The organism is Sulfurimonas sp. (assembly GCF_041583195.1).
Classification (GTDB): Bacteria; Campylobacterota; Campylobacteria; order Campylobacterales; family Sulfurimonadaceae; genus Sulfurimonas.
On the sequence record NZ_JBFHGL010000005.1, the window covers coordinates 57,672 to 115,342 of the forward strand.

The 57,671-nt window shown below is 33.3% G+C and carries 60 protein-coding genes and 1 tRNA gene (2 of these 61 cut by a window edge); 21 read left to right on the forward strand and 40 right to left on the reverse strand.

What is annotated here, in order from left to right:
• Positions 1-1,159: the end of a putative bifunctional diguanylate cyclase/phosphodiesterase gene (locus tag ABZA65_RS06180; RefSeq protein WP_373071755.1), read on the forward strand. Its footprint begins 1,385 nt before the window's first position; only the last 1,159 of its 2,544 coding nucleotides appear in the window; the start codon falls outside the window, past its left edge; it ends in the stop codon at positions 1,157-1,159.
• Between the two features lie 64 nt (positions 1,160-1,223).
• Entirely contained in the window at positions 1,224-1,721 is a 498-nt protein-coding gene (locus ABZA65_RS06185) for a rubrerythrin family protein (protein ID WP_373071757.1), read from the forward strand.
• 47 nt (positions 1,722-1,768) lie between these two features.
• Here the strand turns inward: ABZA65_RS06185 and ABZA65_RS06190 are convergent, their stop codons facing one another.
• On the reverse strand, positions 1,769-2,389 hold the full coding sequence (locus ABZA65_RS06190) for a GDSL-type esterase/lipase family protein (RefSeq protein WP_373071759.1): 621 nt from the start codon (positions 2,387-2,389) through the stop codon (positions 1,769-1,771).
• A gap of 95 nt (positions 2,390-2,484) precedes the next feature.
• Between ABZA65_RS06190 and ABZA65_RS06195 the strand changes: the two genes are divergently transcribed.
• The 3 genes from ABZA65_RS06195 to ABZA65_RS06205 all read left to right on the forward strand — a co-directional run bounded on the left by ABZA65_RS06195 (position 2,485) and on the right by ABZA65_RS06205 (position 6,195).
• Positions 2,485-3,303 carry a TIGR01777 family oxidoreductase gene (locus ABZA65_RS06195; protein WP_373071761.1) on the forward strand — a complete coding sequence of 273 codons (819 nt, stop codon included), beginning with the start codon at positions 2,485-2,487 and terminating at the stop codon, positions 3,301-3,303.
• Positions 3,304-3,379: 76 nt separating this feature from the next.
• Complete coding sequence (locus ABZA65_RS06200) at positions 3,380-4,420, forward strand: HD domain-containing phosphohydrolase (protein WP_373071763.1); 1,041 nt, start codon at positions 3,380-3,382, stop codon at positions 4,418-4,420.
• A gap of 5 nt (positions 4,421-4,425) precedes the next feature.
• Entirely contained in the window at positions 4,426-6,195 is a 1,770-nt protein-coding gene (locus tag ABZA65_RS06205; RefSeq protein ID WP_373071765.1) for an ABC transporter ATP-binding protein, read from the forward strand.
• A gap of 5 nt (positions 6,196-6,200) precedes the next feature.
• On the opposite strand, the gene ABZA65_RS06210 is transcribed toward ABZA65_RS06205, so the two are convergent.
• From ABZA65_RS06210 to ABZA65_RS06225, 4 genes are all read right to left on the reverse strand, one after another.
• Positions 6,201-6,752 carry a manganese efflux pump MntP family protein gene (locus ABZA65_RS06210; RefSeq protein ID WP_373071768.1) on the reverse strand — a complete coding sequence of 184 codons (552 nt, stop codon included), beginning with the start codon at positions 6,750-6,752 and terminating at the stop codon, positions 6,201-6,203.
• 47 nt (positions 6,753-6,799) lie between these two features.
• A complete protein-coding gene (locus ABZA65_RS06215; protein ID WP_373071770.1) occupies positions 6,800-7,291 on the reverse strand; it encodes a SprT-like domain-containing protein in 492 nt (163 codons plus the stop codon).
• Between the two features lie 243 nt (positions 7,292-7,534).
• Positions 7,535-8,275, reverse strand: a complete 741-nt coding sequence (locus ABZA65_RS06220; protein ID WP_373071772.1) for a carbonic anhydrase — start codon at positions 8,273-8,275, stop codon at positions 7,535-7,537.
• 55 nt (positions 8,276-8,330) lie between these two features.
• Positions 8,331-9,572, reverse strand: coding sequence for an EAL and HDOD domain-containing protein (locus tag ABZA65_RS06225; protein WP_373071774.1), 1,242 nt, complete (start codon positions 9,570-9,572; stop codon positions 8,331-8,333).
• Positions 9,573-9,661: 89 nt separating this feature from the next.
• Here ABZA65_RS06225 and ABZA65_RS06230 point away from each other — a divergent pair, with 89 nt between their 5' ends.
• On the forward strand, positions 9,662-9,859 hold the full coding sequence (locus tag ABZA65_RS06230; protein WP_373071776.1) for a hypothetical protein: 198 nt from the start codon (positions 9,662-9,664) through the stop codon (positions 9,857-9,859).
• Here ABZA65_RS06230 and ABZA65_RS06235 read toward each other — a convergent pair.
• Both ABZA65_RS06235 and ABZA65_RS06240 read right to left on the reverse strand, forming a co-directional pair.
• Positions 9,842-10,285, reverse strand: a complete 444-nt coding sequence (locus ABZA65_RS06235; RefSeq protein ID WP_373071778.1) for a cytidine/deoxycytidylate deaminase family protein — start codon at positions 10,283-10,285, stop codon at positions 9,842-9,844. The genes ABZA65_RS06230 and ABZA65_RS06235 overlap by 18 nt on opposite strands.
• 3 nt (positions 10,286-10,288) lie before the next feature.
• Positions 10,289-11,125 (reverse strand): peptidylprolyl isomerase, encoded by an 837-nt coding sequence (locus tag ABZA65_RS06240; RefSeq protein WP_373071780.1) that lies wholly within the window; start codon positions 11,123-11,125, stop codon positions 10,289-10,291.
• Positions 11,126-11,220: 95 nt separating this feature from the next.
• On the opposite strand from ABZA65_RS06240, the gene ABZA65_RS06245 reads away from it, so the two are divergent.
• The 5 genes from ABZA65_RS06245 to ABZA65_RS06265 all read left to right on the forward strand — a co-directional run bounded on the left by ABZA65_RS06245 (position 11,221) and on the right by ABZA65_RS06265 (position 17,061).
• Positions 11,221-12,933: a diguanylate cyclase gene (locus tag ABZA65_RS06245; protein WP_373071782.1), complete on the forward strand. Its 1,713-nt coding sequence runs from the start codon at positions 11,221-11,223 to the stop codon at positions 12,931-12,933.
• A gap of 58 nt (positions 12,934-12,991) precedes the next feature.
• Positions 12,992-14,389 carry a glutamate--tRNA ligase gene (gltX, locus tag ABZA65_RS06250; RefSeq protein ID WP_373071784.1) on the forward strand — a complete coding sequence of 466 codons (1,398 nt, stop codon included), beginning with the start codon at positions 12,992-12,994 and terminating at the stop codon, positions 14,387-14,389.
• A 139-nt stretch (positions 14,390-14,528) separates the two neighbouring features.
• Positions 14,529-15,398: a hypothetical protein gene (locus ABZA65_RS06255; protein WP_373071786.1), complete on the forward strand. Its 870-nt coding sequence runs from the start codon at positions 14,529-14,531 to the stop codon at positions 15,396-15,398.
• A gap of 15 nt (positions 15,399-15,413) precedes the next feature.
• Positions 15,414-16,523 (forward strand): SO_0444 family Cu/Zn efflux transporter, encoded by a 1,110-nt coding sequence (locus ABZA65_RS06260; RefSeq protein WP_373071788.1) that lies wholly within the window; start codon positions 15,414-15,416, stop codon positions 16,521-16,523.
• A 7-nt stretch (positions 16,524-16,530) separates the two neighbouring features.
• Entirely contained in the window at positions 16,531-17,061 is a 531-nt protein-coding gene (locus ABZA65_RS06265) for an RBBP9/YdeN family alpha/beta hydrolase (RefSeq protein WP_373071790.1), read from the forward strand.
• Positions 17,062-17,389: 328 nt separating this feature from the next.
• Here the strand turns inward: ABZA65_RS06265 and dbpA are convergent, their stop codons facing one another.
• The 3 genes from dbpA to ABZA65_RS06280 are packed head-to-tail and all read right to left on the reverse strand — an operon-like array spanning position 17,390 to position 20,942.
• Positions 17,390-18,751, reverse strand: a complete 1,362-nt coding sequence (dbpA, locus tag ABZA65_RS06270; protein ID WP_373071792.1) for an ATP-dependent RNA helicase DbpA — start codon at positions 18,749-18,751, stop codon at positions 17,390-17,392.
• A 28-nt stretch (positions 18,752-18,779) separates the two neighbouring features.
• Complete coding sequence (locus tag ABZA65_RS06275) at positions 18,780-19,562, reverse strand: TrmH family RNA methyltransferase (protein WP_373071794.1); 783 nt, start codon at positions 19,560-19,562, stop codon at positions 18,780-18,782.
• A gap of 3 nt (positions 19,563-19,565) precedes the next feature.
• A complete protein-coding gene (locus tag ABZA65_RS06280) occupies positions 19,566-20,942 on the reverse strand; it encodes a diguanylate cyclase (RefSeq protein ID WP_373071796.1) in 1,377 nt (458 codons plus the stop codon).
• Between the two features lie 89 nt (positions 20,943-21,031).
• Here ABZA65_RS06280 and ABZA65_RS06285 point away from each other — a divergent pair, with 89 nt between their 5' ends.
• The 3 genes from ABZA65_RS06285 to ABZA65_RS06295 are packed head-to-tail and all read left to right on the forward strand — an operon-like array spanning position 21,032 to position 24,725.
• Positions 21,032-21,778, forward strand: coding sequence for a VacJ family lipoprotein (locus tag ABZA65_RS06285; protein WP_373071798.1), 747 nt, complete (start codon positions 21,032-21,034; stop codon positions 21,776-21,778).
• A gap of 2 nt (positions 21,779-21,780) precedes the next feature.
• Entirely contained in the window at positions 21,781-22,365 is a 585-nt protein-coding gene (locus ABZA65_RS06290) for an ABC transporter substrate-binding protein (protein ID WP_373071800.1), read from the forward strand.
• Complete coding sequence (locus ABZA65_RS06295) at positions 22,362-24,725, forward strand: RND family transporter (protein ID WP_373071802.1); 2,364 nt, start codon at positions 22,362-22,364, stop codon at positions 24,723-24,725. Before ABZA65_RS06290 ends, ABZA65_RS06295 begins: the two co-directional genes overlap by 4 nt.
• On the opposite strand, the gene ABZA65_RS06300 is transcribed toward ABZA65_RS06295, so the two are convergent.
• The 3 genes from ABZA65_RS06300 to ABZA65_RS06310 form a co-directional block, all read right to left on the reverse strand.
• Positions 24,714-25,145: a hypothetical protein gene (locus ABZA65_RS06300; protein WP_373071804.1), complete on the reverse strand. Its 432-nt coding sequence runs from the start codon at positions 25,143-25,145 to the stop codon at positions 24,714-24,716. The two genes, ABZA65_RS06295 and ABZA65_RS06300, sit on opposite strands and share 12 nt — an antisense overlap.
• A 67-nt stretch (positions 25,146-25,212) precedes the next feature.
• Positions 25,213-25,300 (reverse strand) — tRNA-Ser (locus ABZA65_RS06305).
• A gap of 70 nt (positions 25,301-25,370) precedes the next feature.
• Positions 25,371-25,682 carry a hypothetical protein gene (locus ABZA65_RS06310; RefSeq protein WP_373071806.1) on the reverse strand — a complete coding sequence of 104 codons (312 nt, stop codon included), beginning with the start codon at positions 25,680-25,682 and terminating at the stop codon, positions 25,371-25,373.
• Positions 25,683-25,802: 120 nt separating this feature from the next.
• On the opposite strand from ABZA65_RS06310, the gene ABZA65_RS06315 reads away from it, so the two are divergent.
• Positions 25,803-27,728, forward strand: a complete 1,926-nt coding sequence (locus ABZA65_RS06315) for a DUF1538 domain-containing protein (RefSeq protein ID WP_373071807.1) — start codon at positions 25,803-25,805, stop codon at positions 27,726-27,728.
• Positions 27,729-27,734: 6 nt separating this feature from the next.
• Here ABZA65_RS06315 and ABZA65_RS06320 read toward each other — a convergent pair whose 3' ends face one another.
• From ABZA65_RS06320 to ABZA65_RS06335, 4 genes are read right to left on the reverse strand one after another with little or no spacing between them, the layout of a single operon-like run.
• Positions 27,735-28,376, reverse strand: coding sequence for a DNA-binding protein (locus ABZA65_RS06320; protein ID WP_373071809.1), 642 nt, complete (start codon positions 28,374-28,376; stop codon positions 27,735-27,737).
• 13 nt (positions 28,377-28,389) lie between these two features.
• Complete coding sequence (locus ABZA65_RS06325) at positions 28,390-28,887, reverse strand: YajQ family cyclic di-GMP-binding protein (RefSeq protein ID WP_373071811.1); 498 nt, start codon at positions 28,885-28,887, stop codon at positions 28,390-28,392.
• Positions 28,888-28,944: 57 nt separating this feature from the next.
• Positions 28,945-29,631 carry a succinate dehydrogenase/fumarate reductase iron-sulfur subunit gene (locus ABZA65_RS06330; RefSeq protein ID WP_373071813.1) on the reverse strand — a complete coding sequence of 229 codons (687 nt, stop codon included), beginning with the start codon at positions 29,629-29,631 and terminating at the stop codon, positions 28,945-28,947.
• On the reverse strand, positions 29,628-31,202 hold the full coding sequence (locus tag ABZA65_RS06335; RefSeq protein WP_373071814.1) for an FAD-dependent oxidoreductase: 1,575 nt from the start codon (positions 31,200-31,202) through the stop codon (positions 29,628-29,630). Before ABZA65_RS06335 ends, ABZA65_RS06330 begins: the two co-directional genes overlap by 4 nt.
• Positions 31,203-31,251: 49 nt before the next feature.
• On the opposite strand from ABZA65_RS06335, the gene ABZA65_RS06340 reads away from it, so the two are divergent.
• Positions 31,252-31,587 carry a J domain-containing protein gene (locus ABZA65_RS06340; RefSeq protein ID WP_373071815.1) on the forward strand — a complete coding sequence of 112 codons (336 nt, stop codon included), beginning with the start codon at positions 31,252-31,254 and terminating at the stop codon, positions 31,585-31,587.
• On the opposite strand, the gene ABZA65_RS06345 is transcribed toward ABZA65_RS06340, so the two are convergent.
• The 7 genes from ABZA65_RS06345 to ABZA65_RS06375 form a co-directional block, all read right to left on the reverse strand.
• Positions 31,572-31,979, reverse strand: a complete 408-nt coding sequence (locus tag ABZA65_RS06345) for a YqaA family protein (RefSeq protein WP_373071817.1) — start codon at positions 31,977-31,979, stop codon at positions 31,572-31,574. The two genes, ABZA65_RS06340 and ABZA65_RS06345, sit on opposite strands and share 16 nt — an antisense overlap.
• A 9-nt stretch (positions 31,980-31,988) precedes the next feature.
• Positions 31,989-32,912, reverse strand: coding sequence for a D-2-hydroxyacid dehydrogenase (locus ABZA65_RS06350; RefSeq protein WP_373071818.1), 924 nt, complete (start codon positions 32,910-32,912; stop codon positions 31,989-31,991).
• On the reverse strand, positions 32,912-34,075 hold the full coding sequence (purT, locus tag ABZA65_RS06355; protein ID WP_373071820.1) for a formate-dependent phosphoribosylglycinamide formyltransferase: 1,164 nt from the start codon (positions 34,073-34,075) through the stop codon (positions 32,912-32,914). The genes ABZA65_RS06350 and purT overlap by 1 nt, the downstream gene beginning before the upstream one ends.
• 54 nt (positions 34,076-34,129) lie before the next feature.
• The gene (gene flgE / locus ABZA65_RS06360; protein WP_373071822.1) at positions 34,130-36,271 is read right to left on the reverse strand and encodes a flagellar hook protein FlgE; all 2,142 of its coding nucleotides are present in this window, start codon (positions 36,269-36,271) and stop codon (positions 34,130-34,132) included.
• Between the two features lie 139 nt (positions 36,272-36,410).
• Positions 36,411-37,670, reverse strand: a complete 1,260-nt coding sequence (locus ABZA65_RS06365; protein ID WP_373071823.1) for a flagellar hook-basal body complex protein — start codon at positions 37,668-37,670, stop codon at positions 36,411-36,413.
• A 10-nt stretch (positions 37,671-37,680) separates the two neighbouring features.
• Positions 37,681-38,382: a flagellar hook capping FlgD N-terminal domain-containing protein gene (locus tag ABZA65_RS06370; protein ID WP_373071825.1), complete on the reverse strand. Its 702-nt coding sequence runs from the start codon at positions 38,380-38,382 to the stop codon at positions 37,681-37,683.
• Between the two features lie 10 nt (positions 38,383-38,392).
• Positions 38,393-39,847, reverse strand: a complete 1,455-nt coding sequence (locus tag ABZA65_RS06375; RefSeq protein ID WP_373071827.1) for a flagellar hook-length control protein FliK — start codon at positions 39,845-39,847, stop codon at positions 38,393-38,395.
• A 95-nt stretch (positions 39,848-39,942) separates the two neighbouring features.
• On the opposite strand from ABZA65_RS06375, the gene ABZA65_RS06380 reads away from it, so the two are divergent.
• Complete coding sequence (locus ABZA65_RS06380) at positions 39,943-40,203, forward strand: hypothetical protein (RefSeq protein ID WP_373071829.1); 261 nt, start codon at positions 39,943-39,945, stop codon at positions 40,201-40,203.
• Here the strand turns inward: ABZA65_RS06380 and ABZA65_RS06385 are convergent.
• The 3 genes from ABZA65_RS06385 to dnaG form a co-directional block, all read right to left on the reverse strand.
• Positions 40,176-40,592, reverse strand: a complete 417-nt coding sequence (locus tag ABZA65_RS06385; RefSeq protein WP_373071831.1) for a hypothetical protein — start codon at positions 40,590-40,592, stop codon at positions 40,176-40,178. The genes ABZA65_RS06380 and ABZA65_RS06385 overlap by 28 nt on opposite strands.
• A gap of 40 nt (positions 40,593-40,632) precedes the next feature.
• A complete protein-coding gene (locus ABZA65_RS06390) occupies positions 40,633-41,613 on the reverse strand; it encodes an argininosuccinate synthase domain-containing protein (protein ID WP_373071833.1) in 981 nt (326 codons plus the stop codon).
• Positions 41,614-41,686: 73 nt separating this feature from the next.
• The gene (dnaG, locus tag ABZA65_RS06395; RefSeq protein WP_373071835.1) at positions 41,687-43,318 is read right to left on the reverse strand and encodes a DNA primase; all 1,632 of its coding nucleotides are present in this window, start codon (positions 43,316-43,318) and stop codon (positions 41,687-41,689) included.
• Between the two features lie 132 nt (positions 43,319-43,450).
• Between dnaG and ABZA65_RS06400 the strand changes: the two genes are divergently transcribed.
• On the forward strand, positions 43,451-43,915 hold the full coding sequence (locus ABZA65_RS06400) for a rhodanese-like domain-containing protein (protein WP_373071836.1): 465 nt from the start codon (positions 43,451-43,453) through the stop codon (positions 43,913-43,915).
• Positions 43,916-43,986: 71 nt separating this feature from the next.
• Positions 43,987-44,199 (forward strand): 30S ribosomal protein S21, encoded by a 213-nt coding sequence (gene rpsU, locus ABZA65_RS06405; protein WP_152308307.1) that lies wholly within the window; start codon positions 43,987-43,989, stop codon positions 44,197-44,199.
• Between the two features lie 36 nt (positions 44,200-44,235).
• On the opposite strand, the gene ABZA65_RS06410 is transcribed toward rpsU, so the two are convergent.
• The 8 genes from ABZA65_RS06410 to ABZA65_RS06445 form a co-directional block, all read right to left on the reverse strand.
• The gene (locus tag ABZA65_RS06410) at positions 44,236-46,311 is read right to left on the reverse strand and encodes a PAS domain S-box protein (protein WP_373071838.1); all 2,076 of its coding nucleotides are present in this window, start codon (positions 46,309-46,311) and stop codon (positions 44,236-44,238) included.
• Positions 46,312-46,390: 79 nt separating this feature from the next.
• Positions 46,391-47,995: a cation:proton antiporter gene (locus tag ABZA65_RS06415; protein WP_373071840.1), complete on the reverse strand. Its 1,605-nt coding sequence runs from the start codon at positions 47,993-47,995 to the stop codon at positions 46,391-46,393.
• Between the two features lie 50 nt (positions 47,996-48,045).
• Positions 48,046-48,864 carry a hypothetical protein gene (locus ABZA65_RS06420; RefSeq protein WP_373071842.1) on the reverse strand — a complete coding sequence of 273 codons (819 nt, stop codon included), beginning with the start codon at positions 48,862-48,864 and terminating at the stop codon, positions 48,046-48,048.
• A 69-nt stretch (positions 48,865-48,933) separates the two neighbouring features.
• Complete coding sequence (locus tag ABZA65_RS06425; protein ID WP_373071844.1) at positions 48,934-50,031, reverse strand: deoxyguanosinetriphosphate triphosphohydrolase; 1,098 nt, start codon at positions 50,029-50,031, stop codon at positions 48,934-48,936.
• Positions 50,032-50,035: 4 nt separating this feature from the next.
• Entirely contained in the window at positions 50,036-50,548 is a 513-nt protein-coding gene (locus tag ABZA65_RS06430; protein WP_373071846.1) for a PhnA domain-containing protein, read from the reverse strand.
• A 120-nt stretch (positions 50,549-50,668) separates the two neighbouring features.
• Positions 50,669-51,832 (reverse strand): GGDEF domain-containing protein, encoded by a 1,164-nt coding sequence (locus tag ABZA65_RS06435; RefSeq protein ID WP_373071848.1) that lies wholly within the window; start codon positions 51,830-51,832, stop codon positions 50,669-50,671.
• Positions 51,832-52,053: a hypothetical protein gene (locus tag ABZA65_RS06440; protein ID WP_373071850.1), complete on the reverse strand. Its 222-nt coding sequence runs from the start codon at positions 52,051-52,053 to the stop codon at positions 51,832-51,834. Before ABZA65_RS06440 ends, ABZA65_RS06435 begins: the two co-directional genes overlap by 1 nt.
• A complete protein-coding gene (locus ABZA65_RS06445; protein WP_373071852.1) occupies positions 52,053-52,883 on the reverse strand; it encodes an FAD-dependent thymidylate synthase in 831 nt (276 codons plus the stop codon). Before ABZA65_RS06445 ends, ABZA65_RS06440 begins: the two co-directional genes overlap by 1 nt.
• 133 nt (positions 52,884-53,016) lie before the next feature.
• Here ABZA65_RS06445 and ABZA65_RS06450 point away from each other — a divergent pair, with 133 nt between their 5' ends.
• Entirely contained in the window at positions 53,017-53,685 is a 669-nt protein-coding gene (locus ABZA65_RS06450; protein ID WP_373071854.1) for a hypothetical protein, read from the forward strand.
• Here the strand turns inward: ABZA65_RS06450 and ABZA65_RS06455 are convergent, their stop codons facing one another.
• From ABZA65_RS06455 to ABZA65_RS06470, 4 genes are read right to left on the reverse strand one after another with little or no spacing between them, the layout of a single operon-like run.
• Positions 53,686-54,324 (reverse strand): protein-L-isoaspartate(D-aspartate) O-methyltransferase, encoded by a 639-nt coding sequence (locus tag ABZA65_RS06455; protein WP_373071856.1) that lies wholly within the window; start codon positions 54,322-54,324, stop codon positions 53,686-53,688.
• Positions 54,317-55,048, reverse strand: a complete 732-nt coding sequence (locus ABZA65_RS06460) for a carbon-nitrogen hydrolase family protein (RefSeq protein WP_373071858.1) — start codon at positions 55,046-55,048, stop codon at positions 54,317-54,319. The genes ABZA65_RS06455 and ABZA65_RS06460 overlap by 8 nt, the downstream gene beginning before the upstream one ends.
• Before the next feature lie 37 nt (positions 55,049-55,085).
• Positions 55,086-55,529, reverse strand: a complete 444-nt coding sequence (locus ABZA65_RS06465; protein WP_373071860.1) for a hypothetical protein — start codon at positions 55,527-55,529, stop codon at positions 55,086-55,088.
• Positions 55,530-55,958 carry a thioredoxin family protein gene (locus ABZA65_RS06470; protein WP_373071862.1) on the reverse strand — a complete coding sequence of 143 codons (429 nt, stop codon included), beginning with the start codon at positions 55,956-55,958 and terminating at the stop codon, positions 55,530-55,532.
• Positions 55,959-56,055: 97 nt separating this feature from the next.
• On the opposite strand from ABZA65_RS06470, the gene ABZA65_RS06475 reads away from it, so the two are divergent.
• A complete protein-coding gene (locus ABZA65_RS06475; RefSeq protein WP_373071864.1) occupies positions 56,056-56,730 on the forward strand; it encodes a MerR family transcriptional regulator in 675 nt (224 codons plus the stop codon).
• Here ABZA65_RS06475 and ABZA65_RS06480 read toward each other — a convergent pair.
• Positions 56,727-57,671, reverse strand: the 3' portion of a protein-coding gene (locus ABZA65_RS06480; protein WP_373071866.1) for a ribonucleotide-diphosphate reductase subunit beta. Its footprint extends 78 nt past the window's final position; 945 of the gene's 1,023 nt are visible here — the last part of the coding sequence; the start codon falls outside the window, past its right edge; the stop codon is at positions 56,727-56,729. The two genes, ABZA65_RS06475 and ABZA65_RS06480, sit on opposite strands and share 4 nt — an antisense overlap.

Consider the following 57,671-nt stretch of genomic DNA (forward strand, 5'->3'; position numbering starts at 1 on the left):
CGAATTTGGTGTAATCGTAATTGATTGTGATAACTTTAAACCAATAAATGACACATACGGTCATAGCTTTGGAGATGAATTCTTAAAAGCTTTTGCAAATTTACTTGAAAATTCAAAAAGACCAGAAGATATTCTTTCAAGATACGGTGGAGATGAATTTACTCTTGTAATTCCTGAGAGCACTATAAACGAAACATATACGGTTGCAAAAAGAATACTTGAAAATGTTGAAAAATTTGAGCTTACTGCACCTGATGGTACGATCACAAGTATGACAGTATCTATAGGGATTGCCCAATACCCTGAACACTCACAAAATGAGAAAGAGCTTTTTGATATAGCCGACTCTATGATGTATAAAGCTAAGTACGAGGGTAAAAACTCTGTTAGATATCCAAATGAAACAGATATAGAAGAGATACACCAAAAGATGGAGGACCAGTCTATTATAGTTTTAGATGCTATAAAACATGAAAAAATAGTCCCTCACTTTCAACCTATAATGAACGCCTCTACTGATAAAATAGAGATAAATGAACTTCTTATGAGAATAGAGCTTGACGGGGATATTATATCAGCCGGAAAATTTATCGAAACAGCGGAGTCTCTTGGTATTGTGCACCAGATGGACTATATGGTTATAGAAGCTGCATTTAAAAAGATCAAAGAGGAAAACTATAAAGGACTAATGTTCATTAACCTCTCTCCAAAAGCTTTAATGATAGGTGAGTTTATAAATAAAATAGTATTACTTACTACAAAGTACGGTATAAACCGTGAGCAAATCGTATTTGAAATAACAGAGAGGGAAACGGTTAAAAGCTTCTCTTTACTTGAAAAATTTGTTCAAAATTTAAAAGCTGAAGGCTTTAGTTTCGCAATTGATGATTTTGGTTCAGGTTTCTCAAGCTTTCACTATATAAAAAGATTCCCGATCGATTATATAAAAATCGACGGTGACTTTATTGTGAATCTTCATAACGATAAAAAAGATTTAGCTTTTGTTAAATCTATAATATCTTTAGCAAAAGAGCTTAATGTAAAAACTATCGCAGAGTTTGTAGAAAACGAAGATGTACTACAGTTTTTAAAAGATATAGAGATCGACTATGTTCAAGGCTTCCATATTGGAAAACCTTCCAAAGTGTTGAAAAATTGATAATAATTTTTATTTAATAATATTATCCTATAATATTTTTAAATTATCAAAAAAAGGATGAATTATGTCAACAACTCAGGAAAACTTAGAAGCTGCATTCGGAGGGGAGAGTCAAGCTTACCAAAAATACAGCGCTTTTGCTAAAAAGGCTGAAAAAGACGGATTTGCGAACATTGCAAAACTTTTTCGTACAACAGCTGAAGCTGAAAGAATCCATGCAGAGGGTCACTTAAAAGCTATGGATAAAGTTGGTTCTACTCTAGAGAATTTAGAAGCTGCTATCGGCGGTGAAACGTATGAGTTTGAAGATATGTATCCACCTATGTATGATCAGGCTGTGGAAGAAAACCATAAAGCTAAAAAGATGTTTGGATATGCTCTAGAAGCTGAAAAAGTTCATGCAGAACTTTATGCAAAAGCACTACAGGCTGTTAAAGATGGTAAAGATTTAGATGAAGTAAATATCTACCTGTGTCCAATCTGTGGTCATATCGAACTTGGAACTCCACCTGAAAATTGTCCTGTATGTGGAGCTAAAGCATCTGCATACGTACAAATATAACAGTTAACAATTTTAAGACTTGCTAGATAATTATCTAGCAAGTTTATCTACTTTTTAAGCTTTAAAACCTCTATAAATTTATCAGCCATCATCTCATAGCCTTCTTTATTAGGATGTACATAATCACTTTTAAGTTCTCTGTGTAACTCTATATATCTTATCACCTCATCTTCAAGCAACAAATCCATCTCCTCTGCCACTTCTTCATATACATCGTGTACACCTAAATCAAATAAAGAAAAATCAGGTACACCGACTAACAAAACTTCCGCACCGCTTTGTTTTATAACTCTTACCATAGCCAAAAGGTTTTCCTTCATCTCTTTTATTGATAATTTATTTAGTATATCGTTAGCACCGTGGCAAAGTATTACCAAATCAGGATTATGTTCTTTTATAAGATGCGGAAGTCTTAATAGTCCCTTACCTGAAGGCTCTCCATTTACACCTGCATTTATAACTTTTAATCCTGTTTTTTTCTCTATTTGTGATGGATAAGAGAATTCCTTGCTTACTCCAAAGCCGTTTGTTAAACTGTCTCCATATGCTAAAATCACGCTACCTTCCCTTAGTGATATCTCTTTTGTATCACTTTCATAATTTTTTACAAAAAGTACAACTAAAAAAGAAAAAAATACTCCCAAACCTATTAGTTTTATATTGCTCATCTTATAAACCTTTTATATATTTTATCAATATTAATCAAAAACTATAAATATCTCTTTATTTAAATAGATTATACTAATAATTACGGAGGTGTCAAATGAAAGTAGCACTAACAGGAGCAAGTGGATTTGTCGGATCATATCTGCTTGAGAGATTTACAGACTATGTTGTAATAGATCGCAAAGACAGTGAAGATGATATTTTAAAAAAATTAGATGGTGTTGATGTTGTTTTTAACCTCGCTGGTGCACCAATCATAAAACGCTGGAGCGAACCTTATAAAAAGACTCTTATATTAAGCCGTATAGACACTACAAATAAACTTGTTAATGCAATAAATAAGAGTGATGTAAAACACTTTATCTCTGCTTCTGCAATCGGCGCTTATCCCGATAATGAAAAATATGATGAAAGCTATACTGAATATGCAGATGATTTTTTAGGCTCTTTGACAAAAGAGTGGGAGTCTGAAGCTATAAGATGTAATAAGCCAACAGCAATAATACGTTTTGGAGTAATACTTGGCAGCAGAGGTGGTGCATTAAAACAGATGCTTACACCTTTTAAATTAGGTGTCGGTGGTATCATCGGCAATGGGAAAATGATGACAAGCTGGATAGATGTGTATGACTTGGTAAATATTTATTCATTCATCATAGAGCATAAACTAACAGGTGTTTTTAATGCGACATCCCCAAATCCAGTCACTAACTATGAGTTTACAAAAACACTAGGCAGTGTTATTCACCGCCCCACTTTTTTACCAATACCCATATTTGCTTTAAAACTAATGTATGGGGATGGTGCAAGTGCATTGACAGGTTCAAAAGAGGTTTACCCTAAAGCACTTATAGATGCAGGGTTTGAGTTTCAATACAAAACTATTAAAGACTCGCTAGAGCATCTATTAAACTAATTTCTAAAAAATACTCTGTTTATTATATATCATTTGATAAAATAGATAAAATTATTTGCTTAAGAAGGTTTTGTCCATGACATTTAAAGGGATGAATATAATTCTCGTTGACGATGATGAACACACTATTTTAAAAGTCAAAAGATACTGTGTTGAAATGGGCATAACGCTAAGTACCTTTAAAGATTCTCTTCAAGCTATGACTTTTGTTATACAGCAACCTATTGACTTGCTTATTGTAAAAAACCAACTAAAATATTTTAAAGGTTTGAACGTTGCGCAAGAATTTAGAAAAGAACATCCAAGCACTCCAATACTTTTACTTAAAGAAGAAAGTGATAAAAAAACGATCTATGAAGATGCTATGAAAATTGGGGTAAATGAATTTTTATCAAAACCTTTTAACTATATAGAATTTAAACTAAGAATAGAAAATCTACTAAAATTACGACAACAAGACATTATTTTAAACGACAAAACAAAACTTCTAAAAACCGAAATAGAAGAAGCCACTTCAGATATGCAGGAAGAAGAGTTCGAAATATTGGAAATACTTGAAAAAACAACAGAATATAAAGATCACAACATTGGCATGCATGTATCAAGAGTAGCCCAGTATTCCAGATTGATTGCAGAGAAGTACGGGCTTACAAAAAGGCATCAAAACATTATATATCATGCCGCACCCTTACATGATATTGGTAAAGTAGGAATTCCTGATATTTTACTTCAAACATCCAGAAAACTGACCGACGAAGAATTTGAACTTATGAAAAAACACACATTAATAGGTTACGATATATTAAAAAATTCAACTAATGAGTTCTTATCTCACGGCGCGATTATAGCTCTAACGCATCATGAAAGGTATGACGGAAGCGGTTATCCTAAAGGGCTCAAATCTCATCACATACCTATAGAGGGTCGTATAGTTGCATTAGCTGATGTATTTGATAATTTAACATCTGATCGTCCATATAAAAAAGCTTGGAGTTTCGAAGAAGCTGTAGAGTCTATAAAAAACAATAGCGGAAAACACTTTGATCCTGAACTTGTAGATATATTTTTAGAAAATATAAACTATATAAAAAGTATTTTCAACTCTTTTTCTAAGTAATATATATGCAAAACTCTCCAATAACTCTTAAATCTATTGCCAAGCTTATTTTAAAAGACAAAAAAACACTAATTTACGGTCAGATTGCCACTATTTTAGCTATTTTAATAAGTGTCCCCGTACCACTTATGCTCCCTATTCTTGTAGATGAAGTGCTTTTAGACAAACCTGCACATTTTGTAAGTGTAATTGATCACTTTTTTACAGATGCAAATGCTTTTGTGTATATAGGCATAGTTACTTTAGCAGTCATATTTTTACGTTTTTTATACTACCTTTTTACAGTTTTAATAACTAAAATTTTTACAAAAATAGCAAAATATGTAACTTTTAAAATTAGAGAGAGATTACTTAGACACCTTAAAGTATCATCAATGAATGAGTACGAAACACTTGGAAGCGGTGCAATTACGGCAAATCTTATAACTGATGTAAATACTCTTGATAGTTTTATAATGAATGTAGCAAGTAAACTTGTTTCATCTGTGCTTATGCTTTTAGCTGTAGGTGCAGTTATGATCATGATAGATCCTATAATGGGTCTACTTATACTTATAATACAGCCAATCATAATGATCCTTAGTAAAAACATGAGTAAAAAGGTCGGTGTACTTAAGAAAAAAGAAAATGCCGCAATAGAGAAGTTTCAAGACAATGTTGGTGAAACTCTGGAGCTTTACGGTCAAATAAAAGCAAGCAACAAAGAGAATTTTTTCTTCTCTGATGCTATTAAACACGCCAAAGAGGTACAAAAAAGCTCAAACGAGTTTGGGTTTAAAAACATAGCTTATGAAAGGCTCTCATATACGATCTTTTTAACAATGTATGAGATACTTAGAGCATCTGGACTTTTACTTGTCGCATACAGTGATCTAAGCATTGGGATGATGTTTGCCATGTTTGGATATATCTGGTTTATCATGACGCCTGTACAAGATATTTTGGGTATGCAGTACTCATATTCATCTGCCATGGCTGCACTGGAGAGACTAAACAAAATACTAACACTTAAGACAGAAAGGTCATCTACAAAACAACTCCAAGGCAATGGAGTAGATATAACTCTTGAGCATCTAAACTTTTCATACATAAAAAACAAACCGACCCTCAAAGATATATCTATGAATATAAAAAGCGGTTCAAAAATAGCACTTATCGGTGCAAGCGGTAGTGGAAAAACAACTTTAGCTCAAGTTATATCAGGATTTTATGAGAGAAACAGTGGTGAGCTTAAATTCAATAATATAAATATTGATGAGCTTGATAAGCACTCACTTCGCTCAAAAATATTTTTAGTGCTGCAAATGCCTATTCTTTTTAATAACACATTGCGTTTTAACATAACTATGGGTGATCACAGTATAAGCGATGAACAGATATATCAAGCTTTAAAAATTGCACAGCTGAGTCAAATGATTGAGGGTATGGATGATGGTTTAGATACTATAGTCGGGCGTCATGGAATCAGGCTCTCAGGCGGTCAAAGACAGCGTCTTAGCATAGCACGTATGATAATTGCCAATCCGGATGTTGTGATCTTTGATGAATCGACCTCAGCGCTGGACGTCCATACAGAAGTTAAATTAAATGCGACTCTAGAGCCAATACTTAAAGATAAAACAGTGATCACAATAGCGCACCGTCTAAGTACGGTTAAGGGAGCAGATATGATCTATGTACTTGATGATGGAAAGATAGTACAAGAGGGAACTCATAATGACCTAGAGGCTGAAGAAGGTCATTATATGGAGTTCATAAAAAAACAGTTAATTTAACTTTATTAAAATAAAGTGTGTTCTATAAGTATTTTTAAACCTATAGCTATTAATATTATACCGCCTAAAAGTTCAGCTTTACTTTCTAAAAAAGCTCCCCCTCTTGCACCAAGTAAAACACCGCCGTAACTAAAAATGAATGTAGTTAGTCCAATAACAAAGACTGAAAGCAAAATGGTTGTTGACATAAGCATCAATGTAAAACCTGCGGCCATTGCATCTATACTTGTAGCTATTGCCAACAATAAAAGAACTTTATTTGTAATTATTGAGATTTCATCTTCAACCGGTTCTCCAAAACTCTCATATATCATTTTACCACCGATTAGTGCAAGCAGTATAAAGGCTACCCAGTGATCAACTGACTCTATAAACTCTGAAAGTCCAATACCTGCCAAATAACCTATAAGGGGCATAAAACCCTGAAAAAATCCAAATAACAACCCGACTTTTAAAGCTAATGTTTTGTTTAATGTTACTTTTTTAGCCCCTAAACCCAAAGATACTGCAAAAGCATCCATACTTAAAGCTACAGCTAGAATAATAAGTTCAATCATATCTCACCAATGTTTTTTTCGAAATTATACTTTATAATTTAAAAATATTAAAACGGAAGTTTTCCCATAACCACATCATTTGTATTTACATATTGTGCACAACCTACTCCGCCTAGTTTTATACAAGCATCTTTCCATACTTTTGAATGTCCCTCATCTTTTATTGAGAAATCACCTAATTTAAACATTAAAGCGTGTGCATATTCATGTGCTATTACACTCTCTACCATATAATCAATACTCTCTTGCATTACATTTTTGTTCAGGTATATTTTCACATCTCCGTCTTTATAAACTGTTAATCCGTAGAGCCTGCCTTTAAACTTGTCAGTAACTATAAGAGGAACTTTATAAGCTCTACCGTAGTGTTGTTGCATGAGAGTTAAAACTTCATTTTCCTTTTTAGATATTCTGTTTTTGTAACTCTGAGGTATATCATTATGTTTAAATTGATAATCGTCGTAATAATTTTTAGATAAATAGATAAGTGCGGTTATTGTAAGAAGGATAAAAGCGTATTCGAGTTTTTTTACAAACAAAACTAACACCTTAAATTTAGAGGGCCAAAAGCCCTCTATTGTATACATAAAGCCTTAGACGAAAGGATCAGCCTCCTCCGTCGTCAAACATATTCATTATTCTCACCATTGTTAAAAATTCTTTGTTGTAATCTTTTAAATGTCTCATAACAAATCCTTTATCAGTGAAGCATCTAGTACTTAGGGTTAGTGACAAAGCTTGAATACAAGAATTACGTAGCAATAGTTATTCCATTGAGATGATTATTTCATAACCTTACGAGCATTTATAGGTTGAACAGGTCTGTTATTAGCATGGTGAAACAAGTGTAAAAACTCTTCAGTTTGCGCTTTTGAAACATGAGAATAGTTTTTTAGAACCATCCATCTAACACCTTCAGAACACGGAGGAGTTGTAAGTGAACCGTTAAATCTATAATATGCTTTGTCTTTTGGCATCATTGTTGCAAACATCTCAGCAGGCATTATACAGCGGTTAGACTCACCAGCTTTATGAGGCATTCTTGACCAAAGTTTTTTAAGGACCTTATTATCTTCCCCATCTTCATACATTAAAGCAACAACTGCAAGAGTTCCATCTTTGTCTGCGTGAACGAAGTGAGCTTCTAGTGGAAAGTTTTTACTCTCTATTTGATTTTCACTAGGTGTATGAAAATGGAACTGTTTTAAATCAAAAGTTTTACCATCAATCTCTATAGAGCTTCCGTCTTTTACATTTATTTGAATTGTATGCCCATTATTGATAATCTCCGTAGCTCTAGTTGTATAGTTAAATTTAATCTCTTTTAAACCTTCAGTTGCAACAGTTACCTCTTTAGAGATATTAATTGGAGATTGACTTTTTCCTTGTTTACACATACCGAACTTCGGACTTAAATCACCCCAGTGCTGTGGACCCTCATGTCCAGTATAACCCCAATGTGTACCTGCTACAAGTGCAGAACTACAAGCTAACGTATAAACTAATGACTTAATAATTTTCATCTTAAGTATCCTTTGTATTATTTTTAATAATATATCTTATCTTAATAAAATGTATTTAAAATGTTTCTTGGATCATTTTATCAAACTGATTCACTTTAATCATAGCTTGTGATACTATTTGTTGCATATCTTCTTCATTTAGATTATATTTTTTTATAAACTCATTTATATGAGATGAATCTGCATTTTCTATGTATCGTGTCATAACCAGAAGCTGTCCAAAAAAACCATTTGCTTCAAACATAGCTTCTTCAACCTCTTCTGTCACCCGAAGTTTATGTAAAAACTCTCGATGTTCTATTTGAAACAATAGATGTATAAGTGACAACATCCCTACCAAATATGCCGTCGATTTTTCAGACATTGATGAATCAGGTTTTATGAGTTTTAAAAGTCCAACCATGATCTCTGTTCTATTTATAACCATCAAAAGCAATGGATGGTTTGGCTTATCACCGTTATCTTTTGATGAGACCATAAATATTAAAAGCCAGTTTGCCAGTGCATCACGTCCTAGTAGATTTATTATCTGATTCATCGATGATATTTGTGAACGAAAAGAGAAAAATGATGAGTTGATAAACTGCATTAATTTTAAAGCCAAGGCATGATTTTTTTCTAATTCTAAAACAATCTCTTTAGTAGTAGCATTGTTTTGTATAAGATTCCAAAGCTCTAAAATTTGAGTCTGTGATGCATTAAACGATGTTGTTTTTATAATATTTGGTCTCTTTAGATAGTAACCCTGAAAATAATCAACACCTTTTTGTTTATAAAGTTCATACATATCATGTGTTTCTATTTTTGAAGCAATGATTTTTTTATCTTTTGATTTTAAATACTCAATAAGCTTATCTACATATGGTTCATCAGAGTGTAGTGCATCTATTTTTACATACTCTACATACTTCAATAAAGGTACCAAAGTTTTAATAGTCGATTTATTTATTATTGAATCATTTAAACCAAATCTAAAACCTTTTTCTATCAAGTTTTTGAGTTTTGGAATAAGTTTTTTATCTAAAAAAGATGACTGTAAAATCATCAGTGTAAACTGCTCTTTTGAAATAGTATTCATAATACTATTTGATAAAAATTCTGCATCTACTCTCAAAAATCCGTTATAACACCCTACTACGTTCTCAAGTCCAAAATCATTAAGAACTTTTGCCATAGACGTGGCAGATGCTGATAGATTGTTAGAATCTATATCCTCATCATCACTTCTATACAAGATATCATAAGCAAAAATTTCATAAGATGAGTTATTAACAACTTGACGACCCAATATACTCATCTGTTCCCCTTTTTAACATTTGCTAGATAGATATTTTATCATAAAAATATTTGAGATATAATTATAAATACTAATAAACAGAGGGACAAATGGGTTGGACTTGTCAACATGATCACAAAGGTTATTGTAAACTACTGAAAAAAGATTGTCTGCCTGGGATGAAAGGGTGTATTTTAAAAAAAAGTGAATATATATTCTCTAGCGGAAGCTACGAAGAAGATAAAAAACGTGACGATGAAAAAAAAGAGCAAGATATAGATTTTGCGGCTCTAGCTAAGAGTAACTAGTTTTTCTATAATCACTCCATTATCTTCTATAAATTTTGAAATAACTTCAGAATGGTTATGCTCATACTCTTTTTCATAAACTATACGTTTAATTCCACTCGCAATAATGTTTTTTGAACAATCTGCACACGGTTCAAGTGTTACATAAATAGTAGCACCTTCAATAGAGATACCTTGACGTGCAGCCCAGATAATAGCATTCATCTCTGCATGGATCTCGTAAGTCTTAGACCATTCGTGATGTTCTTGCGTATATTCGCCTTCCCAATGTTCTGAGCAGTTTGTATATCCTGCCGGTGTACCGTTATAGCCTGTACTTAATATACGTCCATCTTTAACAATAACTGCACCAACCTGCTTGGATACACACTTAGACGCACTGGCGATTTCCGTTGCTATATTTATGAAGTTTTGATCACTTAGCATTTTTTACTCTGGCATTCTTAAAACTTTAATATTAGCACTTAACTTCATTCTCTCAAAAAATTCCCCAAGTACCATCTCACGTTTGCTACCCATTATTGTAGAGATTATCTGGTTTTTTACACTCTCAATTCCTGCTTCTTTAACATCCTCTTTTGCTTTAATGTAAAAGCTCATATAGCCGCCTTGACCGTTTGGAACTATTTGCGAAAAAGTATTTACAGAAGTATTTGACAAAAGAGATGCCAACTCAGGTGCAACTTTTTCATATTCTATATGCTGCTCATTCGTTTGAATATCCGGCGCATAAAACATAGGGTTATCTATCTTCTCTTTTAGCCTATCAGGTGATGCAGACATATATATAACTACATCAAAAGCACCAGGATGAACAAACTCGCTCTTATGAAGTTCATAGTATTCTTTTATCTCTTGCTCTGATGGCTTTGAAACTGATGAGTAAGCTATTGCACCATAAAGTTTTTGAGACATAAGTTTCTCTTTTATCTTATCTTTTAGTTGCGCCGATGTTAGTCCGTTTCTATTTCTCACAACTTCATAAAACTGACTAACACTCATATTGTTTCTTTCAGCTGTTTGTTTTATATCATCATATACTTCAGAGCTACTTACATCAATTTTGCGCTCTTTTATCTCAAGCTCTTCAAGTTTTTTTCTTACTAAAATATCTTTTGCCTGATCTGCCGAAATATTTGCTGATTCCATCTGCTCTTTTATCTCATGCAATGTTATTGGACTACCTTTAACAGTTACAGCTACACCATCAATCAACTCTGCAAAAACTACACTCGATAAAAACAATACTAATAATATTTTGTACATAAAAATCCTAACTAAATTATAATAAGCGATATTTTACCAAGCTTAAACAAATAATTATGTTAAACTTTCACAAATAAAAAAAGGGGCATTTTTATTTGACTAAGAATATTATTATATTTTTTCTATTGTTATCCAATATTTTACTTGCAGATACTCTGTCTATAGACTCAAAAAAATTTGTTTTTGATCAATTTAATATTTTAAAACTTATAGACTCATCAAACAAACTATCTATAAAAGATGTAAAAGATATTGAGTTTAAAACTCAAGTTACAAACTCTTACTCAAACGGTTTTTTAACACATCAATCTATATGGCATAAATTTTCAATTAAAAACAATCTATCGGAGAAAGCAGAATTTATTTTTCATGATGAAAAATACTACTTAGCGGCAGAATTAGATTTTTTTGTTTTAAACTCAGAAGGTGATATTATATATTCACACTATGGCGGTTTTAACAGAACTGATCATAAAAAACTAAATACTACTAAAAGCCTAAGTTTTTACAGAACATCTATAGAACCAAACCAAACATATACATTTTTAATTAAAACATATTTTGAAAGTGGGAACTCAGGTCTATACCACTACAAAATAGAAGATCTGGATACACATATATATTATGGATTATATGATAATATTTTTCAAGCATTTTTACTTGGTGGGATTTTAGTTCTCATTTTATATAACCTCTTTATATATTCATACACTAAAGACAGCATATATATTTACTATGTATCATACCTATTCTTCTCTTTCGTTATAGGTTTTGTATTTATGAGCGGATTTGCATTTAAGTTTTTTGACCTGTCTCAAAACACTTGGATTCACAAAGCGACTTATGCAACACCTTTAACACTTATGTTTATTATGATTTTTACATCTAAAATATTTGAGATGAAAAAATATTATCCAAAATTACATAAGTATTTTTCACTTTCAATATATTTTGTAGCTGCATATATAGTTTTGTCAGTTATTTTTGGTCTTTTGGAGTACCTGCCTTTTATAATGGTTTTTGCAATGATTATGGGCTTTGTTCTTGTATTTATCGGTATATACATGACATACAAAAAGAATCTACTTGGTATTGTTTATCTTGTCTCTACTGCTATATATGCCGCTTTTGCAGTAATAACGATCATCTATTATTTAGGGTACCTACCTACAAACTTATTCACATCAAATACACTTATGATAGGTTCACTTATTGAGGGTATTGGTCTATCTTTACTATTAGCATATAGAATCAACGTACTAAAAAAACAAAACTCATCATTAGAACTTCTATCTTCAACTGACGGTCTTACAAATCTATATAACAGAAGACACTTTAACGAGGTCGCTCCAAGAGAACTAAACCGTGCAAAACGTGACAAGAGAATCTATGCATTTACCCTTTTGGATATAGACAACTTTAAAAAGTACAACGATACCTACGGGCATCAAGAGGGAGATAAAGTTCTAATACAAGTAGCTAAGACTTTAAAAAATAGCTTTAAACGCTCGCACGATATAGTGTTTAGACTTGGCGGTGAAGAATTTGGTGTTATCTTCAGCGCAAAAACTGTAGATGAAGTAAAAGTCCTTGTTGAAAGAGCTAGAGAAAATATAGAAGCTCTAAATATTGAACATAAACTAAATGAACCATCAAACGTAGTTACTGCTTCTTTTGGGCTTGTAATGAGTAAAATGGATAGTTTTAAATCGGAAATAAATATGGATAACTTATATAAAGATGTAGACACACTTCTATACGAAGCTAAGGCCGAAGGTAGAAATCAAGTTCGCAGTAAAGTTTTTTAACCTACATATAACCAATTTTTGTCTACAATTTCACAACTATTTATATAAAGGTCTTTTCATGGTTGTAACACGTTTTGCTCCATCTCCAACAGGATACCTACACATCGGCGGTTTACGTACTGCACTTTTTTCGTACCTTTGGGCTAAAAAAAATAATGGAAAATTTGTTCTTCGTATCGAAGATACAGATAAAGCAAGAAATTCAGAAGAAGCTGCAGAAGCTATTTTGAAAGCTTTTGAATGGTTAGGGCTAGAGCACGACGGTGAGATCGAATACCAAAGCAAACGTGATGATATCTATGCAAAATACATAAAACAGCTTTTAGACGAGGGCAAAGCATATAAGTGTTATATGTCACGTGAAGAGCTGGATGCACTGCGTGAAGAACAGATGGCAAACAAGCAGCGTACAAAATATGACGGGCGCTACCGTGATTTTGACGGTACTCCGCCTGAGGGTGTTGAGCCTGTTATCCGTATAAAAGCTCCTTTAACTGGTGAGATTTTAGTACGTGATGGTGTAAAGGGTGACATCTCTTTCCAAGCTGAAGATATTTTAGATGATTTTGTTATTGCCAGAGCTGATGGAAGCCCGACATACAACTTCGTTGTAGCGATCGATGATGCCCTTATGGGGATCAATGAAGTTATTCGCGGGGATGATCACTTAAGTAATACACCTAAACAAATAGTTGTTTATGAAGCATTAGGTTTTGAAGTTCCTAAGTTTTACCATGTACCGATGATCCATAACTCTGAAGGTAAAAAACTATCTAAACGTGACGGTGCAACAGATGTTATGGCATATAAAGAGATGGGTTACACTCCTGCTGCACTACTAAACTTTTTAGTACGTCTTGGTTGGAGTCACGGTGATCAGGAGATATTCTCTATGGAAGAGATGATTCACCTTTTCAATCCTGAAGATATAAACAAATCAGCTTCGATCTACAACACTGAAAAGCTAGACTGGTTAAGCTCGCACTATATCAAAAACACATCTAACGACGAGTTAGCAGAACTACTAACAGATTATGATCTTGTACTAACAAGCCATGATAAAAAAGAGATCCTTTTAGATGCTCTAAAAGAGCGTGCAAAAACTTTGGCAGAACTTGCAAATATGGCAAAAGAGATCTTAACGACACCGACAAGTTTTGATGAAAAAGCTGCTAAAAAAGCTTTTAAAGGTGACGCTATAACTATACTAAATACTTTTGGGGCAAAGCTATCTGCTACAGAAAACCCTCATTTACCGGCTGAATATCACCATTTAATGGAAGATGTAATAAACGAGATGGAGATCGGTTTTGGTAAGATCGGTCAACCTCTTCGCCTAGCACTTCTTGGAAAAATGGGTGGTCCAGGACTTGACGTAGTTATGTCAGTGATCGGTAAAACAGAAACTATGCTTCGTATAGCTAACGCTATAACTGCTAATACTAACAACGACTAAAGAGTTTTGCTCTTTAGTTAAAAAACTATCTTCACACCATTCCCATATAACTTTCATTTATATATTAATTTATTAATTAAGCCTTAATTATATTTTATGCAATAAAATCAAACTTTAAACATATAGGAAAGGAAGTAATATGAAACAGGTTATAAATATATATAGAAAACATAAAGCGACAGTTGATATCTATTTAACTAACTTTGTCACAAATATAAAAGATGACCCTATAAAAGCTTCTCAGAGCATATTAGACAACAATAAATATGTTCAACTTATATATGCCGTTGACAAAGATTTTAAACAGATAAGCCCCGTAATATGCAAAAAAGAGAATGATTCTGCAAATGTAGGTAATGATAAGAGTCATTATTTTCATAAAATGATTCTTGATGATGAAAATATGTATATATCTAACCCTTATATACACCATCGTACAGGTAAAGCAAGTATATCCGTGGTTTATTTTAAAGATGATACTTATTATGTGTTTGACATAAATTTGATCTATCTTTTGGAAGAATTAAAATTGATAGACTTTAACCATACACATGATAGAGTAAAACGAACAGTATATTTTTTAGGATCGTCAACTCTTACACTTGTAGCTATCAGCCTTATTCTATACGGGCTTTACATATTTGGACAATATATCTTTTTAAATAATGAACTTGATTTATTACACGATAGTTTTAAAGCAATTATTGCAGTAACCCTAGGTTTAGCAATTTTTGATTTAGCTAAGCAAATATTTGAGCATGAAGTATTATTTCAAACACTAGAGCATGATGAAGATAAACAGTATAAAGTGCTTGGTCGCTTTTTAATATCTATAATCATAGCTTTATCGATCGAAACCTTACTTGTAGTTTTTAAAACTGCATTATCCGACAAAGTGGAGAATATGTTGTCCGCATTTTATCTGATTATAGGAACAACTTTTATGCTTGTGGGTCTTGCATGGTTTTACAAAACGATCATTAGAAGTAGTTGCGAATTTAAAAATTAGAGGTACAATTAACTTATGGAACTATTATTAGAATTTTTTACCGCTCTATACGAGCTTAGCAATGCAATGGCTTGGTATATACTTTTTGGACTTGTGTTTGCAGGTATACTGCATGAAATCGTACCAGACAGTATAGTAACAAAGCATTTAGGTAATGAGACTGTATCATCAGTTGCAAAATCAACGATTTTTGGTATACCTTTGCCTGTTTGTTCGTGCGGTGTTATACCTCTGGCTACAAGTATAAAAAAAAGTGGTGCAAGTAAAGGTGCTACTCTAAGCTTTTTAATCTCGACACCTATAACTGGTGTTGATTCAATACTCGCAACCTATGGTATGTTTGGATGGGTTTTTACGATATACAGAGTGCTTACATCAATGATTATAGCCACTATAGCCGGAATTCTTTCAAACATTTATGACAAAGAAGAAGAAAAACCAGCTATGAGTTTTTCTGCAATCAATACAAACAACAAACCGTCAAACACTCAGATGTTCTCAACAACAACGAATTTTGCATCAAAACAGGAAGAGAGTTGTGAGTCTGGTGGTTCTTGTTGTAGTTCAAATAAAGAAGAAAAAGCTAAATTCTCTTTTTCAAAAGCTATGAAGTACGCATTTGTTACTCTACTTGGAGATATTGCAAAACCACTATTTTTGGGTTTAGTGATCGGAGCACTTATAACTATAGCTATACCTCAAAATCTAAGCGATATACTAACTGAATATTCTTGGGTTTCTTATATGTTAGTTATAGCCGTAGCCGTACCTATGTATGTTTGTGCTACAGCTTCACTACCTATAGCTGCAGCTTTTATGCTTAGCGGTGTAAGTGCAGGGGCAGCATTTGTTTTTCTAACTGCAGGTCCTGCGACAAATACTGTTACAATAAGCGTTGTTAAAAAGATGTTAGGTGTTAAAAGCTTATACATATATCTTGGTAGCATTATTATCGGAAGTATGATTTTTGGACTCGGGCTTGATTATGTATTTAATATTACTCAGATAGACCCTTCATCTCTTGTTCATATAAATGAAGAATTTAGTTATTTAGACATTACGAGCAGCATAATTCTTTGGTCTTTTGTATTGTTCTTTATGATAAAATCATATATAAAAAAATAGGTATAAAATGAAAAAAATTTTAATTGTTCACGGTTGGGGCGGAAGCGATTATCCACATTGGCAAAGCTGGCTTGCAGGAGAGCTTGCAAAAGATTACGGTTGTGTATATTTTTTAAAGTTTAGCGATGTAGAAAACCCTACAATTAAAGAGTGGAGTCAAGAGCTTTTAGATGCTATTGATGATTTTAATCCGGATATAGTCATTTGCCATTCACTTGCCAATACACTCTGGTTTCATTTAGCAAATCAAAATAAACTAAAAAAAGTTCAAAAGCTGTTTTTAGTCGCACCACCAAGTATGCATTGTCCTATTGAAGAGCTTAGTGAGTTTTTTCCTTGTAAAATACCAAGCAATCTTTATGCAGAAGATATACTACTGATAGGTTCAACAAACGATCCTTATATGGATGAGAGTGAATTCATAAGAGTTCAAGCAGAACTTGGTGTTGATATGGAATTATTAAAAAATGCCGGACATATAAACACAGATAGTGGTTTTGGTGAATGGAATTGGATTTTAGAACAAGTTAGAAGCTAACTTCAAAGCTAACATCTTAGATGGGAATAACAGGAAATGTTAGCTTTTAGTATTTAAGGAGGTTTCTAAAAGAGTAGCAGTACCCTTTTTTCAGATCTAATTATAAAAAAAAATAATGTGAATTTAGTGTGATGATGAAAAATAAAAAGTTAAAGTTTACAAGCGTAAACTATTTTTTCTAATGTTAAATATTAATATTTTTAACTTTAATAAAAACTTATCATAAAGCTTCATGATATACCCCTTTTTTTATTAAATAATAGAAAAATAATATCATCATTAGAATGAAAATAACATTAACTTTTTAAACAAGTTTATTTCATAAATATCACAAAATCCAGCTAGTAAATTTTCTCTTTTTAATTAATATATTTTTTGTGATATTTTTCATCATAGGAGTTTTTATAGCTACATATGTTTGCCTGTCGTAAATATCTATTTTACCGATATTATCGCCATTTAATCCACCATCGCCTGTAAGCGATCCGAGTACATCGCCTTTTCTTAATTTATCTTTTTTACCACCCTCAATCACAAGTGTAAAAAACTCTGGTTTCATCTCAAAACTACTTGTATCAGGGAACTCATTTATCTTTAAGAATTCTCTTTTTTCATCATTATAAATTTCAACACTTTCCAACTCATATTTTGCATAAAAAGTAGCACTGATTCCTTTTGCTCCTGCACGCCCAGTACGACCGATTCTATGAGTGTAAATCTCTTTTGAATGTGGCAAATTATAATTTACTACCATATCAAGATCTTTTATATCTAATCCTCTGGCCGCTACGTCTGTTGCAACTAACACACGGCAACTTTTGTTAGCAAACTGCACTAACACATCGTTACGTTCATACTGCTCCAAGTCACCGTGCAAAGCAAGAGCGTCTATATTTGAATCCTGTAATTCTTCTGCCAACTCATCACATTCTATCTTTGTATTACAAAACACAATTACATCTTTTGGTTTAAAAGAGGCAAAAAGACCGATCAAGGTTTTAACTTTTAACTCCTCATCAACTTCATAAAAATACTCATCTATCTCATTTGCAGCCTCTTGAATCTGAGCTTCAACTTCCACAGGATCATCTAAAATTGATTTACACAACTCTATTATCTCATCTGGATACGTAGCTGAGAAAAGAAGAGTTTGTCTTTGTTTTGGAGCAAACTCTATAACATTTTGAATCTCTTCTATAAAACCCATGTCAAGCATTCTGTCTGCTTCATCAAGTACCAGCATATTAAGATCTTCAAGATTTAGCGAGTTCTTATTTAGATGTTTTAAAACACGCCCAGGCGTTCCAACAATTATATGAGCCTGATGTCTTAGTGATGATTCCTGATATCTAAAAGACACACCTCCACAAAGTGTTAAGATCTTTATATTGTGTGTAAACTTTGCAATTTGACGAAGCTCGCGTGCAACCTGATCAGCAAGTTCACGTGTGGGACAAAGGACAAGAGACTGGATACGAAATTTTTTAACATCTAGTTTGCTTAAAAGCCCGATTCCAAAAGCTGCCGTCTTACCGCTTCCTGTTTTTGCTTTAGCAATCAGATCGCGTGATTCAAGTATAAAAGGCAGTGCCTTTTCCTGAATAGGAGTCATTGTTTTATACCCAATATTATCTAGGTTTTTAACCATTGTATCTGAGAGTTTTAAAGAGGAGAATTTTTGTGTTTTCATAACGCAAGTATAACCGAATTAGTCTGTATTAACCAGCGGAATTAACAAACTCGTACATTAAAATAGATGCTGCTACGGATACATTAAAACTTTTTACATCCTCTTGCATCTCTATATTAACAACCTCATCACATACATCTAATACTTCTTTAGATATTCCATGTCCTTCACTTCCCATAACAAGTACCCATTTATGATCAGGTTTTACATTTTTTAAAGGGATTGAATCTTCACTTAATTCAGCTGCATAAACTTTATAACCATTGTCTTGCAATTCTTTTATAGTTCTAATTATGTCAGTGTATATGCTGTATTTTAATCTGCTAACATAGCCCATAGAAACTCTTAAGGCACGTCTTCCATAAGGATGTGGCGATTGTTTTGGCAGTAAATAAGAGCTAACCCCAAGACCTGCCATACTTCTTGCGATTGAACCGACATTTTCACTTGAGGTTATATTATCAAGCATCACTATATTGTTGCCAAGCTGATCTAAACTGCACTCTTTTGGTCTTATTCCATGAAGCATACAGTTATGATGAATCTTATGTCCTACTAAATTCTGCATTTGCTCTTTTGTAGCCTTATAGCAAACTATATTATCTCTATTTTTTAAAAGATCAACATGCTTTTCATAGTACTCTTGTGTTGCAAGTATACTTTTGACTACAAGATCACTTTCTAAAAGTATGTTTACAACTTTTGGGGAGTCTGCTACAAAGGAGTTTTGTTCATCAAAAATATTGTCTCTCATCTGATGATATATTTGTAATTCATCAGAGTTTATATCATTTATTTCCACTAATCTCATATTTTAAGATGCACAAGACATAACTCTGTTTCTGCCTTTTCTTTTTGCTTCATATAAAAGTCTATCTACCCTGTTGAACATATCTGTTTTGCTTTCTTTGTCTTGATATTCTCCAACACCAAAACTTGAAGTAATTTTTCCTGCAGTTGAAAAGCTCTCTTGCTCAATTTTTATTCTGAGGTTTTCAGCAAGTTTTGTAGCATTTTCCAAGTTAGTACCAGGAAGAAGAGCTACGAACTCTTCACCACCCCATCTGGCAAAAATATCAACTCTTTTTAAATTTTTTGTAATTAATTCAACGATTCCTTTTAAAACTTCATCGCCTACATGATGTCCAAAATTATCATTAATTGATTTAAAGTGATCAATATCAAGCATAATTATAGAAAGAACATTTTTACTAACCTGAGCTTTTTCTATCTCTAAATCAAAAAATTTCTCAAATTTTGTACGATTAAACGCACCAGTTAAGCTATCAATTGATGCTTCTTCTTCTAAAGACGTAGTCATATTATATAGCTCGTCAATTCTATTTTTCATAGCCATATTCAATGTACTAAGCTGATCTTTTGTTTCTTCAAATTCTGTAACGTCGTGACGAATTGCAATATATTCAACAATATCCCCATCAACATCAAGAATAGGGATGATAGTAGAATCAACAACATATTTTCTTCCGTCTTTACGCATATTTGTAACGACACCGTGCCAAGCCCTTTTACTTTTTATGGTGTCCCATAGCTCTTTAAATACACTACTTGGCATCATAGGGTGGCGAACTATAGAGTGAGGTTTTCCTATAAGTTCAGCCTTTGAATAACCGCTTATCTCACAGAACTTATCGTTTGCATATGTGATTATCCCTTTTGTATTTGACTTTGACACAATATTACTAAGATCAACAGCTTTTTTATACTCGTTTAGAAGGTTAGAGTGTTCATCTTTGAAATTGATCTCATCTTTTTGAATCTGGGTATATACGTCTGAAAGATCTTTGGCTATATTTATAGATACTGATTCTAAATCTTTTTGTAAACCGAAAGACAAAAACTGATGTTCGTAAAAAACATCTGATATTGCGTTTTTAAGGGCTATAAAAAGTTCAAACAGTTCAAAGTTGGTAAAAGAGTTATCACTTAATATTTTTAAAAACTGCATTTTTATAGGACATTCCGCAATAGTTAGCTTCCATTGCATAACGCTTATAAAACAATCTAAAAAATCATAAAACACCTTTCTGTCTGTATCTGAAAGCTTCATAGAGTGTCTTACAAAAATAGTCTCAACTGATTCACAAACTACCCATTTATCAATAATATTGTTTCTATTAATTCTTAAAAAATCAGCAAACTCTTTTAATTCGACTATCTTTTTATTCATTCAGTTACACCCCTTTATCATCCTAATTACAATATTTTACCATTTATATACAAAAAATAAATTTAACAAACTTAGTGTATAATTTCATGATGAAAATATTTATATCTTTTGTATTAATTTTAACATTTAACGTTTATGCTAGTGAAGATTTTGAAGACAGTTTTGAAAATGAGTTTGAACAAGAACTGGTAGCCGAAGAGAAAGAGGGAGAGGTCTTTGATCCTCTATACGGGTACAACAGAGTTATGACAGATTTTAATGATGTCGTTATGATCAATGTTTTTCAGCCGGTAATAGATGGGTATAAATATGTTGTGCCACGACCTGCTAGAAAATCTATAGATAACTTTTTTAATAATCTGTATTATCCAATAAGTTTATGTAACAATCTATTACAGCTAAAGTTTAAACACTCAGGTAATGAAACGTTGCGTTTTATAACAAACTCAACTTTAGGACTTTTGGGGCTTTTTGATGTAGCAGATGAATGGTTTGATATCAAACCACATAAAGAAGATTTTGGGCAAACGCTTGGACATTACGGTGTTGGTTCAGGTTTTCCAATTGTTATTCCATTTCTTGGTCAATCAAACTTAAGAGACTTTGGTAGTCTTTTTGTTGATGCTTATGCTGATCCTATATACTGGTACACTTCAGATATAGATGATGATATGGTATCATACGGGACATATATAGGTATAAGATCTTTTAAATTGCTCAACGACTATTCACTCAGTGAGATTAGTTATGAGGATTTTACAAAAGATGCAATCGATCTATATCCGTTTATACGTGATGCATATGAACAAAATAGAAATAAACTAATAGGGGAATAGTTGTGAAAGTAGTTTTAAGTTTTTTAATTGGAATTTTTTTACCTCTTTATCTAAACGCACAAAGCAGTGATGAAAAGCTGTTGCACGATAAAATGAGTGTGATTTCTAAAAACTTTTTTAACATTTTAAACGATGAGAAAAATGATTCTCAAATGCGTAGAGATAAAATAATAAAAGAGGTTATACACCTTTTTGACTTTGAACTTATGGCAAGATTGTCATTAGAAAAAAATATAAAAAAATCAATCTCTCAAGAGGAATATAAAGAGTTTACTGAGATATTTGAAACTTATATCAAAAACTTTTATCTTGATAAACTTGATCTGTTAAAGGGTTCAACTTCGACAATAAAAGATGTAAAACAAAGCAAAAAAAACCGTATCACCGTTAATGCTTCAGTTGATTCTAAAGAGAGTTCAACTTCGGTTGTATATAAGTTTTACAAAACAAAACAGAACAAATGGCTGATCTATGATTTAGAGATCGCTAATGTGAGCATACTAAAAAGTTACCGTGCACAATTTAGCAGTTATCTAAGTGAACACACTTTTAATGAGTTGTTAATAAAACTTAAAACACAAGCATGATAAAGAATCTTTACGAAAAAATTATCCTAGGATATCCTAAATATATACTTATTTTTGTATCTCTATTTATATCTTTTTTAGCTTATGAAGCATTCAATCTAAAAATTGATGCATCTGCTAAAACACTGCTTTTGGAAAATGATAAAGATCTCGCATACTCCAGAGAAGTTTATAAAAGATACAAAACACTAGACTTTCTTTTAATAGCTTACACACCAGAAACAGCTTTACTAGATGATATAACCCTTAACAATATCAGAAATATATCATCGGATCTAGAAAAAATTCCGCTTGTTGACTCTGTAAATACAATACTAAATATCCCTCTACTTCAATCATCAAACCTATCTTTTGCAGAACTTGCAAACGGTGCAGTAACTTTAAACGACAAAGGTGTAGATAAAAAAGCTGTTAAACATGAGCTTTTAAACAACCCTTTATATGTTGAAAACTTTGTAAGCAGGGACTTTAAAACAACTTCAATAATGATCAATTTAAAAGACAACACTTCTAAAGAGATCAATCATAAAACAATACTAGAAGTACGTGCTGTTATGCAAAAATATAAAGCTGATGCAAAAATGTTCCTAGGCGGAGCAAATATGATAGCCGATGATATGATCACCTATGTTAAAAGTGATCTCAAAGAGTATGGTTCAATTGTTCTTGTTCTATTAATTGTAATTCTATATATAGTTTTTAAAGAGATCAAATGGGTACTTATTCCATTAAGTATTCTTTTTGCATCTATTGTCGCTTCTACAGGTGTGTTAGGTTTTTTTGGATGGGAAGTTACGGTTGTATCTTCAAACTTTATATCTTTTCAACTCATACTTACAACATCTATTGTTATTCACCTAGTTGTAAGGTATAGAGAACTTGCTTCAAAAGAGAACGAGCTGATTCAAAAAGATTTAGTTCTAGCAACCGTATCATCTATGGCACAACCTACATTCTTTGCTATTTTAACTACAATAGCAGGTTTTTCATCACTAGTCTTTTCAGGAATTTTACCAGTTATAAATCTTGGCTGGATGATGAGTACAAGTTTGGTATTATCATTCTTTCTTACATATGCAATGTTTGGCTCTATAATGATGTATCTAAAACCATCAAAACCAAATATAACTTTTGAAAAAAAATATGCTATTACACAGCTTCTCTCAAACATGGTTCAAAAACACTATGTTGCAATATATGTAATGTCTATTTTAATGGTAGTTTTTAGTATTAGCGGTGCATCAAAACTTATAGTTGAAAATAGCTTTATAAATTACTTTAAATCATCTACCGAGATATACCAAGGGATGAGTATAATTGATCAAAAACTCGGAGGAACTACACCTCTAGATGTAACAATAGATCTTATTGAAGATACTCCTCAAGAAGACTCAAGTAATAATATGGGTTCATATGACGATTCACTTGATGAATTTGAAGATGAGTTTAGCAGTGGGGAACAAGAGAATCAATACTGGTTTACATCAACCAAGATGCAAAAAATAGAAAAGGTCCATGCATATTTGGAGTCTATTCCGGAACTTGGGAAGGTTCTTTCTTTCGGGACTGTTTTAAGAGTGGGTAAAAGCATAAATGAAAATAAAGAATTAGGTAATTTTGAGCTTGGTCTACTATATAATGAATTCCCAGAAGATTTAAAAAAACAGGTTTTAAAACCATATCTTAGTATTGAAGATAATCAAGTACGCTTTAATATACGCATAGTTGATTCTAACCCTGAACTTAGAAGAGATGAACTTTTAAAGAAAATAAAACATGAACTTCACGAAAAACTAGGAATTAAAAAAGAACATATTCACCTATCAGGGCTAATGCTTTTATACAACAATATGCTTCAGAGCCTATTTAATTCTCAAATAGTGACATTAAGCATAATGGTTGTATTTTTATTCTTCATGTTTTGGGCTTTATTTAGATCATTTAGAATAGGACTTGTAGCTATTATTGCAAATATAATCCCTATCGGTATAGTATTTGGTTTTATGGGCTGGTTTAATATACCGCTTGACATAATGACGATCACTATCGCTTCTATTAGTATAGGTATTGCGGTAGATGACACCATTCACTACCTTTATAGATATAGAAATGAATATTCAAAACTGGGAAATTATATAGAAGCTATGCAGACATCACATACAAGCATTGGTCATGCTATGACATATACTTCACTCGCAATATCTATAGGTTTCTTGGTATTGGTGTTATCCCCGTTTACTCCGACTATATATTTCGGGCTTTTAACGGTTGTGGCTATGCTTGTAGCACTTGCTACGGATCTTCTTCTACTTCCAAGGCTTGTTATAAGATTTCATGCCTTTAAAGGTTTATCTTCTTGAGTTTAAACCTTTAGTTATTGAATCGTTTATCTCCGATTTATAGTCAGGATTATTTTTAACAAGTTCTTTGTCTAATTTCAAGATCATATCTTTAGTAGCATTTTTGTGTCTGCATAGAGTAACAAATATTTCCATGTATGCATCAAATTTAGGGTTAATTCTAACCCCTAGCTTTTCTGGAATATTTTTGTGATATTTCAAAACCATATCTACAGCTTCGGCAAGTTCTTCCTTTGTCGAAGTACGGTTTCTAATAACATGTCTGATTGAGTCTAAATCTGTTTTCTTTTTCGGTTCTGATGGAGTAACATACTCTTTTTTAGTTGTTAAATCAACTTTTGGTTTTAGCATTATAAAGATTAATAACCCTAGTATTACAACTAAACCTGCTATTGCTTCTATTAATATACTAGCTTCCATATGTATGTTGCCTTTTGTTTTTATATCGGCATTATATCTAATTCTATTGAGGTATATTGAAAATTAATGGTGGACAATGAGGGATTCGAACCCTCGATAGGTTGCCCTATACTCGCGTTCCAGGCGAGCGCCTTCGACCACTCGGCCAACTGTCCACTGTAGTGAAAGCGAATTTTACAGTTATATAGCCCAAAAACGACTTAAAAAAGTGGGTGGCAGAATTTTTTACATTCTACCTTTGCCCATACCTTGACCTTGCCCCATACCTTTCTTCATACCTTGACCCATGCCTTTTTGCATACCTTGACCTTGTCCCATACCTTTTCCTGGTCTAGTATTGAAACGTTCTTTTTGTTCCTGATTCATTGATTTATAACGATTTTGAAGTTCATAGTGAAGTTCATTTCGCTCTTGTTGAGTCTTAGGCGTCCCTCTAAGTTCTAGTAATTCATCTGTACTCATACTACCATAATTTGCAGCATATAAACCCATTGAACTAAACAACATTGCTACTGCAATTAGTTTAAAACTTTTCATAACGAATCCTTTAAAATAAATTTATATAAGCATTATAACACCTTATTTCACAATTGCCTTTAAATCTTTTTTTTGTCTCTTTTAGATATCATACGAAAAAAATAAATGGGGAGAGATGGTTTGTTAAACTTTACATCTTTTTTAAAACTCCTAAAAGAGTCTTTTAGAGATCTATTACCTATTATACTGGTTATATTATTTTTTCAATTGGCAATAATCCAAACAGTACCAGATAACTGGCTAAGTACTACTATAGGTCTAACCATAGTCGGTGTAGGTCTAGCTGTATTTTTACTTGGACTAGAAGTTGGAATATTCCCGGTTGGGGAAGGCTTAGCAAGAGATTTTGCACATAAAGGCTCCACTATATGGATCATCCTTTTTGCCTTTATGATAGGTTTTGGTACTACTATAGCAGAACCTGCACTTGTTGTTATTGCAGATAAAGCAGCAGCTATAAGTAGTGGTCGTATAGATGCCAATACTCTCCGTACTGTAGTAGCCTTATCTGTTGGTTTTGCTATAGTTCTTGGTGTATGGAGGATTATAAAAGGTCATCCTATTCACTATTATATAATAGCCGGATATATCCTTGTTGTAGCATCTACTACGGTCTCTCCACACGAAATAGTCGGTCTTGCATTTGATCTCGGTGGTGTGACAACTTCAACAGTAACAGTACCTCTTGTTGCAGCACTTGGTATCGGTTTAGCATCTACAATAAAGGGGCGCAATCCTGTACTTGATGGTTTTGGACTGATAGCTTTTGCATCTTTAACTCCAATGATCTTCGTTCAGTTTTACGGTATCTTCGTATACGAATATGTAGAAGCTACAGAGAGTGTAAAACAAGTAGCTACTCATGTAGCTGAGACATCTGCTGTTTATAACTTATCTGTTGTAAACATATTAAAAGGGATTATGGGTGTTATAGGGGATGTAGCACCTATTCTTTTAGTTATTCTATTCTTTCAATACATTGTGCTTAAAAAGCCTATTGAGAACTTTAGAAATGTAGTTATAGGCTTTGGTTTAGTTATTATTGGTCTTGACGCATTTATTGTCGGTTTAGAGATGGGTCTTTTCTCTCTTGGTGAAATGATGGCATTGCAACTTACAGAGAATGATTCACATGTAATAATCTACTCTTTTGCATTTGCTATAGGTTTTTCAACCACTATGGCGGAGCCGTCACTAACAGCTATTGCAAAAAAAGCTCAACAAATATCTGATGGAAAGATCAACGACTTCGTACTACGTATGTTCGTAGCATTAGGAGTTGCTATCGGTATAGCTCTTGGTTCATTTAGAATTGTTCACGGAGGTGACATTGTTTATTATATCTCTGTGGGTTATATATTTGTTATTGTTTTAACTTTTATTGCTCCAAAATACATAATACCTATTGCATATGACAGTGGCGGGGTTACAACTTCAACAGTTACAGTTCCACTAGTTGCTGCTCTTGGTTTAGGTCTAGCGACAAATATACCTGGACGTGATCCTCTAATAGATGGTTTTGGACTTATTGCCTTTGCTTCACTTTTTCCTATGCTAACAGTTATGAGTTATGGTGTTATAACTGAGAAAATCGGTGTCAAAGGTGAACAGGAAAAAGAAGAACTTCATATGGAAGAGCTTCGTCATGCACTCGAACATGCAGAAGATATGGGTCTATCAACCGTAAATATTCAAGGTACGGACAAACGCCACTCTTACTCTATGCAGTTCTCTGCCGTACACGTTATTGTCCCTCATGATAGAGAAGATGAAGCTGTACTGGCTGCAAAAGAAGCCGGTGCTCGCGGTGTAACAATAATGCAGGCTCATGGAATGGGACTTGATGAGATGGATAACTTTTATAATCGCTTACACTCTGAAGCTACTGATTCTAACTTAATGTTTATAACACCGACGAGAAATGTAGATACTATTATCAAAAAAGTTATGAAAGATCTAGATATTACGGGAAGTGGAGAAGGTATTGCATATTCATACCCTATTACGCATTTAAAAGGTTTAACACTCAAACTTGCAGATCTATAGCAAAAGCTATAGACTGTATGCAAATCTTTCAGGGTCTATATAACACTTGTCTTTTTTTATAAGTATTGACTCATCACCCTTTTTAGCTTTTTTAAAAAACTCTTTTTCTATCTTTTTACGTTTTTCTTTTTTGTATCCGCTTGATTTTAAAAACTCTTTTAAAGAGACCCAGTTTTCTTCTATGATAGGTTCACTGTGAACTTCTAGTGTTTCGATCTCGGCATCAACACTATCTTGTATTTCAGGTTTTGACTCTAACATCAAGTTTGAGGAGATCATGTTAATTATGTTTTTTAACTGTTCATCTTTTTCTTTATAGATGCTCTCTATCTTCTCACGCTCTTCTATAAGCATTTGCTCTTTTTGATCACGTAAAGAACGAGTTTCATCTTCAAGTTTTTCAACTTTTTGTTGAAGTTTTGAGTTTTGTTCTTCTAAAAATTCATAATACTTTGTATCAGGGCTGTTTGGTTTTGAGGGTGAAGTTTTTTTAGACTTTGAAGCGCTTGAAGATTTCTCATCTACATTTACATATTTTTGTCCGCCTACCATTTCACTTGCTAGTGAACCGCGTCTTATTCTATTATGAATCGCCTCTTTAGAAACTCCGAAAAACTCAGCTGCATCAGCTACACTCATCTTTTTCATGATAATCTTCCTATTATCTCATATTTTCAAATGTTAGTGGAGCTTCCCACTCGCCTGACCGAATCTCTCTCATAACTTTCTGCAGATCATCAAGATTTTTACCCTTGACTCTAATGCTGTCACCCTCTATTTGAGCAGTAACTTTGAGTTTTAACTTTTTAATATCGGCTGTTATTTTTTTGGCTTCTTTAGACTCTATATAATCTACAACTTTAAAAGTAGCCTTTCTTGTACCACCAGATGCATCTTCAACTCTAAGTTCATCTAAAACTTTTGAGCTAAGCCCCTGTTTTAAAAACTTTGATATTACAATGTCTTTTAGTGCATCTAGTTTATTATCACTTGAAGCAACAAGTATTAAAGCTTTCTCTTTTTCTTTAAAAGTAACTTCGTATGTAGTACCTTTAAAGTCGTATCTGTTTGCTACTTCCCTGTCTACTAAATTGATAGCATTTTTAAAATTTTGCAAATCTATTTTTGCCGTTATATCAAACGAGTGTTCCTTCGCCATACAATAATCCCTTATAACTGTTTGGATAATTATAACACAACTAAAAACTTGTTAGTTCTAAAAACTGAGTCCTCCGCCAAAATTACCAAAGTTTGGATCCATATATCCGTATTGAGAAGATTTCATTCTAAGTTTTTCGATGTCGGCTTTGCTTGAAATATCTTGTGGACAAACCATTGTACATTCATTACACAGTGTACAATCCCAAATACCTGTAGATTGTACAGTGTCGATCTTCTCTTTCACATCGGCATCCCTAACATCACTAACATACTTATAAACACGTGTAAGTGAGAACGGTCCTTTAAATTCACTATTTACTGCATAAACAGGACAAGCACTATAACATGAACCACAAAGTATACAGTCACTCTGAACTTCGTTTAGTTTTTCTGCTTCTTCACTAACATCAGGTGTAGTATCACATGAGTTTAACCATGCTTTACTCTTAGCGTTAAATTCTAAAGCTTTGTCCATATCTACAACAAGATCACGGATAAGTGGTACATTTTTAAGAGGTTCTATAACATCACCGTCTTGAGGTTTGTATGTACATGCAAGAACTTCTTTTTCATTAGCACGCATTGCACAAGAACCACATACACTACTTCTGCATCCACTACTGTATGTAAGAGTCGGATCTACTTTTGTTTTAATAAAGTTGAGAACTTCTAAAAGTGTTGAACCCTCTTGGCTAGCCACATCATACTCTACCAATTCTTCTCTTTGTATTTTTATCTTCATGATGCTACAACTCCATTTATATCTACTATTGTATGTTTGCTATATGCTTCATCTATGACAGGATAGTCACTTCTAAAGTGTGCTCCACGACTCTCTTCTCTATCAAGTGCACCTTTTAATACAAGACGGCTCAGCTCCAGCATATTTTTAAATTCTAAAAACTCAATTAGGTTAGTGTTATAGATCTTAGATTTATCTTGTACACCCATTAAAGGTAATTTAGAGAGATACTCTTTTACAGTATTTAAACTCTCTTGTAGTGCTTCTTTGTCCCTTGAGATACCTACATTTTTATAAAACATATTCCCCATAGATTCTCTTAACTCATAAAAATCTATCTCATTTGTATACTCGCTTATTTCATCAAGTATATTTGAATCTAAACTAGCAGCTTTTATATCATCTGTATTTTGGGCAAACTTAGATGCACTAATACCAGCTTCTTTACCAAATACAACTAACTCTAGCAGCGAATTTCCGCCTAAACGGTTTGCTCCGTGAACTCTATGATTTGCACACTCACCACATGCAAACAAACCGCTAACTATTGTTTGAGAATCTTTAGAGACCTCTATTCCACCCATAGTATAATGTGCTACAGGTTTAATGGGGATAAGATCATTTACTGGATCAACATTCTCATAAAGTTTTGCAAGTTTTCTCTCTTGAGGTAGTTCATGATCAATAAACTCCTCACCTAGATGACGAATATCTAAAAATATATCCTCACCCTTTGCTATCTCTTCATGTATAGCAAGTGCTACCTTGTCACGTGGAAGAAGTTCATCAACAAAACGCTCTCCCTTTGAGTTTAAAAGATATCCACCTGCACCGCGGGCAGATTCAGATATTAAAATAGATGAGTTTTTAAGAGCTGTTGGATGAAACTGTACAAACTCCATATCACTAACTCTAGCCCCTGCTCTAATTGCAGCAGCCAAACCATCACCACTTGTACCTACTGCATTTGTCGAGTGCTTATCGTAAATACGCGCATATCCACCCGTTGCTAGAATTACGGCAGGTGCTTCATAGATCTCAATCTCACCGTTGCGTTTGTTTAAAACACTAACACCACTAACCTTATTCTCCGTAGTTAGTATATCTAACAGAAACATGTCGTTCTTTATCTCAATACCGCGTTTTAAAACTTGATCGTAAAGTGTATGAAGTATTTTAAGTCCTGTATAGTCTTGGGCATAGCAGGCTCTGTCACCTGTAGCACCACCAAGACGACGATGAGCTATTTTTCCATCACTAGTACGTGAGAACTGAACGCCGATATTATCTAGCCACTCCAGTGCATTTGGAGCCTCACTACACATTTTTGTAACTTCATCTTCATTTGCAATACCTGCAGCAGACTTTAATGTATTTGCAATGTGTTCTTCAACAGAATCGTTTTCTGAGTGTTTTAAAACCGCATTAATTCCACCCTGAGCCATAGATGTCTGGCTTCTAGTTGGATAATCTTTTGTCAAAATGGTAACGTCACTACCATTATCGTGTGCATTGATTGCAGCAACTAATCCTGCTCCACCGGCACCAACAACTAAAACTTTATTTTTCATATTATAGTTTCCTTATTTAGCTATCACGAATTATACAAGAAACTTTCCTTTGAGATATTTAGAGTATAATATAAAGAGTAAAATTAAGGGATTTAATATTTTTAGCATCACTTATAAAGAATTTCAGCAAGCTGTTGAGACACTTGGTCTTATCGGTGTTGAAACAAAAGACGGTATAAAAAAGCGTTATCAAAAGCTCTCTCGTGAATTTCATCCTGATATGCCAGATGGTTCAACCGAAAAGTTTCAAGAGATAAATAAAGCGTACAAAATTCTTATGGAGTACGTAGATAATTTTAGATTCCGTTTTACAAAAGAGGAGTTTGGAAATCAGCGTCCCTTTTCAGTTGATGATGATTCCAATTCAAATCACATAGCAAAATAAGCTATAGCCACGTAGCGAGCAACTCTCAAAGTACCTGCAATTATTAAAAATACTAAAAAGTTCAGTCTTAAAACACCTGCAACTAACGTTAGAGGATCACCAATAACAGGCAACCATGAAAAAAGCAGTATCGGATAGCCGTATTTTTTTCCATATTCCAAAGAGTTTTTGCCTACTTTACTTTTCTCTAGTCTTTCATGAGTTTTCTCATAAAGCCAGTATCCAAACCAGTAGTTAACTATAATTGCTAAAACATTTCCTATTGAAGCTACAATAATAGCTGTAGACTTTGGCATATCGTTTGCGATCGCAGTTACAAAAGCTATCTCGGAAGAGAAAGGAAAGATGGTAGCTGCCAGAAATGCTGAAATAAAAAGTGCTACTTCTGGCATATTTGCAACCTAAAAACTCGACTTTATATTTTCGATAATTGAAGCTATCAAAGTATCTCTAGCCTCATCTGAAGCCCAAGCTATATGTGGAGTAATATATAGCTTGTCTTTATTTTTTATGCTTAAAAGAGGATGATTTTGCACCATTGGTTCTTTGCTTAATACATCAAGACCAAATGAAATATTTTTCTCATCTATAATCTTAACAACAGCATCCTCATTTACTATACCGCCGCGCCCAAGGTTTAAAACAATAGCCCGGTCTTTACACATTAACAACTGTTCATAATCCAAAAGATTGTCAGTTTTTTCATTTAAAGGTGCATGTATTGAGATAATGTCTGATTCTTTTAAAAGTGTTTGCAGATCAACCTGCTCAAAAGTATTATCTGAGTTTTGTCCACTAGTTGAATAGTAAGAGATATTTGCTCCAAAAATTTTAGCTATATTTGCAACACCTTTTCCAATTGTTCCTAAACCTATGATCCCCCATTTTTTGTTCTTGATCTCAAAAAATGGTTTTGATATATCTGTAAAAATCTGGCTTTTAGAATAACTTCCATCTTTTACAAACTCATCATAATAGCGAGAGTGTCCTATTAGATAAAAAAGCATACTAAATGTATGCTGGATCACTGAATCAGTTGAATATCCTGCTACATTTTTAACTTCGATTCCTCTTTTTGCCGCAGCATCAAGGTCAACATTATTCATCCCTGTTGCAGCGATACAGATAAGTTTTAAATTTTTTGCTTCACTCATTAATTCATCTGTTATAAGAACTTTGTTTGTTACTATAACATCTGCATCTGTTATACGTGAAGCTGTTTGTTCACTTGAAGTGGTCTGGTAAACTTCTACATCACCAAACTGATTAAATGCGCTTAGATCAGTATCTCCAAAAGTCAGTGCATCTAAAATAGCTATTTTCATTAAACATCTCTTACTTTTTTAATTAGCTCGCGCGACTTCTCTAGTGCTTTTTCAACTTTATCAAAAACAAGTGCTACGGCTAAACGACGCCCTTTATGAGCTTCTGGTTTTCCAAATACTCTCACATATGAGTTATCAGTAAATAAAGATTCATCTACTTCAACTACAGGTGCATATGAATCTACTTCAGATTTAAATGCAGCAGATGCGCCATCACCATAAAATGTAAATCCAAGTGGTAGACCAAGAACCGCACGCAAGTGAATTGCAAATTCACTCTGGCTTTGTGTTATTAAAGTTACCATACCCGTATCGTGAGGACGTGGGCTTACTTCTGAGAAATAAACTGTATCACCTTTTACGAAAAGCTCAACACCAAACAGTCCTTGACCACCTAAACCATCAGTTATACGTTTTGCAATGTCTTGAGCATTTTCCAATGCTTTAGGACTCATCTGCATCGGCTGCCAAGAAAATACATAATCACCATCACGCTGCTCGTGACCTATAGGCTCACAGAAAACTGTCTCATTACCGTTTCTCGCAGTTAAAAGAGTAATCTCATAATCAAAATCAACAAATGCTTCTACAATCAATTCGCTTGCATCACCGCGAGCTTCTTTTGCTTCTTCCCAAGAATGAGGAATATCTGCTTCACTACGAGCTACAGATTGACCGTGACCAGATGAACTCATAACTGGTTTAATAACAACAGGAAAACCCAACTCTTTTGCTGCTTCAAGTAAACCTTCTTGAGTCGTTACAAATTTATATGGGCCTGTTTTTAGTCCAAGCTCTTCTGCGGCAAATGTACGAATATTTTTTCTATTCATAGTTTTACTAACTGCATCTGCATTAGGAATAACGTTAAAACCCTCTTTTTCTGCTTCAAAAAGAGCATCTATAGATAAAGCTTCAACTTCAGGAAGGATAAAATCTGGTTTCTCTTTACGGATGATCTCTAAAATTGCATCTTTATTTTGCATATTTACAACGTATGAGCGATGAGCAACTTGGTGTGCAGGAGCATTTTCATATTTATCAACTGCTATAGTCTCAAGACCTAGTCTTTGAGCTTCAATAACAACTTCTTTTCCAAGTTCACCTGAACCTAGTAACATTACTTTTTTTGAGTTTGATTTAAGGGGTGCGCAGAATTGCATTATGAATAATTCCTCTTGTAAAATATAAGAGGAATTATATCAAAATAGATTTAACTACTGTTTTAGTCCAATTAAGGTTTGAAGTAACTGATCAGACGTAGTAATAGTTTTACCGTTTGCCTGGAAACCACGTTGTACAATAATAAGCTGAGTAAGTGAGCGTGAAAGGTCAACGTTTGACGCCTCTAACGCCGATGCCTGAATAAATCCACGTCCTGCTGTAGCAGCCGTACCGATAATAGGTTCACCTGAGTTGGCAGTTTGGATAAATACGTTTCCACCCTCAGTTGAAAGACCCTCATTATTTGTAAACTTAGCCATACCTATTTGAGCAAGACCGAATGAGCGACCGTTTGAGAACGAACCAACTAATGTACCGCTTTGATCGATTCTGATACCAACTAAATCACCACCAGTATAACCATCTTGAGATATACCTGAAGTTGCCGAAGGACTATCAAAACTTGTCATACCATCAAATGAACTACCAGTACCAAAGCTAAGAGCAACTTGCTGATCAGGAGCTGATCCGTTGTTACCGCTAAATGAGATGTTTGGTGGATCATAAGTAGCTAACGATCCGTCATTGTTAAATCTAACAGTACCGGTTTTCTCATCAAACGGTGCAATAGTATCAATAGTTGCAGGTGCTGGAACTGAAATTTTCATAGCCCAAGTAGAACCTGTACTTGTATCAAGTGCTGTTTTTCTAAACTCCATTCTAAGAGTGTGTTTTGAACCAAGTGAATCAAAGATATCAATAGAACTCGAATGTGTTGCAGCATTAAAACTTTGTGAAAATGCTTTACCACCACTCGCAACAGGAAGTACTGCATTAAGTGCGCTCATGTTTGTAGTAAAACGTGTATTTTCAGTAATACCAGCTTCTACAATAGCCGTGATCTGAAGATTTATATCATAATCTTCAGCTGAACCACCTGGATTTTGAATCTCAAATTTACCCTCTTCATTAACTTCAATCGTTACATTTCCAAGAACAGCATCATTGTCGTGATCTTGTGCTTGTTCTTCCATAGCTAAACGTAGATCTGCTATTGTTTGGAATGTTTTATCAGCACCAACAATACTTGAACCGCCAGCTGGGTCATAGCGGTATCTATAAGCAGTTTGGTCTAAACCGTCAGTTCCAGCAGTTAAACCAAATCCTGAACCATCAGCACCACCAACAGCCGTTAGACGGATATTGTGTGAAGCTGATGAGCTAGAGTTTGTGTTTATAAGATTCATTGTATTGGTAGCAGAATCATACGATGCTTCAACACCAGTAATAGACGACTGAGCATTAATAGCCGAAACATATCTAGCAGCATTTTGTGCAGCTGTATTAGCAGCTAAACCACCAGTAGTTGTGATCTGTTTAGTAGTACCATCATCCAGTGTAAATGTTATATCAAGCTCAACCGCACCGGCTGAAACATTACCAGCTGCAGCGTGAGTAGAGCTTTGAAATGCTATCCATACACCCTGATCTTTTTGAAGTTGGAACGCTTCACCTGTTTCATTAAACATTACACCCATATCACCAGACTCAATTGGATTTCCATTTGCATCTAATGCAGGTGGTGTAGGAGCTGCAGGTTCCGGTCCACTTGGAACTCTATAAGCAGGTGAAAAACTATCAACATTAGGACCTGAATTAAGATTTGCTTTTAGTACAACCTCTTCGGTAGCTCTAGCGGGTGTTGTTAAACCAGGTGCTATATTTATATTTGTGATTGGTGCAGACGAGTCAACTTTTCCAGTTACACTATCTCTAAGCCAACCTTGAACGATAAAACCGTTATTATCAACAAAGTTACCCTGTGCATCAAACTTAAAGTCACCTGCACGAGTATATTTATAAGTATTACCACCATCTGGAGATACTATATAAAAACCATCCCCTTGAATAGCAACGTCTGTATTTTTATCTGAGTTTTGAACAGAACCTTGAGCAAATATTCTTGTCATTGAACTAACAGTAGCACCAAGACCTACTTGAACAGGGTTTTTACCACCAAGCTGACCTTGAGGAGCTGTAGCAATTGCTTTAGTCTGAGCTAATAAATCTGAAAAGTTTGCACGGGAGTATTTAAAACCAACCGTATTTACATTTGCAATATTATTTGATTCCACATCCATCGCAACTTGATGAGATTGCAGACCGGATACACCGGAAAAAAGTGATTTTAACATTTTAAATCCTTTGCTATCTATCCCCTTTTGAGATAGTTATCTTAGTAAGAAATATATAGCATATAGTGTTCCAACTTTTGAAATAAGTAAAAAATTCATATTACTATAAATATTACTTGTTCCAACTTTTGTTGGAACCTTATGCACTCATATTTAAAGCTTTTTGGATCATTTGATCAGCTGTAGTTATCGATTTTGAGTTTGCATCGAATGAGCGTTGTAAGATAATAAGTTGAGTTAAAGACTCTTCAAGTGCAACATTTGAGTTTTCTAATCTGTATGTTGCAAGTTGCGCACCGATAATATTTTCACCTTGTGCATTTTGCATAAAAAATGGCTCACCAGAATTTGTTGTTGCCTTAAAGTTAGCACCACTTACACGCTCTAATCCTTGATTATTACGAAAGTGAAAAACTGCAATCTGTGCAATTGAAACTTGCTTACCGTTTGTAAATGTAGCCACAACTTCTGCATTTCTGTTTACATCATATCCTATTAAGTCTCCAGCTGGAACTCCATCCGAAGAAGAAGTTGATGATATAGGAGTATTGGCAATCGATGCTACACCTGTATAACCAGAACCAAGATCAATAGAAACTTGTGCACCGTTATTATTTATAGATGAAAGTGTAGTTGATCCTATAGAACCGTTTGAATTAAAATTTACAACGCCATTTTGTGTATCGTATATGATTGTACCATCAAGAGATTCTGCTGTAGCTACTACATCCCATTGTGTCCCGGCTGCTGTTATTTGCGGATTTGAAAATGTAAGTTGTAGATGATTTCTATTACCTTCTGGGTCAATAGCACTTGCACCAATAGTACGTGCTACGTTTTCAGTACCAATATTACCTGCAAAAGTAGCATATGTAGTTGGTTCTGCAGGATATACTAAAGTATTTGGAAAACTTAACTTTTCTACTTGTGTAACATCGCCAAGAGGTGCATCTTGAGAATCGTTTGTAACCGAGTTTGTAGCAAGGTCTATATTTCCTGCCATACTACCTAGAACATATTCACCAACAGGGTTAACAAGATCTGAATTTTGATCAAACGTAAAAGATCCAGCACGAGTATACATAGCTTCACCACTATCATCCAAAATACCAAACCATCCATCACCCTCTAGTGCCATGTCAGTACTTCTATCAGATAGTGCAAAAGATCCCGTTTCTGTTCTCATTGTACTTGACTGAAGTTTAGAACCTATACCTATACTGTTTGATATACCTGAAGCAGCAGCTGTCAAAGCATCTTCAAACAGATTTGCAAATTCGGCATTATAGGCACGGAATCCTACAGTTGATATATTGGCTATATTATTAGCTTCTACATCTATTGCAGCTTGACCTGATTTTAAACCAGATATTCCCGTATAAAAAGCTTGAGTCATCATAATAAACTCCTTAGTATACTTCCACTACTTGGTCAAGTGGAACATAATTTGAACCAAGTTTAACAAGTGCTTTACCATCTTCAAATCTTACAGATTCAATAGGATATGCACCCAGTCTTGTTTCTTGTTTTGTACCATCTGGAGAGTAATATGTTGAATTAACTCTATATATACCACTCTCTGCATTATTGCCTAAAACATTTTTACCGTCCCAGTCAAACTGATAAACACCGGCATCTCTTTGATCTAATGGATCACCGTTTGCATCTGTCGGCATCTCTATAGGAATAGATGCTATTGTATTTCCGTCTAAATCTGTAATATCAACCGTACCACTTTTAATATCTTCTGGAAAATAGATCTCAAAAGATGTAATAGAACCCTCATCGTGTGTAATACCATCAGTACCAAGATCGGCTCTTTTACCAATTGCAGCAATTGTTGAGAACTCTTGTGTATTAGCCATAGAACTAGATAGACTCTCTAAAGCTTTATTTGTATTTTCAGAAGATTCCAAAGCAGCTAATTGTGAAGTTTGAGTTAAAATCTTTTCACTATCCATAGGTTCAGTAGGATCTTGATATTGAAGCTGTACTAAAAGCAGCTTCATAAAATCATCTTTACCTAAAACTGTTTTATCAGCAGCAGAAGCTGTGCTTGTGCCAACTACACCATTTGTAGCTAAATTGTCCCCATATGCATTAATTGCCATAACATATCCTTTATGCGTAGTTCGGAACTACAATTTCAAGCGAGCTTAAAACTTCTTCGTTTTGTTCTTCTTTATCAAAGTAGTTATACTCTTGACTCGCTTGTTGGTTCTGGCTGTGATTTTGCTGTTGATTAGCTTGACCACTATCTGAACCGCTATTAAAATTTAATGAAGCATTTTGTATTCCATTATTATTTAGCTGAGCTCTTAGATCATTTGCATTCATAGCAAGTGCATTGATTGCAGCATTGTTTGATGTTATGTTTACATGTAAGTTTTTACCACGCTGAACTACAGTCAAATCTACTTCACCTAATCTTTGCGGGTTAAGTTGAACTTTAATTCTTGTAAAGGGTGCTTTATAATTTTCGATTGCCTGTTTAACATCTTGTGAAAGATATTTAGTCATCTGTTTAGCTTCGTTTAACTTCACTTCAAAACTATCTGCTTTTGGTGCATTAAATCCATCAACTTTTGATGTATTTTGCTCAGAACTATCACCTCTTAAAAGACTCTCTAATGATTTTTGAGCCTCAGTTGTCGCACTTGGAGCAATAACCCTTGCAGTTGCAACTGAAAAGTCTGATGTTAGTTTTGAAATACCATCACTTTTTTGTCCCTTTTCACCGCGAAGTAAAAGTTTAAGCGTTTCATCTGCTCTTTCTTTTGCAGTTTTTGGCTCAGGAGTTTTAAACTCTCTTGCTTGTAATGTCTGCTCTGTAGTTACAGCTTGTTGAGTCTGTGCTTTAAATAGTGGTGTCTCTTTTACAGTACTTACAGAAGCTGTTTTAACTTCATTTTTTACTTTTTGACTCTGTTCATTAAAATCTATATCAGCATTTTGTGATTGATTCTTTTGTTGAGCCGCCTCTTTTTTTGTGTTTAATTTAAGATTAGGTGTATCTATATCAGTCGCTTTAGCATCTGATTTTTTTTCACTCTTAGTATGTTTGTCAGTATCTAATAGTTCAGATTCAATAGATTTTAGACTCTTATGTTCATTTACTTTTTCTACTGTGATTTTTGATACGTCAATATCAAATTTTTTAGCAAGCTGTACCAAACCTTTTAAAGTTTTCGGTAACTCATCAATTTGAGCTTTTTTATAACCATCTGTTTGGGTTATTTGATGTTTTAAGTACTCTTTTGCATCTTTAATAAGTGCTTTTAACTCTTCAGAAGTAAGATTTTTTGTAGCTGCTGGATTAAGATCTAAAGGATCGTTTTTTAATAGAGCTAACAGCGTATCTTCTTTACTTGTTTTAGCAGAGCTAACTTCAAGATCTTTATCGTCAAGTGCTAAAACCAAAGCCCCGTTTTGTAGTGTTTTTGTATCTTTACCTTTGGCACCGTGTAAAAGTTCACTAAAAGAGAGTGTTCCTTTTGTCTCGTTTGCTTCACTAGGAGTTGATAAATTTAATGGTGATGTCGATTTTGAATCGCTTTTAGTGCTAATTGCTACCATAATTTTCTCCTTAGTTTCCCTTATTTTTGGGATTTTATATTTAATCTATATAAATAAAGCATAAAGAGTTCCAAACTTTTGTCGATATAAACTTCATGAAAAAAATATTTTTATATGCGATGCTAATTGTTTCTTTGTCTGAGGCTAGTTCTTTTGAAATAAAAGAGAATAATAAGATGTTTGATCTGTCCATGTTTAATACAGATTCAAATAAAAGAGTAGTACATACAGATCGAGAAGTAAAATGCAGAATGGTATGTGATCGAAAGATCAACAAAGAGGAGTTATTAAAATCTGCAATTAGTTTTTATAAAAACTCAAAAGATTATCATTTTGAAATTAATTCATATAAATAAGATATATCCTTCTTGCAATACTTTTTAACACCTACCTGCAAAGACTCTATAATTTCATCACTATTTTCCCCATCTTTTGGATAAGACACCATATAACTTGATATATCTTGTTTAAAGAATTTGTCAAACATCGCTTTGACAACTCCTGCTCCGTACTTATCAGTATATGGAAGAAGAAAAAAATAATCTTTTTGTGAGTTTACAACAGAATCAGAATGTCTAAGCACATTCTCTATGGACGACTTAATATCTTTGCCTTTGTGATCCGTTAAATCACAATAAAGAATAGTTAAACTCTCAGCTCTATTTTCGTCAAGTCTGCTGGTAATACCGATATTTAATTCTATTAGCTGTTTAAGATCAGAATATTTAAAATGAACACCTGCCATACAACTACCCCTTATTTAATATAAAATAGTATATCTAAAATTACAAAATATTATACTTATTAGCTTCTTCTCTACTCTCTAGTGCTGATGCATTTTGCTCAACATCATCAAAAGATATAATATAAGTATCTTCCGGCTTTGCTTTTGTGTATGTAAGCATTATATTTGCTGCTAGAGTTTTATCTTCTTCACATGCACTTTTACTTAAAAGCCCATGAGGTCCAGGAATTCCAATAGTTCTTAAATGGAAGTATTTGTCATTATCAATATCTTGTAAAAATGTATTCTCATCCTGGTTGCGTCCAACTACAAGTTTTGCACCATTTGGTAGTCTAAGATGACGACCAAATTTCATAACAGGAATATCTTTTACTTCAAAATCCTTCTCATGATCCATATAGTCAAACATCTTTTTACCAAAGTTCTCATCTGTTAAAAGACATCCACCGCCTGGAGATTCAAAATCTTCTAAACCGATCTCTTTTGCAAGCTCTAACTGTCTGTCACGACTGCGTCCTACTATGCCTTCAAGCTTTTCTCTGTCTACCCAGCCATTTTCCTCTGCAATTGTAGGTTTCATTGCTTTTGCAGACATTGGACGAAGTAAAAGTCCTTCTACATCACCGTCTTGTACAACAGTTTGAAGTGCATCTTTGTTTTGACTCATTGGGCGCTGACCCATAACTTCACCGCTTATTAAAAAGCTTGCACCTTCAGCTTCCATAATTCTCTTAGCAACAGCAAACATCTTTGCATGACAGTCAATACATGGGTTAAAGTTCTTCCCATAACCGTGTTTTGGTGAGAAAAGTACGTCTTGTAAGTATTCATCTTCAATATTTACTATCTTTAACTCTGCACCAACTTGTTTACACATGTTTTCCATATGTTCACGTCTGTCTTTAGTACTACCAAAACCTGTAGATATATTTACAGCTACTACGTCTATGCCTTGATCAATTATAAGTTTCATTGCTAGTGTGGAGTCTAATCCACCTGAGAAAAGAGCTATTGCTTTCATTTTTTTCCTTGTTAAGGCCCCCATAAATAATATTATGGACTCACCTAAATTTGATGAAATTTTAGCATAATTTTTATTTTAACTTTTCAATTATCCCTCTAAGTTTTCGTATCTCAAAAGCTTTTTGCTCAAAAGGGATATCTTGACGCATATTTATCTTTTTTAACTCACGGTTATAATGTTTAGATAAAAAAGTATTAAGTTCTAATTGAAGTTCATCCTCACTTTCAATAACTTTAATACTTTCATCAACCGAAATTGCCATAATGCTAGGATCGCTGATTTGATTTGAGATTACTAATGAAAATTCATTTTGATGAAACTGCAGTATGGATGGATCTAAAACATCTAAAACCTGTGTAAGCATATGTGGTTTTTCAAGTAGAGTTTTTATCAAACTTAGTTCCCACATGTCCCTATGCGATGAGTTGTTAATAACTTGTGTGTTATTTGTTTGAGTATTGTTAGTTTGGTTAGCTAACCTTACAAAAGAAGGACTAATCGAGAGTCTTGATGCTAAATAAGTTTTATACTCCTCTTGAAGTATAGGTGAGAGTGTTTTAAGATAAGCTATCCCATCTTGCATACATGCTTCTTTTGCCTTTGGATCTCTTAGATCATAAAGAGATAAGATCTCATCAAGTACAAATTCAATAAATGGTTTAGGACTTCGAAACATAGACGCCAAATCTTCTATACGCCCATCTTTTACCATATCTGCAGGATCTAAGCCTCCACCAAAAATTACAACACCACCGCTAAATCCGCTTGCACTTAAAAGCTTACTTGCTTTTAGTGCAGCTGCACGACCTGCTTTATCACCATCATATGCCATAATAACTTTTGGCTCACCTTTTCTTAAAAGCGGTAGGTGTTCAGGTGTTAGAGCCGTACCCAAAGTTGCAACGGCATTACTAAAGCCTGCTTGGTGAAGCATAATAACATCAAGATAACCCTCTGTTATAATGATCTCTTTTGTTTTATGGAGTGTTTGTTTTGCATGATGATATGCATATAAAAGGCGTGACTTATTAAAAAATGGCGTCTCAGGCGAGTTAACATATTTGGCCTGATGTCCGCTGATAGTCCTACCGCCAAATCCGACTAACGCTCCGTTTGCAGAGTGTATAGGGAATGTTATACGTTCGATAAAACGTGAAAAATATCTACCGTTGTCATATCCTACTACCCCCATATCTACAGCCTCTTTAAGCGTAAACATTTGTGAAGTAATATAGTTCATAGTTGACTGTGAATCTGGTGCATAACCTATACCAAATTTCTCGACACTACTCTCATATATTCCACGTTCGTGCAGATAACTTGTAGCATCTTGACGTGATGTAAGCAAACTTTGGTAGTATCCGTTTAACTTGTCCATAACTTGTGAGCGCGGTTTGTTATTTTTTTTGTCCGTGTATGAAAGTGTAAAGTTATAAGTATCTGCTAACTTTTCTATAGCTTCAGGATAGTTTAGCTTCTCATACTCCATAGTAAACTTAATGCTGTCACCACCGGCACCACAACCAAAACAGTGGTATATTTGTTTTGAAGGGCTCACAACAAAAGATGCAGTTTTTTCATCGTGAAACGGGCATGGTGCTTTAAAGTTTGCACCTGCTTTTTTCAGCTCTACATACGAACCTACTACATCAACAACATCAAGTTGTGCCTTTAAGGCATCTATGGACTCTTGGGTAATCATAAATGAGATTATATCCATATGTGCTTTAAATTTGAATGTAATATAATATTATTTATACTTATTATATATATAACTTAAGCATATTTTTATGCCTGATTGATAGAATTCTACAAATAATTTAAAAGGACAAACATGACAAAAATCATCATTTCTATTTTAGTAACATTAACTTTCTCACTAACAGCATCTGCATATGATCAAGCAAAAGCCGAGTCTTTCAATAAGTTTTATTCAAACTTTACTCATAATGCGTGTGCAAACTCAAAACTTTTTATCGAAGCAGAAGAGGTTATTCAAAAAATAGTTAAAAAAGAAAGCTATGTACTATTAGATGTGAGAACTAAAGCTGAAAAATCAATAGCAGCTATCAGTGAGAAAAATAGCTTAGATATCGAGCTGAAAGATCTGTTTAAAAAAGAAAATTTAGATAAATTACCAAAAGATAAAACAATTTTTCTTGTTTGTCACAGCGGGACTAGAGCTGTTTTAGCAGCTCCTGGACTATTACAGCTTGGATTTAAAAATATTCACATTGTTAAAGGCGGATTTGTAGCCATAGCTAATGCAGCTAATCCAAAAAATACATTTACTAAATAAAATTAGGCAAAACAAAATAATTTGGATATAATTCGAGTTCAAAAATTTTTAAAGAAAGTGGGTGATGTGATATGCCAGGTATCGTACTACGTGCAGATGATAATTTTGATGCAGCTTATAGACGTTTCAAGAAGCAGACTGACCGTAACTTAATCGTTACAGAAGCTCGTGCTCGCCGTTTCCATGAAACAGAAACTGAAAAGCGTAAAAAATTCAAAATTGCATCTCGTAAGAAAATGCTTAAACGTCTTTATATGATGAGACGTTACGAATCACGCCTATAATATAAGCCTTCGGGCTTATATTCGCACAAACTACTTTTAATTAGAACTAACTCTATTTCTTCCATTCTCTTTTGATCGATATAAAAACTCATCAGCACTCTTATATATTTCGTCCATATCTTGTATTGAATTAGCTTCAATTGATACTAATCCCATAGAAGCAGTAACATACTCTGAAGCCGAATTATTTTCATGTTCAATTTTAAGGCCTTCTATATTTGAGCGAACAATTTCTGAGAACTCCTTAGCTGTATTTAAATTTTCCGCACTAAATACTATTCCGAACTCTTCACCACCAAGTCTAAAACAATAATCATCAGCCCTTCTAAGTGAATTTTTAAGTACCTGAGCAACTTCCTTAAGTACAGTATCTCCCATTTGATGTCCGTATGTATCGTTATATTGTTTAAAATGATCGATATCCATAATTAAAAAATTAACTGACTTATTTTCCCTTTTGGATCTGTTTACAACCTCTTCAAAAACCTGATTAAAATGTCTTCTATTATAAATTCCAGTTAAACCATCAGTAATAGATATCTGCTCAATACGTTTTTTATCTGTAATATCATGACGAATTGCTGTATATCCAGTTTTATTTCCTTTTGAATCGTATGTAGGAGATATAATTGCTTCAACCCAGTAAAAACCACCATCTTTTTTTAAGTTTTTAATCTCACCTGTCCAAGTTTTATCTGAAACAATTGTATTCCACATATTTTTATAGATGCTGCTTTGCATATCTGGATGTCTAACTATATTATGCTTTTTTCCTATCAGCTCTTCTCTTGAATAACCGCTAATTTCACAAAAAGCCTTTGAAACATATGTAATTGTCCCTGCTAGATCTGTAGATGATGTTATTACCTCTTCATCTATTAAAGATATATACTCTTCTATTTGCTTTTCATGCTCTTTTTTTTCTGAAATATCATATGAAAGTCCCATATAACCTATTAAGTTATCAGTATCTGGTTCAGTTAATTTCGAAATATGGATTAATGCGGGAAACTCTTTGCCGTCTTTTGCAACATAAGTCCATTCATCACTATTTTCTAGACCTAATTCACTTTTTAATACAAAAACTTTAAATCCTGGTGTTAAATCTATAGAAAATTTTTCACTTAGCTCTTTTGCTCTTTGTATAACTTCATCTTTTTTATGAAAAATTGCAGGTGACTGTTTGCCTATTAATTCTTCAGCCTTGTATCCTAACAATTTTTCTGCTGTTTTATTAAACATAGTAATAGTACCTGATGTGTCTGTAGCAACTATAGCAAAAGAAGAGTTATCAAATACAGTTTCCATATATGCTTTTGTCAACATTGTTTCGTTTAAAATTTTTTCTAACTCTTGCTGCTTATCTTTCAACTCGTTTTCTACTAAAACTTTTTGTGTAATATCTAATACTGTACCGATAGATTTAACAACTACATTATCCTGTACAAGATGTTCACAACGCTCTTCAACATATTTTACTGTTTTGTCTTTTGTAATAACTCTATGTGTAATTTTATATGGAGAGAGATCTTCTATAGATTTTGAATAGGCATTATTTACAAGGTCATGATCATCAGGGTGAATATATTTTAAAAAAGCTTCATAAGTTGCGTCAAACTCTTGTGGTTCAAGACCAAATATTCTATATACTTCATCTGACCAATACAGTTCATTTTTGATTAAATCAAGTTCCCAGTGACCTATATGTGCGATTCGCTGTGCTGAATTTAAAGCTTTTTGTTTCTCTTCAAGCTTTTTTTGTAATCGTTTTTTATCAGTTATATTTCTGATAACAACAACCATCATACTGTGCTTGGTATTTAAAGTAACTGTTATTTCTACATCTATTGTAGAACCGTCTTTTTTCCTATGTATTGTCTCAAATCGGGCTGAACCATTTTTGTGAATGTAATCGATACGTTGTTGTATTATTTCAGGTGTATCTATCACCTCAATATCATTAACGCATAGTTGCAATAGTTCTTCACGAGTATAGCCTACCATATCAGCGTATGATTGATTTACATCAACCATACAACCTTTATCGTTGAGAATCCAAAAACCATCTTTGGAAACTTCTATAATAGACTTATAAAATTCGCTATTAATCATTACTATTCCTCAGCGTAAAATATAATAATCTAACTTCAATTCATGTATTATACTTATTTTTATAATATAACAAAAACTTTTATTTATGTTTTAATGAAAGCTCAACAAGTTTTGAAGATAGTTCATAATTGGAATCAACTATTTCAACATCTTTAGTTTTGTTCAGATAGCTGTTTTCTTCATCAGAATCAACTTTTACTACAATGTTTGCATCTTTGAAATAATCTTTCAGAGCATCTATAATAAGTATTTTTTGATGCTCACTCTGCACGGTTACAATAACACTCGAGCTCTCTTCTACTTTTAAAGACTCCATAACCGGAAGTTTATTCAGGTGCCCAAAATATGCCATGTAGCCTATTTTTCTAGCTTTAAGTACATGCTGTAAGTTGTCAGAAATAATAATAAAATCTATATCTTTTTCTTTAAGTTCTTTTGCTACGCTTCTACCAAGAGTACCAAATCCTGCAATTATGATGTGTTTTTGTTTATCAATTGGTGTAATAACGTCTGCTTCGTAGAACTCTTTTTCAAAATATGAAGATATTTTATAAATATTAGTCAGAATAAATGGACTAACAATCATAGTTAGAAAGATTATTATGAGTAAAAGGTTTGCAAGATCTGCATTAATCAACTGATTTGATGAAGCCATATCAAGAACTACAAAACCAAATCCACTCACTTGAGATAGTGCAAGAGCAGTTTTGACAGAGGTGTTTTTATCACTCTTTCTTTTTATAATGAAATAGATTATTACAGTTTTTATTATCATAACAAGTATAAATAACAAAACAACTTTGTGAAGGTTTGATAAAAGATAAACCATATCTATCTTCGTACCAACACTAAAAAAGAATACTCCCAAAAGTAAGTTCTTATAACTCAAGATATCTGATTCAACTTTGATGTTGTACTTCGTATCGGCTATAAGAACACCAGCCAAAAATGCTCCCATAGAGTATGTAAATCCTATCTCGTGAGTTAGTATTGACATACCTATTACAATTGTGAATATTGCACCTAAAAAGATCTCTTCTAGCTGTGTATTGGCAGCAAACTTTAACATCGCTTCAACTATCTTATCACCTACATAAAAAACAAACAAAGTTATAAAAACAAGAGCTATAACTGTTTTTAAAATAATCTCTGTTATAGAGATATCTGCACCATGAGATAAAAAACTTATCAAAAGAAGAATCGGAATCACTGCTAGATCTTGGAAAATCAAAATTCCCACAACTTTTTTACCATAAGGGGTAACAATATCTTTAGATTCTTGCAAATAAGGCATAATAATGGCAGTTGAAGATAGAGAAAATGCCAAAGATATTATTATAGATGTCTGAGAATCAAGTCCAAAGATATAAAAACAAAATATAAAAAATAAAGCAGTGTTAAAGATCATCTGAAGGGCACCGGCTACAAACAGTGTGTCTTTCATCTTTTTAATTTTCTCAAAACTAAGCTCTAACCCGATTGTGAACATTAAAAATACTATACCAAACTCGGCGATCAAGTTTAAAGCATCAATTTTAGTAGTATTAAAATCAAAAAGGTAGCTAATTATGATCCCTGTGAATATATAGCCTACAACGTGTGATACGTTATATCTTTTAAATATAATATTCATCAATGTAGCTAAAAATATGGTGGCAAAAATTGCTAAAAGTAAAGTTTCCATGATCTTATTATATAGGATTTAATCTATTTTGTAGTTTGAAGGTCTGCTTATTAAACAGCCACTTTTGAATACACTAACATTAAAACCCAGTTTGAAAAGCTTGTAATTCCTAGTTCACTAATAAGATCATACGTGCTGTCACTTTCGAAATTAAAATTTTCACAATAACTTAAAAAGTAATATTTCAGATCTTCATGTTGTTCTATATACTCTGCCAACTCATGCTTGCTTGTAGAAGCTTGCAGTAACTTATATATACCGTGGACACTGTTTTTTGATAGTTCTACCATCTCAATAGTCATATTTATTGGTTCAGATATATAATAACCTTGAAAATGTTCTATTCCCAAGTTTTTCATAACCTCTAAAGATGTTTTGTTCTCAACCTTATGTGCAATTATCGTATGGGATTCTTGTAAGAGTTTTATATCTTCCATATCATTTTCGTCTAGTGTTGAAGCAATGACTTTTAAATATGTAAACTCTTTTATATTAGATGAAATTTGTTTTCTCCAGCCTGAGCTAAAGTCCAGATTGTCTAAAGAAAATTGATATCCTAAACTTCTCATATGGTGTATTACATCCATCTCAACATCATCTAAAGATATATCAAATACAAAATTATCTTTAGGCAAAAACTCTATAAGCCCACTTGCTAAAAACTTAGTATCGATATTTAAAAAGATTTTTGAGTTCTCATCTATAAAACTGTTTTTTGTTCTATTGAGAAGAGCAAGAGCCAAATAACTCGTAGCATATCTGGCATTTACCTCACCGTCTTGAAAAAGGTCTTTAAAAAGCCATTCAAAACCGAAGATTTTTAAATCCTTATCCAGTACCAATTGCCTTGACAAACTACATCTATTCAAATTCATTTCCTAATGAGATATTATAATATTAGATTATAATATTTTTTAACTTAAATAGTTTTAATGATTTTAAACTCTTCCGTAAATCTCGTTATAAAAACTTAGTGCATATCTATCGCTCATTGATGCTATATAGTCTGCTATTACTCTATGCTTGTCTCTTGTATCTAACTGCATATAATAATACTTTGGAAGCATTTTCTCTTCATCCATCAAAGCTTTATATATACCCTCAACAGCCTGCTTACCTGCATACATCTTTCTAACAATCTTTTTGTGATGATACATTTTTTGATGAAGTAGTTTTTTCAGTTTTTTTATCTTAGTCTCAAGTGCCAAATCAAAACCTATCGGGATCTCATCTTTTGCATCAAATGTAGCTGCAAAAACCTCTGAGTTGTCCACCTTGTCTCTTGAGTAATCAAGCAAAGAGTATACAAGGTGGTTGATCATATGTGAACTAAAGCGGTATCTGAACATCTCTTCTTCAGATTCGTCTATCCCCTCAGCCTCAACTTTTTCTAAGATCTCACATGCAAGTTCACTCTCTTTAAGATCATCAAATGTTATTAAACCAGAGTTTACACCATCATCTATATCGTGACTTATATATGCGATCTCATCTGCACGATCAACTATCATAGCTTCTATTGAGGGGTGAGTATTTAGGTTGAACATATCATCTATGCTTTGTGGTAAAAAAGATTTATTGTATGGGTATGAATGTTTTAATATACCCTCTAGTGTAGCAAATGTAAGATTTAATCCATCGAAGTTTTTGTAGCGCTTTTCAAGTTTTGATACTACACGAAAAGATTGAAAGTTATGCTCAAAACCGTTTTTAAAACCATCAGCCTTTAGACACTCATCCAGAGTGTCGCCTCCAACATGACCAAAAGGTGTATGTCCCAGATCATGTGAGAGTGCTATCGCTTCTGCTAAAGATTCGTTAAGCCCGAGATCAGATGTGATAGAGCGGGCAATCTGACTAACCTCTATAGAGTGTGTTAGACGTGTACGAAAAAAGTCACCCTCATGGTTTAGAAAAACTTGTGTTTTATACTCTAGTTTTCTAAAACTACCAGAGTGAATAACTCTGTCTCTATCTCTTGCATAAGGATTGCGAAAATCTTTATCTATTTTAAAGAAGCGATCACTTGGTTTCATGAGATTATGATTTTTTTAGATATTGAGTAAGGATGTGAATCTTCACACCGTTCACGCGACCTTCTATATGTTTGTCATCACCAGGAACAAGACCGATATTTCTAACAGCTGTACCGCGCTTTGCAGTAAAACCTGTTCCTTTAACATCTAGATCTTTTGTAATAACTACAGTATCTCCAGCTTGAAGTTCAACTCCGTTTGCATCTTTATACACAAGTTTACTTGACTCTGCAGATATAGCCTGTTCAGCCATTTTTTGTTCATCTTCTTCTAAATACATCATATCTACCATATCTTGACGACCAAGTTTAGTAAGAAGAATATAGCTTAACACTTTTGTGTTAGAGTCCTCACTCCACATAGAATCATTTAAACAGTTAAAGTGGTTCTCATCTAGTTCACCGCTTGTGATTTGAGAATTACAATTTGAGCATAAAGTTACCGTTGCATCTGATGGTTCTATTTTATACTCTACCAAACCTTCAGAACTTCCGCATAAATCACATATATCTTTCATTTTTTTCCTTTATGATGCAAATAGTTTTGACGAGTAAATGTTTAAAAAACATTTAGCCGTAAAAACATTATATTTACAGTATTTTTTTAAAATTTTATCGAATTATACCCTATTTGGCATCTAAGCTTTTATAACTGTGTTTCTTCCTGCCTTTTTTGCTTTATATAATGCGTTGTCAGCTCTTTTCATCGTAGCAAACGGGTCCTTGTCGTTTTTAGAGTTTTTGACTATCCCTACAGATATATTTATAAAGATCTTCTTGGCACTTTTTTTATTTCTAACACTAAATGGTGTTTTTGCGATATTTTCTCTTAAAGTATCTGCATGGATATAAGATTCGTCAAGATCTTTTGAAGGAAACAGAAGTGTAAACTCTTCACCCCCGTAACGATATGCCTTTCCTCCACCGCTAACGTTAGCCAGTTTGGAAGCCACCATCTTTAAAACTTCATCACCCGTATCGTGCCCGTAGGTGTCGTTAAACTTTTTAAAGTGATCTATGTCACACATTGCCAATGTGTATTTACGACCCAGTTTTGCCATATCTTCGATCAATGCACGTCTGCCCGGAAGTGATGTGAGCTCATCATAAAATGCAAGCCTGTAAGCTTCACGTATCAGTAATACCAAAATAATCAGTGTTATAGCTATGAAGCCAAGCTCAATAGCATAATCAACTCTTACAAAATACAGTGTCATATAAAATGAAATTAAAATAACTAAAAAAGCAGTGTTATACATCAAAAAATGGTTAAACATAACTAATACTACAATAACAAACAGTATAAATAAGCCAAGCACAAGACTGATATCACTAAGGGGATAAGCGTTAAATGCAAATATTTTTATTTTAAAAATATCCAGTATAGCTTCGCTTGGATTTTGTATAAACCAAAAAACAATTCCAACTTCAAAAGCTATGAAAGCTATTTTCAAATAACCCCATACACTTAAAAGACCACGTTCCGACAAAAATAAAAAAAGTAGCAGGTGTGCAGGAAAAACCAATGTCATATATTTAAATAAAAGTGTAGCTTTAGGAGGTGAAAGAAATTCAAAACCCATGTATATAAATACAAGAGGAAACACTACAAATAAAAATCTATTTCTATTAAAGTGCCAAGATATAAATAAAACTATGGCACTTAGTATGTAAAAAATATATGGAGTTATCCCAAGCAGAAAACTTGGAATTTTATTTTGATAGTAAGTTAAAAGTGCAAAAACAGTTGCAACTAATAGCGGTATAGCTAAGTTAACAGCTATCGACTTAAGAGAGTTCACTACTTATTGAACTCCACGCTCTCTTCATCTTTGAGTTTTGTTTTGTCAGTTTTATGAAATGCTTTTTCAGCTTCTTCTTCGTTATAAACCCTACACTCTTTAGGTATCGTTGCATGAGGATCAGATGCTATTTGATCACACATAGTAGCGTTAAATGTGAAGTATGAGCATCCACCTAAAATAAATGCAAAAACTATACTTGTTAAAATTGTTATTTTCATTATTTACTCTTTACTATTAAATCTAAATATTTTTTCGGTGTAGCTTTTTTCATCTCTTCTGCAAGCCAACGAATTTGAAAAAATGCAGCTCCACTGTCACGAAGCGTAAAATAATTTTTTAGACTTCTAAGATTAAATGTTACAACCATATCAACTTTTACATTATCGCTGATTATGTGTTTAAAAGCATCGCCTACGTTACGTTTTTTCTTTCCCTCTTCAAGTGCATCATAAAGTTCTGACGAATCTTTTATCTCATCCAATAAAGATAACGAACTCTTTGCAACAGAAATCTCATAAAAATTATCAACTACACTCTGCTGATATGCTAACTTGTCAAACATTGCACCAATCTCTAAACGGTTATAATCTCTGTCACATGTAACAAACATATCAAAACCTAGAACTTTTTTTATAAAAAACTCTTTATTTCCGCGTGCAGCTACATAAGCATTTATAACCGAACTCATAGTATAACGCGTACTTCTAACACTTATTGCCTGTATACGGTGGCGTGCATGTTCTTGCAGTACCCCACGGCTTGTACCTCGAACTAAAAAAGAAAGATTGGCATGTTCTAGTATAGAGTGGTGGAAATATGTCCAGGCAAGATCATCTAAAAGTTTAGATTCTTCTATAGAGTTGATATCGTTACACATTTCTGATGTAGGCATAGAGTTTTCTATATCTTTTATAACATCGTTCTCAGAGTTTGAGAATGAATCATAACAAGTCCTAGCTGCACTCTCAGCTACACCGATACCCGTGTCTTGAAGTAAAACAACCTCAGGTTTTGAATATTTTATGCCGTATTCTTCTACTATTTCCATCAAACCACTCCACATAAGATGAATGAATTTTACCATATTTGGCTTAAAAGGATTTATATCCAAAATGTAATTTTATAGTAACATCTAAGTAATCTATACAGTTTATCATTTCAAAAAATATATGGAGTTAAAAATGAAAGTTTTAATTTTTTTACTGCTAACTATATTTACTTTAAATGCAGATACAAAACAAAATACTATGTTGGATAGTTTTAAACAAAATATCAGTGCAGCTAATGCAGTAGTTAAAAGAGGAAACTATCATAGATATGACGAATACAGAAACGGTATAGAGTCAACTATCGATCATGTACAAAAATTGGATATCAGCCAGAAAGAAAAACAAGCACTTCAAGAAGATTTGCAAACATATGCAAAAATAATAAATGGTTTATACAAAAAACTACATACAAAAGCACCAAACTTTAAAAAACACTACAAAAACTCAGCATACAACCAATATAGTTTTGATAAAAAAATATCTAGTATAGGTTATAGACCAATAATAAGAGCTTGGTATAGACTTAATAAGATAAAAAACAGATATGTAAAAAAACCAGATGAAGAGTTAGAAAAAAACTTTTATAAGAACTGGAAAATTATAGTTGATAATATTACAGAGCTTTACCTTGATGAAGAGATCGAAGAACCATTATTTGCATATCTAGATGAATATAAAATGTACTTTGATGAAATCAGTATTGCATACAAAAGTGTAGAGTATGAAAATATAAAAAGACTAAAACCGCTATCTTATAAAATAAAAGCCAAAATGGAGTTTTTAAACCCTATCAAACTTTAACTACTTTTGGACTCCGTTAAGTACGGGTACAAAATCACACTCTTCAAGTTCTTCGCTCATAATATTGTCACCGACTTTTCTAAAACGGGTTATAACCTGTTTGTTATCTTTTTGCATTGGCGCTACTATAATTCCGCCATCACTTAGTTGATCGAAAAGTTTTAGAGGTATCTCTTTTGCTGTAGCTGAGAAAAGTATTCTATCGTACGGTGCATATTGAATCCATCCGTTTTGCCCATCGTCTGTGCGTACATGAACATTGTGAATAGATAGATCTTTAAATTTTTGCTTTGCCTGAGTAGCTAGAGACTCTATGCGCTCTACAGTAAATACGCCGCGAAACATATGTGAAAGTACAGCAGCCTGATAACCGCTTCCACAACCAACTTCTAAAACTCTATCGGCACCTTTTGCTTCTAAGTACTCACTCATTTTTGCAACAGTCAAAGGAGAGCTGATCCACTGCGCTGATCCTAGGGGAAGTGCATCTAGTTTATATGCACTATGTGTAAATCCGCTTGGAACAAATATCTCTCTGTTTGTTTTTGCTATAGCCTCTTTTACTTGTTCACTTAGTTTAAAAATTTTGTCACATTCATCTGCTAGACGTCTTGTCTTTGTCGCCGTTATTCTATCCAATACCTACATCCAAATATTTTCTCATTTTCTTAATCTCTTTAGGATTATATTCTGCACTTAAGCAATGGTTATTCCCTTTTTTCAATACTTCTCCAAAAGGTGTTGTAATACCAATATGTCCAGAGCAATCTTTATTTTCTGAATCACTCGCAATAACATAACACTGATTTATAACTGCAAGTGCGCTTGTTAGTGTTTTAAAATTCCCACTTCGTAGTTTTCCCCACCATGCAGGTACCATTATGATATCTGCACCCTCGAGCTTTTGCCAAAGTGCTTTAAAACGAAGTTCGAAACAAATAAGTATTCCGATCTTAATGCCATCTATCTCAAAGATTTTTATATCATCTTCACTGCCTGGTGCCATGTATTTATGCTCATCTCCAAGTTTGAAAAGTTTGCTTTTTGCCTGAGTATGGACTATCTCACCATCTTTAAAAACATTAGCAATATTATATATATTAGAGTTTTTCTTCTCTATAATAGTTACTACGACTGTTTTGTTCTTAGATATATTTTTTATTGCCTCTTTGGCAGTAGCTGCAAATTCACATGCCTCTTCAAGGTTCTCATAATCAAAACCAGTTAGACAAACTTCAGGAGCTAAAATAATTGAGTCTGTTTGTGTTTGTTTTACAAGATCGAGTAAGGTTTGTAGATTTTTTTCATAATCGCTTGTGGTTACAAAAGAGAGTGAGCATAAGTTTTTAATGATATTCTCCATTGTTTTTATGAATTATATCTTTAAAAACTTTAATTATTTATTCTTTATCTTCCTCATACTGCTCACTAAACTTAGCCAACAGATAATCAACACTTTCCAAAACTAACGCATCTAACTCTGTGGCATCTACCTCTATAAAATCTGTCGCTTGATAAGTTATAGCGAAAGTTTCAGTGCCGTCTTTTCTAAATGTTTTTACTTCTTCACCTAGTTCAAGTTTTATATATACATAATAAACTTCATCACCCTCTTTTTCCTCTAAAGACAGCATCATAGACGGTGCATCTTGCATACCTACTTTTACACCGTTATCTTCTAAAGCTTTTTTGATCTTTGCTTTTATAGTTTCAACTGTTGAGGCTTTTAAATAAGCAAGTTTGTTCGCAACATATATAGTATTAGTTTTATCTAAACCGCTTAGAGTCCAAAAACCTGCACCATATAATGAACAAGCTAATAATAATGATAGTAAGTATTTCATCTATTTACCTTTATATAGTGTTTTAACTTCTGCAAGGTTTTTCATAAACTCTTTCTTTTTAATATAACCTGCTGTTTGGAAAAAATCTTTTCCCGTTTTTGGATCTATAAAAAACACTCTAGGAGTCATAGACGTCTGAAACTCCTTTGGGAAAGTCTCAATATCAAACTTTTTATCTACTACTAAAGTAACGATGTTTTTGTCTAGATAACTCTTCACCTCTTGTGAACTTAGAGTCTTACGCTCAAACTTACGGCACCATGGGCAATAATCAGCTCCCAAAACCATCATAAGAGGTTTATTTGTAGCTTTAGCCTTATTTAAAGCCGTTTTATAATCACGTTCAAACCCCTCACTCTTGGCATATTCATCTACATTTGCACCAAATAAACCTGCACATATCATTATTAATAAAAGTAACTTTTTCATAAACATCCATCTATTTAAATTTTAAAAACGTAAAGTTTAACTTAACGTTTAAAATTATAAGTTATAATTCTTATATAAATATTAAGAAGGTTTATACTTGGCATACAAAATATCTGAACTGGTTGCACTGACAAACGTTCCCAAATCTACTATACTTTACTACATTAGAGAGGGTCTGCTTCCTGAAGCAAAAAAAATCAAATCTAATGTGCATAGATATAATGATGAACATTTAGAACTTATAAAATATATCAAATATATGCAAAATGAGATCGGCAGCACAAATGAGCAGATCAAACTAGCACTTCAAAATAAAAATAAATCAATTTCCAGTTCTTTTACCATGCTTGCACCTTTGATGCAGACTTTACTAAACATACCTGCAGGAAGTACACACTATACAAAAAATGAGTTTATAAATTTTTATGATTTTGACATTACTCTTGTAGATCAACTACTTGATGATGGAATATTATTACCTGTAAGTGAAGATGATTATACGGAAAAAGAAGCATCTATAATTAGAATGATAGAAAACTTTGCAGACGTAGGAATTGATTACGATCTGATTAAAAATTATGTCTCTCATGCAAAAGAATTAGCGGAGATTGAACAGCAAATGCAGTCAAAACTATGTGCTGTAAGAGATGATGAAAATTTTTCTACATTATGGAAAATTATGTTTGATACATTGTTTAACGCTAAAGAATATATCTTTAGCCGTTATACATATAAAACTTTATATAAAACTATAAAAGATGAGATTTCTTAGAAATCATCATCAAAAGAAAGTGATCCTTTTGAATAGTTACTTACAGTACCTTCAAAGAAATTAGTTTTTTGATCATTAAACTTAGCAAAGTCATCAACCCACTTGATTGGGTTTGATACATTGTATAATTTTTCAAATCCAACAGATTCCAGTCTATCATCAGCTAAATATTTAATATATTGTTCAACTATTTCATTTGTAAGACCTAGTATTTGACCTTGAGTTATATATTGACCCCATTTAATTTCAAGATCAACCGCTTCTTTAAACATCTCTATAACTTCATCTTTTAACTGCTGAGTAAATAGATCAGGTCTCTCTTTTCTAAGTGTATTTATAAGGTTTTTAAATAGCACTAAGTGAGTAACTTCATCTCTTTGGATAAAACGGATCATTTGAGCAGATCCTAGCATTTTTCCTGAACGTGCAAGCGTATATATATAAGTAAAACCGCTGTAAAAGTATATACCCTCTAAAATCTGATTTGCAAAACAAGCTTTTACAAAGTTGTGCTCTGTAGGTTCAAGCGATAATTTGTCATATGTACGGAAAATTGCGTCATTTTTAGTCTTAAGCATCATATCTTTACGCCATAGATCATAGATCTCTTCAGAATTTGTAGAGATAGAATCAACCATAACCGCATAAGACTGTGAATGTAGAGCTTCTTCAAAAGACTGGCGAACAAGAATAAGGTTGATCTCCGGTGATGTTACATACGGATTTACATTATCGATTAGATTATTAGTTTGCAGTGAATCCATAAAGATCAGTTGTGAAAGAGCCTTATCATAAGCGTCTTTTTCAGGAGCTGTAAGGTTTTTATAATCATTAACATCTTTAGTCATATCTACTTCTTTAGGGAACCAAGTGTTGTTTAACATAACTTCCCACAGATTATAAGCCCATTGGTATTTAATATTATTAAGCTCAAAAATACC

What these genes read in the sequence shown, in the direction of transcription:
- ABZA65_RS06185 (WP_373071757.1), top strand. Translation starts at nt 1,224, where the DNA reads ATGTCAACAACTCAGGAAAACTTAGAAGCTGCATTCGGAGGGGAGAGT.
- ABZA65_RS06190 (WP_373071759.1), bottom strand. Translation starts at nt 2,389, where the DNA reads ATGAGCAATATAAAACTAATAGGTTTGGGAGTATTTTTTTCTTTTTTA.
- ABZA65_RS06195 (WP_373071761.1), top strand. Translation starts at nt 2,485, where the DNA reads ATGAAAGTAGCACTAACAGGAGCAAGTGGATTTGTCGGATCATATCTG.
- ABZA65_RS06200 (WP_373071763.1), top strand. Translation starts at nt 3,380, where the DNA reads ATGACATTTAAAGGGATGAATATAATTCTCGTTGACGATGATGAACAC.
- ABZA65_RS06205 (WP_373071765.1), top strand. Translation starts at nt 4,426, where the DNA reads ATGCAAAACTCTCCAATAACTCTTAAATCTATTGCCAAGCTTATTTTA.
- ABZA65_RS06210 (WP_373071768.1), bottom strand. Translation starts at nt 6,752, where the DNA reads ATGATTGAACTTATTATTCTAGCTGTAGCTTTAAGTATGGATGCTTTT.
- ABZA65_RS06220 (WP_373071772.1), bottom strand. Translation starts at nt 8,275, where the DNA reads ATGAAAATTATTAAGTCATTAGTTTATACGTTAGCTTGTAGTTCTGCA.
- ABZA65_RS06225 (WP_373071774.1), bottom strand. Translation starts at nt 9,572, where the DNA reads ATGAGTATATTGGGTCGTCAAGTTGTTAATAACTCATCTTATGAAATT.
- ABZA65_RS06230 (WP_373071776.1), top strand. Translation starts at nt 9,662, where the DNA reads ATGGGTTGGACTTGTCAACATGATCACAAAGGTTATTGTAAACTACTG.
- ABZA65_RS06235 (WP_373071778.1), bottom strand. Translation starts at nt 10,285, where the DNA reads ATGCTAAGTGATCAAAACTTCATAAATATAGCAACGGAAATCGCCAGT.
- ABZA65_RS06240 (WP_373071780.1), bottom strand. Translation starts at nt 11,125, where the DNA reads ATGTACAAAATATTATTAGTATTGTTTTTATCGAGTGTAGTTTTTGCA.
- gltX (WP_373071784.1), top strand. Translation starts at nt 12,992, where the DNA reads ATGGTTGTAACACGTTTTGCTCCATCTCCAACAGGATACCTACACATC.
- ABZA65_RS06255 (WP_373071786.1), top strand. Translation starts at nt 14,529, where the DNA reads ATGAAACAGGTTATAAATATATATAGAAAACATAAAGCGACAGTTGAT.
- ABZA65_RS06260 (WP_373071788.1), top strand. Translation starts at nt 15,414, where the DNA reads ATGGAACTATTATTAGAATTTTTTACCGCTCTATACGAGCTTAGCAAT.
- ABZA65_RS06265 (WP_373071790.1), top strand. Translation starts at nt 16,531, where the DNA reads ATGAAAAAAATTTTAATTGTTCACGGTTGGGGCGGAAGCGATTATCCA.
- dbpA (WP_373071792.1), bottom strand. Translation starts at nt 18,751, where the DNA reads ATGAAAACACAAAAATTCTCCTCTTTAAAACTCTCAGATACAATGGTT.
- ABZA65_RS06275 (WP_373071794.1), bottom strand. Translation starts at nt 19,562, where the DNA reads ATGAGATTAGTGGAAATAAATGATATAAACTCTGATGAATTACAAATA.
- ABZA65_RS06280 (WP_373071796.1), bottom strand. Translation starts at nt 20,942, where the DNA reads ATGAATAAAAAGATAGTCGAATTAAAAGAGTTTGCTGATTTTTTAAGA.
- ABZA65_RS06285 (WP_373071798.1), top strand. Translation starts at nt 21,032, where the DNA reads ATGAAAATATTTATATCTTTTGTATTAATTTTAACATTTAACGTTTAT.
- ABZA65_RS06295 (WP_373071802.1), top strand. Translation starts at nt 22,362, where the DNA reads ATGATAAAGAATCTTTACGAAAAAATTATCCTAGGATATCCTAAATAT.
- ABZA65_RS06300 (WP_373071804.1), bottom strand. Translation starts at nt 25,145, where the DNA reads ATGGAAGCTAGTATATTAATAGAAGCAATAGCAGGTTTAGTTGTAATA.
- ABZA65_RS06310 (WP_373071806.1), bottom strand. Translation starts at nt 25,682, where the DNA reads ATGAAAAGTTTTAAACTAATTGCAGTAGCAATGTTGTTTAGTTCAATG.
- ABZA65_RS06320 (WP_373071809.1), bottom strand. Translation starts at nt 28,376, where the DNA reads ATGAAAAAGATGAGTGTAGCTGATGCAGCTGAGTTTTTCGGAGTTTCT.
- ABZA65_RS06325 (WP_373071811.1), bottom strand. Translation starts at nt 28,887, where the DNA reads ATGGCGAAGGAACACTCGTTTGATATAACGGCAAAAATAGATTTGCAA.
- ABZA65_RS06330 (WP_373071813.1), bottom strand. Translation starts at nt 29,631, where the DNA reads ATGAAGATAAAAATACAAAGAGAAGAATTGGTAGAGTATGATGTGGCT.
- ABZA65_RS06335 (WP_373071814.1), bottom strand. Translation starts at nt 31,202, where the DNA reads ATGAAAAATAAAGTTTTAGTTGTTGGTGCCGGTGGAGCAGGATTAGTT.
- ABZA65_RS06345 (WP_373071817.1), bottom strand. Translation starts at nt 31,979, where the DNA reads ATGCCAGAAGTAGCACTTTTTATTTCAGCATTTCTGGCAGCTACCATC.
- ABZA65_RS06350 (WP_373071818.1), bottom strand. Translation starts at nt 32,912, where the DNA reads ATGAAAATAGCTATTTTAGATGCACTGACTTTTGGAGATACTGATCTA.
- purT (WP_373071820.1), bottom strand. Translation starts at nt 34,075, where the DNA reads ATGCAATTCTGCGCACCCCTTAAATCAAACTCAAAAAAAGTAATGTTA.
- flgE (WP_373071822.1), bottom strand. Translation starts at nt 36,271, where the DNA reads ATGTTAAAATCACTTTTTTCCGGTGTATCCGGTCTGCAATCTCATCAA.
- ABZA65_RS06365 (WP_373071823.1), bottom strand. Translation starts at nt 37,670, where the DNA reads ATGATGACTCAAGCTTTTTATACGGGAATATCTGGTTTAAAATCAGGT.
- ABZA65_RS06370 (WP_373071825.1), bottom strand. Translation starts at nt 38,382, where the DNA reads ATGGCAATTAATGCATATGGGGACAATTTAGCTACAAATGGTGTAGTT.
- ABZA65_RS06375 (WP_373071827.1), bottom strand. Translation starts at nt 39,847, where the DNA reads ATGGTAGCAATTAGCACTAAAAGCGATTCAAAATCGACATCACCATTA.
- ABZA65_RS06380 (WP_373071829.1), top strand. Translation starts at nt 39,943, where the DNA reads ATGAAAAAAATATTTTTATATGCGATGCTAATTGTTTCTTTGTCTGAG.
- ABZA65_RS06385 (WP_373071831.1), bottom strand. Translation starts at nt 40,592, where the DNA reads ATGGCAGGTGTTCATTTTAAATATTCTGATCTTAAACAGCTAATAGAA.
- ABZA65_RS06390 (WP_373071833.1), bottom strand. Translation starts at nt 41,613, where the DNA reads ATGAAAGCAATAGCTCTTTTCTCAGGTGGATTAGACTCCACACTAGCA.
- dnaG (WP_373071835.1), bottom strand. Translation starts at nt 43,318, where the DNA reads ATGATTACCCAAGAGTCCATAGATGCCTTAAAGGCACAACTTGATGTT.
- ABZA65_RS06400 (WP_373071836.1), top strand. Translation starts at nt 43,451, where the DNA reads ATGACAAAAATCATCATTTCTATTTTAGTAACATTAACTTTCTCACTA.
- rpsU (WP_152308307.1), top strand. Translation starts at nt 43,987, where the DNA reads ATGCCAGGTATCGTACTACGTGCAGATGATAATTTTGATGCAGCTTAT.
- ABZA65_RS06410 (WP_373071838.1), bottom strand. Translation starts at nt 46,311, where the DNA reads ATGATTAATAGCGAATTTTATAAGTCTATTATAGAAGTTTCCAAAGAT.
- ABZA65_RS06415 (WP_373071840.1), bottom strand. Translation starts at nt 47,995, where the DNA reads ATGGAAACTTTACTTTTAGCAATTTTTGCCACCATATTTTTAGCTACA.
- ABZA65_RS06425 (WP_373071844.1), bottom strand. Translation starts at nt 50,031, where the DNA reads ATGAAACCAAGTGATCGCTTCTTTAAAATAGATAAAGATTTTCGCAAT.
- ABZA65_RS06430 (WP_373071846.1), bottom strand. Translation starts at nt 50,548, where the DNA reads ATGAAAGATATATGTGATTTATGCGGAAGTTCTGAAGGTTTGGTAGAG.
- ABZA65_RS06440 (WP_373071850.1), bottom strand. Translation starts at nt 52,053, where the DNA reads ATGAAAATAACAATTTTAACAAGTATAGTTTTTGCATTTATTTTAGGT.
- ABZA65_RS06445 (WP_373071852.1), bottom strand. Translation starts at nt 52,883, where the DNA reads ATGGAAATAGTAGAAGAATACGGCATAAAATATTCAAAACCTGAGGTT.
- ABZA65_RS06450 (WP_373071854.1), top strand. Translation starts at nt 53,017, where the DNA reads ATGAAAGTTTTAATTTTTTTACTGCTAACTATATTTACTTTAAATGCA.
- ABZA65_RS06460 (WP_373071858.1), bottom strand. Translation starts at nt 55,048, where the DNA reads ATGGAGAATATCATTAAAAACTTATGCTCACTCTCTTTTGTAACCACA.
- ABZA65_RS06465 (WP_373071860.1), bottom strand. Translation starts at nt 55,529, where the DNA reads ATGAAATACTTACTATCATTATTATTAGCTTGTTCATTATATGGTGCA.
- ABZA65_RS06470 (WP_373071862.1), bottom strand. Translation starts at nt 55,958, where the DNA reads ATGAAAAAGTTACTTTTATTAATAATGATATGTGCAGGTTTATTTGGT.